At 64.5% G+C, this 53,911-nt stretch carries 61 protein-coding genes and 5 pseudogenes (1 of these 66 cut by a window edge); 20 read left to right on the top strand and 46 right to left on the bottom strand.

Translation table 11 applies throughout. From position 1 onward, the window contains the following. The 4 genes and pseudogenes from MF609_RS14925 to MF609_RS14940 all read right to left on the bottom strand — a co-directional run. Window positions 1-134, bottom strand: a pseudogene (locus MF609_RS14925) (IS3 family transposase); the annotation flags it as partial. A gap of 204 nt (window positions 135-338) precedes the next feature. After that, a complete protein-coding gene (locus tag MF609_RS14930; protein WP_020493465.1) occupies window positions 339-1,367 on the bottom strand; it encodes an IS110 family RNA-guided transposase in 1,029 nt (342 codons plus the stop codon). 67 nt (window positions 1,368-1,434) lie between these two features. After that, window positions 1,435-1,593 (bottom strand): annotated as a pseudogene (locus MF609_RS14935) (IS3 family transposase); the annotation flags it as partial. Window positions 1,594-1,713: 120 nt separating this feature from the next. Then, window positions 1,714-1,839, bottom strand: a pseudogene (locus MF609_RS14940) (hydroxyisourate hydrolase); the annotation flags it as partial. Window positions 1,840-2,087: 248 nt separating this feature from the next. Here MF609_RS14940 and MF609_RS14945 point away from each other — a divergent pair. The 4 genes from MF609_RS14945 to MF609_RS14960 are packed head-to-tail and all read left to right on the top strand — an operon-like array spanning window position 2,088 to window position 5,276. Next, window positions 2,088-3,050 carry a glycosyltransferase family 2 protein gene (locus tag MF609_RS14945; RefSeq protein ID WP_242417094.1) on the top strand — a complete coding sequence of 321 codons (963 nt, stop codon included), beginning with the start codon at window positions 2,088-2,090 and terminating at the stop codon, window positions 3,048-3,050. Continuing rightward, window positions 3,047-4,033 carry an acyl-CoA dehydrogenase family protein gene (locus MF609_RS14950; RefSeq protein WP_010408761.1) on the top strand — a complete coding sequence of 329 codons (987 nt, stop codon included), beginning with the start codon at window positions 3,047-3,049 and terminating at the stop codon, window positions 4,031-4,033. The genes MF609_RS14945 and MF609_RS14950 overlap by 4 nt, the downstream gene beginning before the upstream one ends. Then, window positions 4,030-4,683 (top strand): PIG-L deacetylase family protein, encoded by a 654-nt coding sequence (locus MF609_RS14955; protein ID WP_010408764.1) that lies wholly within the window; start codon window positions 4,030-4,032, stop codon window positions 4,681-4,683. The genes MF609_RS14950 and MF609_RS14955 overlap by 4 nt, the downstream gene beginning before the upstream one ends. Beyond that, complete coding sequence (locus MF609_RS14960) at window positions 4,680-5,276, top strand: SAM-dependent methyltransferase (RefSeq protein ID WP_010408767.1); 597 nt, start codon at window positions 4,680-4,682, stop codon at window positions 5,274-5,276. The genes MF609_RS14955 and MF609_RS14960 overlap by 4 nt, the downstream gene beginning before the upstream one ends. A 95-nt stretch (window positions 5,277-5,371) precedes the next feature. Here the strand turns inward: MF609_RS14960 and MF609_RS14965 are convergent, their stop codons facing one another. Continuing rightward, window positions 5,372-7,540: a catalase gene (locus MF609_RS14965; protein ID WP_018250473.1), complete on the bottom strand. Its 2,169-nt coding sequence runs from the start codon at window positions 7,538-7,540 to the stop codon at window positions 5,372-5,374. A gap of 274 nt (window positions 7,541-7,814) precedes the next feature. Here MF609_RS14965 and MF609_RS14970 point away from each other — a divergent pair, with 274 nt between their 5' ends. From MF609_RS14970 to MF609_RS14995, 6 genes are all read left to right on the top strand, one after another. Next, a complete protein-coding gene (locus MF609_RS14970; protein WP_018250474.1) occupies window positions 7,815-7,976 on the top strand; it encodes a hypothetical protein in 162 nt (53 codons plus the stop codon). Window positions 7,977-8,213: 237 nt separating this feature from the next. Next, window positions 8,214-9,389: a zinc-dependent alcohol dehydrogenase gene (locus tag MF609_RS14975; RefSeq protein WP_018250476.1), complete on the top strand. Its 1,176-nt coding sequence runs from the start codon at window positions 8,214-8,216 to the stop codon at window positions 9,387-9,389. A 365-nt stretch (window positions 9,390-9,754) separates the two neighbouring features. Beyond that, a complete protein-coding gene (locus MF609_RS14980; protein WP_010408781.1) occupies window positions 9,755-10,429 on the top strand; it encodes a putative quinol monooxygenase in 675 nt (224 codons plus the stop codon). Next, window positions 10,429-10,575 (top strand): hypothetical protein, encoded by a 147-nt coding sequence (locus MF609_RS14985; RefSeq protein WP_018250478.1) that lies wholly within the window; start codon window positions 10,429-10,431, stop codon window positions 10,573-10,575. The genes MF609_RS14980 and MF609_RS14985 overlap by 1 nt, the downstream gene beginning before the upstream one ends. A gap of 483 nt (window positions 10,576-11,058) precedes the next feature. Further along, window positions 11,059-11,538 carry a hypothetical protein gene (locus MF609_RS14990; RefSeq protein ID WP_231376736.1) on the top strand — a complete coding sequence of 160 codons (480 nt, stop codon included), beginning with the start codon at window positions 11,059-11,061 and terminating at the stop codon, window positions 11,536-11,538. 400 nt (window positions 11,539-11,938) lie between these two features. After that, the gene (locus tag MF609_RS14995; RefSeq protein WP_191864868.1) at window positions 11,939-12,085 is read left to right on the top strand and encodes a hypothetical protein; all 147 of its coding nucleotides are present in this window, start codon (window positions 11,939-11,941) and stop codon (window positions 12,083-12,085) included. Window positions 12,086-12,201: 116 nt separating this feature from the next. On the opposite strand, the pseudogene istA reads toward MF609_RS14995, so the two are convergent. After that, window positions 12,202-13,203, bottom strand: a pseudogene (gene istA, locus MF609_RS15000) (IS21 family transposase); the annotation flags it as partial. A gap of 51 nt (window positions 13,204-13,254) precedes the next feature. Here istA and MF609_RS15005 point away from each other — a divergent pair. Further along, window positions 13,255-13,668, top strand: coding sequence for a hypothetical protein (locus MF609_RS15005; protein WP_242417095.1), 414 nt, complete (start codon window positions 13,255-13,257; stop codon window positions 13,666-13,668). A gap of 15 nt (window positions 13,669-13,683) precedes the next feature. On the opposite strand, the gene MF609_RS15010 is transcribed toward MF609_RS15005, so the two are convergent. The 4 genes from MF609_RS15010 to MF609_RS15025 all read right to left on the bottom strand — a co-directional run bounded on the left by MF609_RS15010 (window position 13,684) and on the right by MF609_RS15025 (window position 15,102). Continuing rightward, window positions 13,684-13,956, bottom strand: coding sequence for a hypothetical protein (locus MF609_RS15010; protein WP_183937289.1), 273 nt, complete (start codon window positions 13,954-13,956; stop codon window positions 13,684-13,686). A 4-nt stretch (window positions 13,957-13,960) separates the two neighbouring features. Further along, window positions 13,961-14,194, bottom strand: coding sequence for a hypothetical protein (locus MF609_RS15015; RefSeq protein ID WP_156442288.1), 234 nt, complete (start codon window positions 14,192-14,194; stop codon window positions 13,961-13,963). Between the two features lie 72 nt (window positions 14,195-14,266). Beyond that, window positions 14,267-14,674 carry a response regulator gene (locus tag MF609_RS15020; RefSeq protein ID WP_066773415.1) on the bottom strand — a complete coding sequence of 136 codons (408 nt, stop codon included), beginning with the start codon at window positions 14,672-14,674 and terminating at the stop codon, window positions 14,267-14,269. Window positions 14,675-14,781: 107 nt separating this feature from the next. Beyond that, complete coding sequence (locus MF609_RS15025; RefSeq protein WP_066773412.1) at window positions 14,782-15,102, bottom strand: hypothetical protein; 321 nt, start codon at window positions 15,100-15,102, stop codon at window positions 14,782-14,784. A 185-nt stretch (window positions 15,103-15,287) separates the two neighbouring features. On the opposite strand from MF609_RS15025, the gene MF609_RS15030 reads away from it, so the two are divergent. After that, on the top strand, window positions 15,288-15,752 hold the full coding sequence (locus MF609_RS15030; protein ID WP_183937287.1) for a hypothetical protein: 465 nt from the start codon (window positions 15,288-15,290) through the stop codon (window positions 15,750-15,752). Window positions 15,753-15,759: 7 nt separating this feature from the next. Here MF609_RS15030 and MF609_RS15035 read toward each other — a convergent pair whose 3' ends face one another. From MF609_RS15035 to MF609_RS15065, 7 genes are all read right to left on the bottom strand, one after another. Beyond that, window positions 15,760-15,948 carry a hypothetical protein gene (locus MF609_RS15035; RefSeq protein ID WP_066773433.1) on the bottom strand — a complete coding sequence of 63 codons (189 nt, stop codon included), beginning with the start codon at window positions 15,946-15,948 and terminating at the stop codon, window positions 15,760-15,762. 238 nt (window positions 15,949-16,186) lie between these two features. Then, window positions 16,187-16,438: a hypothetical protein gene (locus tag MF609_RS15040; protein ID WP_066773408.1), complete on the bottom strand. Its 252-nt coding sequence runs from the start codon at window positions 16,436-16,438 to the stop codon at window positions 16,187-16,189. 207 nt (window positions 16,439-16,645) lie between these two features. Then, the gene (locus MF609_RS15045; RefSeq protein ID WP_156442287.1) at window positions 16,646-16,996 is read right to left on the bottom strand and encodes a hypothetical protein; all 351 of its coding nucleotides are present in this window, start codon (window positions 16,994-16,996) and stop codon (window positions 16,646-16,648) included. A 59-nt stretch (window positions 16,997-17,055) separates the two neighbouring features. Then, on the bottom strand, window positions 17,056-17,598 hold the full coding sequence (locus MF609_RS15050) for a hypothetical protein (protein ID WP_066773402.1): 543 nt from the start codon (window positions 17,596-17,598) through the stop codon (window positions 17,056-17,058). Continuing rightward, window positions 17,595-18,185, bottom strand: coding sequence for a hypothetical protein (locus MF609_RS15055; protein WP_066773399.1), 591 nt, complete (start codon window positions 18,183-18,185; stop codon window positions 17,595-17,597). Before MF609_RS15055 ends, MF609_RS15050 begins: the two co-directional genes overlap by 4 nt. A 256-nt stretch (window positions 18,186-18,441) precedes the next feature. Next, window positions 18,442-20,718 (bottom strand): DNA cytosine methyltransferase, encoded by a 2,277-nt coding sequence (locus MF609_RS15060; RefSeq protein WP_066773395.1) that lies wholly within the window; start codon window positions 20,716-20,718, stop codon window positions 18,442-18,444. 82 nt (window positions 20,719-20,800) lie between these two features. Then, a complete protein-coding gene (locus MF609_RS15065) occupies window positions 20,801-21,052 on the bottom strand; it encodes a hypothetical protein (protein ID WP_221211855.1) in 252 nt (83 codons plus the stop codon). 29 nt (window positions 21,053-21,081) lie between these two features. On the opposite strand from MF609_RS15065, the gene MF609_RS15070 reads away from it, so the two are divergent. Then, window positions 21,082-21,810, top strand: coding sequence for a CPBP family intramembrane glutamic endopeptidase (locus MF609_RS15070; RefSeq protein WP_066773393.1), 729 nt, complete (start codon window positions 21,082-21,084; stop codon window positions 21,808-21,810). Between the two features lie 40 nt (window positions 21,811-21,850). Here the strand turns inward: MF609_RS15070 and MF609_RS15075 are convergent, their stop codons facing one another. From MF609_RS15075 to MF609_RS15085, 3 genes and pseudogenes are all read right to left on the bottom strand, one after another. Further along, window positions 21,851-22,204, bottom strand: a complete 354-nt coding sequence (locus tag MF609_RS15075; protein WP_066773391.1) for a DUF3768 domain-containing protein — start codon at window positions 22,202-22,204, stop codon at window positions 21,851-21,853. Between the two features lie 61 nt (window positions 22,205-22,265). Beyond that, the gene (locus MF609_RS15080) at window positions 22,266-22,559 is read right to left on the bottom strand and encodes a DUF5983 family protein (RefSeq protein WP_066773389.1); all 294 of its coding nucleotides are present in this window, start codon (window positions 22,557-22,559) and stop codon (window positions 22,266-22,268) included. Between the two features lie 18 nt (window positions 22,560-22,577). Further along, window positions 22,578-22,925 (bottom strand): annotated as a pseudogene (locus MF609_RS15085) (hypothetical protein); the annotation flags it as partial. Window positions 22,926-23,097: 172 nt separating this feature from the next. On the opposite strand from MF609_RS15085, the gene MF609_RS15090 reads away from it, so the two are divergent. The 4 genes from MF609_RS15090 to MF609_RS15105 all read left to right on the top strand — a co-directional run bounded on the left by MF609_RS15090 (window position 23,098) and on the right by MF609_RS15105 (window position 28,701). Next, the gene (locus MF609_RS15090; RefSeq protein WP_037522502.1) at window positions 23,098-24,450 is read left to right on the top strand and encodes a tyrosine-type recombinase/integrase; all 1,353 of its coding nucleotides are present in this window, start codon (window positions 23,098-23,100) and stop codon (window positions 24,448-24,450) included. A gap of 110 nt (window positions 24,451-24,560) precedes the next feature. Further along, window positions 24,561-26,225, top strand: a complete 1,665-nt coding sequence (locus MF609_RS15095) for a hypothetical protein (protein ID WP_048939653.1) — start codon at window positions 24,561-24,563, stop codon at window positions 26,223-26,225. A gap of 2 nt (window positions 26,226-26,227) precedes the next feature. Next, window positions 26,228-28,336, top strand: coding sequence for a site-specific integrase (locus MF609_RS15100; protein ID WP_048939652.1), 2,109 nt, complete (start codon window positions 26,228-26,230; stop codon window positions 28,334-28,336). Continuing rightward, a complete protein-coding gene (locus MF609_RS15105) occupies window positions 28,333-28,701 on the top strand; it encodes a hypothetical protein (protein WP_010409068.1) in 369 nt (122 codons plus the stop codon). Before MF609_RS15100 ends, MF609_RS15105 begins: the two co-directional genes overlap by 4 nt. 326 nt (window positions 28,702-29,027) lie before the next feature. On the opposite strand, the gene MF609_RS15110 is transcribed toward MF609_RS15105, so the two are convergent. Next, window positions 29,028-29,432 carry a MerR family transcriptional regulator gene (locus MF609_RS15110; RefSeq protein ID WP_066675305.1) on the bottom strand — a complete coding sequence of 135 codons (405 nt, stop codon included), beginning with the start codon at window positions 29,430-29,432 and terminating at the stop codon, window positions 29,028-29,030. 64 nt (window positions 29,433-29,496) lie between these two features. On the opposite strand from MF609_RS15110, the gene MF609_RS15115 reads away from it, so the two are divergent. Beyond that, entirely contained in the window at window positions 29,497-30,153 is a 657-nt protein-coding gene (locus MF609_RS15115) for a cation efflux transmembrane domain-containing protein (RefSeq protein ID WP_066675301.1), read from the top strand. Between the two features lie 77 nt (window positions 30,154-30,230). Here MF609_RS15115 and MF609_RS15120 read toward each other — a convergent pair whose 3' ends face one another. After that, window positions 30,231-32,012 carry a TonB-dependent receptor plug domain-containing protein gene (locus tag MF609_RS15120; protein WP_242417096.1) on the bottom strand — a complete coding sequence of 594 codons (1,782 nt, stop codon included), beginning with the start codon at window positions 32,010-32,012 and terminating at the stop codon, window positions 30,231-30,233. Between the two features lie 467 nt (window positions 32,013-32,479). Between MF609_RS15120 and MF609_RS15125 the strand changes: the two genes are divergently transcribed. Beyond that, window positions 32,480-32,809, top strand: coding sequence for an SMR family transporter (locus MF609_RS15125; RefSeq protein WP_066675293.1), 330 nt, complete (start codon window positions 32,480-32,482; stop codon window positions 32,807-32,809). A gap of 275 nt (window positions 32,810-33,084) precedes the next feature. Here the strand turns inward: MF609_RS15125 and MF609_RS15130 are convergent, their stop codons facing one another. The 20 genes from MF609_RS15130 to MF609_RS15225 form a co-directional block, all read right to left on the bottom strand. Next, a complete protein-coding gene (locus MF609_RS15130; protein WP_336944789.1) occupies window positions 33,085-33,741 on the bottom strand; it encodes a hypothetical protein in 657 nt (218 codons plus the stop codon). Between the two features lies 1 nt (window position 33,742). Next, entirely contained in the window at window positions 33,743-35,410 is a 1,668-nt protein-coding gene (locus MF609_RS15135; protein ID WP_066773386.1) for an ATP-binding protein, read from the bottom strand. 108 nt (window positions 35,411-35,518) lie between these two features. Next, window positions 35,519-36,835, bottom strand: coding sequence for a hypothetical protein (locus tag MF609_RS15140; protein WP_156442286.1), 1,317 nt, complete (start codon window positions 36,833-36,835; stop codon window positions 35,519-35,521). An 84-nt stretch (window positions 36,836-36,919) separates the two neighbouring features. Next, window positions 36,920-38,239: a hypothetical protein gene (locus tag MF609_RS15145; RefSeq protein ID WP_066773382.1), complete on the bottom strand. Its 1,320-nt coding sequence runs from the start codon at window positions 38,237-38,239 to the stop codon at window positions 36,920-36,922. A 43-nt stretch (window positions 38,240-38,282) separates the two neighbouring features. Further along, window positions 38,283-38,783 (bottom strand): hypothetical protein, encoded by a 501-nt coding sequence (locus MF609_RS15150; RefSeq protein ID WP_066773379.1) that lies wholly within the window; start codon window positions 38,781-38,783, stop codon window positions 38,283-38,285. Window positions 38,784-38,828: 45 nt separating this feature from the next. Continuing rightward, on the bottom strand, window positions 38,829-39,074 hold the full coding sequence (locus MF609_RS15155) for a hypothetical protein (protein WP_066773377.1): 246 nt from the start codon (window positions 39,072-39,074) through the stop codon (window positions 38,829-38,831). Window positions 39,075-39,140: 66 nt separating this feature from the next. After that, window positions 39,141-39,356: a hypothetical protein gene (locus tag MF609_RS15160; protein WP_156442284.1), complete on the bottom strand. Its 216-nt coding sequence runs from the start codon at window positions 39,354-39,356 to the stop codon at window positions 39,141-39,143. Between the two features lie 166 nt (window positions 39,357-39,522). Continuing rightward, on the bottom strand, window positions 39,523-40,194 hold the full coding sequence (locus MF609_RS15165) for a hypothetical protein (RefSeq protein WP_066773373.1): 672 nt from the start codon (window positions 40,192-40,194) through the stop codon (window positions 39,523-39,525). A gap of 13 nt (window positions 40,195-40,207) precedes the next feature. After that, complete coding sequence (locus MF609_RS15170) at window positions 40,208-40,525, bottom strand: hypothetical protein (RefSeq protein WP_066773370.1); 318 nt, start codon at window positions 40,523-40,525, stop codon at window positions 40,208-40,210. 17 nt (window positions 40,526-40,542) lie between these two features. Beyond that, on the bottom strand, window positions 40,543-40,839 hold the full coding sequence (locus tag MF609_RS15175) for a hypothetical protein (protein WP_242417097.1): 297 nt from the start codon (window positions 40,837-40,839) through the stop codon (window positions 40,543-40,545). Window positions 40,840-40,849: 10 nt separating this feature from the next. After that, window positions 40,850-41,494: a hypothetical protein gene (locus MF609_RS15180; protein WP_242417098.1), complete on the bottom strand. Its 645-nt coding sequence runs from the start codon at window positions 41,492-41,494 to the stop codon at window positions 40,850-40,852. 220 nt (window positions 41,495-41,714) lie between these two features. After that, on the bottom strand, window positions 41,715-42,320 hold the full coding sequence (locus tag MF609_RS15185; RefSeq protein WP_066773363.1) for a DUF7007 domain-containing protein: 606 nt from the start codon (window positions 42,318-42,320) through the stop codon (window positions 41,715-41,717). A gap of 109 nt (window positions 42,321-42,429) precedes the next feature. Next, the gene (locus tag MF609_RS15190; protein WP_066773360.1) at window positions 42,430-42,966 is read right to left on the bottom strand and encodes a thermonuclease family protein; all 537 of its coding nucleotides are present in this window, start codon (window positions 42,964-42,966) and stop codon (window positions 42,430-42,432) included. Then, window positions 42,957-43,142 (bottom strand): hypothetical protein, encoded by a 186-nt coding sequence (locus MF609_RS15195; protein ID WP_231728699.1) that lies wholly within the window; start codon window positions 43,140-43,142, stop codon window positions 42,957-42,959. The genes MF609_RS15190 and MF609_RS15195 overlap by 10 nt, the downstream gene beginning before the upstream one ends. A gap of 11 nt (window positions 43,143-43,153) precedes the next feature. Continuing rightward, entirely contained in the window at window positions 43,154-43,792 is a 639-nt protein-coding gene (locus MF609_RS15200) for a DUF6927 domain-containing protein (RefSeq protein WP_066773346.1), read from the bottom strand. Between the two features lie 24 nt (window positions 43,793-43,816). Further along, window positions 43,817-44,077, bottom strand: coding sequence for a zincin-like metallopeptidase domain-containing protein (locus MF609_RS15205; protein WP_242417099.1), 261 nt, complete (start codon window positions 44,075-44,077; stop codon window positions 43,817-43,819). A 330-nt stretch (window positions 44,078-44,407) separates the two neighbouring features. Further along, on the bottom strand, window positions 44,408-45,757 hold the full coding sequence (locus MF609_RS15210) for a dihydrolipoyl dehydrogenase family protein (protein ID WP_016744716.1): 1,350 nt from the start codon (window positions 45,755-45,757) through the stop codon (window positions 44,408-44,410). Continuing rightward, window positions 45,739-46,518, bottom strand: a complete 780-nt coding sequence (locus tag MF609_RS15215) for an organomercurial lyase (protein WP_021224338.1) — start codon at window positions 46,516-46,518, stop codon at window positions 45,739-45,741. Before MF609_RS15215 ends, MF609_RS15210 begins: the two co-directional genes overlap by 19 nt. A gap of 12 nt (window positions 46,519-46,530) precedes the next feature. Next, the gene (locus MF609_RS15220) at window positions 46,531-46,755 is read right to left on the bottom strand and encodes a GDCCVxC domain-containing (seleno)protein (RefSeq protein WP_021224337.1); all 225 of its coding nucleotides are present in this window, start codon (window positions 46,753-46,755) and stop codon (window positions 46,531-46,533) included. Next, complete coding sequence (locus tag MF609_RS15225) at window positions 46,748-47,107, bottom strand: hypothetical protein (protein ID WP_021224336.1); 360 nt, start codon at window positions 47,105-47,107, stop codon at window positions 46,748-46,750. Before MF609_RS15225 ends, MF609_RS15220 begins: the two co-directional genes overlap by 8 nt. A 74-nt stretch (window positions 47,108-47,181) precedes the next feature. Here MF609_RS15225 and MF609_RS15230 point away from each other — a divergent pair, with 74 nt between their 5' ends. Continuing rightward, the gene (locus MF609_RS15230; protein ID WP_016744720.1) at window positions 47,182-47,598 is read left to right on the top strand and encodes a MerR family transcriptional regulator; all 417 of its coding nucleotides are present in this window, start codon (window positions 47,182-47,184) and stop codon (window positions 47,596-47,598) included. A gap of 3 nt (window positions 47,599-47,601) precedes the next feature. On the opposite strand, the gene MF609_RS15235 is transcribed toward MF609_RS15230, so the two are convergent. The 4 genes from MF609_RS15235 to MF609_RS15250 all read right to left on the bottom strand — a co-directional run. Then, complete coding sequence (locus MF609_RS15235; protein ID WP_030538909.1) at window positions 47,602-48,465, bottom strand: ArdC family protein; 864 nt, start codon at window positions 48,463-48,465, stop codon at window positions 47,602-47,604. A gap of 169 nt (window positions 48,466-48,634) precedes the next feature. After that, window positions 48,635-50,797, bottom strand: coding sequence for a hypothetical protein (locus tag MF609_RS15240; protein WP_021224413.1), 2,163 nt, complete (start codon window positions 50,795-50,797; stop codon window positions 48,635-48,637). Next, complete coding sequence (locus MF609_RS15245; protein WP_021224414.1) at window positions 50,794-52,581, bottom strand: hypothetical protein; 1,788 nt, start codon at window positions 52,579-52,581, stop codon at window positions 50,794-50,796. Before MF609_RS15245 ends, MF609_RS15240 begins: the two co-directional genes overlap by 4 nt. Further along, window positions 52,578-53,911: the 3' portion of a tyrosine-type recombinase/integrase gene (locus tag MF609_RS15250; protein WP_021224415.1), read on the bottom strand. It continues 16 nt past the right edge of the window; only the last 1,334 of its 1,350 coding nucleotides appear in the window; its start codon lies off the right edge, out of view; it ends in the stop codon at window positions 52,578-52,580. The genes MF609_RS15245 and MF609_RS15250 overlap by 4 nt, the downstream gene beginning before the upstream one ends.

A 53,911-nucleotide genomic window follows, 5' to 3' on the forward strand; every position in this document is an offset into this window, starting at 1 on the left:
ACATGCCCCGGATACTCCGGCCGCAACCGGATGCACGAGCCATCGTTCAGCCATAACCGGCCGCGTTTCGGCTGGCGCTGCGGCACCTTCAGCCCCTCGCGTCGCCAGATCCGTTCCACCCGTTTATCGTCTAATCGGTCAAGCCGTTTGCCAAGGTGCTCGTAGTCGATCTTCTTTTGCGCATCGTTGTCGTCTTCGAGGTCAGGACGGGTCCAGCCTCAGCATGGCGCCAGATCGCCGGCCTCTCGATGTGGTTCCCGTGTTCCAGATGGTCACGAAGCGGGTCACGAGATGGCCGTGGCCGCACCCTGGCGGGGCGGCAGCTCGGAAAGCAGATATCAGGCCATGGCAGTCACCTTTGGGTCAAAGCCTCGCCCGTCGATCCACATCCGGTGGAGGATCACCGCCAGCTTGCGGGCCAGCGCAACGCGCGCCTTCCAGAAGCCCGATCTCCGGCCGATGGCGGCAGCCCAGTCCTTCAGCGCCGACGCCTGCGAGGTCCGCGACAGCATGACATTGGCCGCTTCGAACAGCAGCTTGCGGGTGAGACGATCTCCGCACTTGGAGATGCGGCCGTTGATGTCGACCTCGCCCGACTGGTAGCGACGCGGAGTGAGACCGAGATAGGCGCCGACATCCTGCGAGCGTCGGAACCGGTGAGGATCCTCGATGGTGGTCATGAAGCTGACGGCCGTCAGCGGTCCGACGCCGGGCATCGTCATCATCAAGCGGCAGGCGCCGCTTTGCCGGGCAACCCGGGCGAGCTGCTTGGCAATGGCAAGCTGTTGCTCCCGCAATGTGCTCAGCATCGCCAGTAGGCTCTCGAACAGTGCGGCGACCACCGGATCGTCCGGCAGCGTTGCCCGGACCTGACGTTCGAAGGTGCCACCCTTCCCGGGTCCGACCAGAATGCCGAAAGTCTTCGCCAGGCCGCGTATCTTGTTGATGAGCGCGGTGCTCATGCCGACCAGCTGGTCTCGCGTGATCAGGAGCGCACGCAACCGGTGCGTATCCATCGAGCGAACAGCGACCGGCCGGTACCAGCCCGAGCGGACCAGCCGTGCCAACCCAAACGCGTCGTTGCGGTCCGTCTTGTTCATCTGCAGCTTCAGCGCTGCCGCAGCATGCCTGGCATGAAGACACACCACCGGCAGCTCTCGCTCGGTCAATGCGTGCCACAACCACACGGTCATCGGGCCCGTCTCGATACCGATCCTCACGGCTCCTGCGGCCCTCCGCGCCAGCACGGCCGCAATAGCGTCCGGGTCCGTTCGCGACTTACCGTCCCATATGCGATCGCCCGTTTCGTCCACGACGCAGATCGCGGTCTCCTTCATCGACACATCTAGGCCAACATAGCAGGTCATCTTCCGTCCTCCTCTTCAGGGGACGACAGGCTATCCCAACGAGCACCGCTCCTGATTACGCCATGTGGTTCACCGACCAACCCGCCGCATGCAGCAGCGCCGTCACCCGGCGATAGCCGTAGCGCCCGTACTGCCTGGCAAGGGCGATGATATCCTCGGTCAGCGCCTCTTCGTCATCTGCCCCGAACGGCACCTTGCGCTGCGTCGACCGGTGCTGACCCAGCATGATCTCAACCTCACGTAGCTTCCCGATAATCTCCTCGGGCTTGTGCTTCTTCGCAGGCATTCGTCGTCCCTTCCTTGGTCCAGACTGTAATAGTCGATGGACCACTCAGAAGGGGGCAGCTCAGACCGGCACATGGTAGTGCGCGGCAGGGTCGGTGACGCGGAACACGGGATCGATCTCGGGGAAGAATGGCACCGCCTTCGCATCCGGGTAGCCTGCCATGTCGAACAGCAGCTTGTAGGTGCGCGGCGCGAACTTCGACGGCTACCTACCCGACGCCGATATCTCGGTTGAAACCGGGCAAACCTATAGTCCTGCATGACGATCTGGCATCTTGCATCACCGCGAGCAGCTATCGAAACCGGCGTTTATCACCTACAGTCCTGCAAGGCAGGGTCGCCGGTCCTGCGAAACCGATGGTGGGGGTGCCGTTGCGACCTGTGTCAGCTGCGATCTGTGTTCCGGTCCGCAACGAGGAGACTGCGTTACCGAAGTTGCTGGAGGCGATCGAGCGACTGGACCTGGGCGACGTCGAGGCTGCCGTGTTCTTCCTCCTTGATAATTGCTCGGATGCGAGCGAGCAGGTAATACTCGAGCATGCTGGTCGCATGGCCCTTCCGTTCACGGTGGCTCAGGGAGACCCGTCCCCTGATGCCAATGCCGGTCGTGCACGCCGGGCCGCCATCGCCCTCGGCCTGCATCATGCGGCGAGCACGCCCCACGGTATTCTCCTGACGACCGACGCCGACAGCCAGCCCCGTGCCGATTGGGTCAGGGCGGCACTGCAGGGCCTGGCCTCGGCCGACCTTGTCGCCGGGCGAATCGTCCGGATCGCAGCGGAGCGGGATCCGGTGCAGGGGAGGGTCGAGCGCTACCTCGATCGGCTTCACGCCTACCGACGATCGGTCGACCCCGTTCCGTGGGACAGTCCGACCGGCTCCCACTGCTCGGGAGGCGCCAACATGGCCTTCCGACCCGGAGCCTATCAGGCGCTGGGTGGCTTCCAGCCGGTGCCATGCGGCGAGGACGCCGCCCTGCTCGACGATGCCGGGCGCGCCGGGTTTCGCGTGCGCCGCGATCCCGGCATGGTGGTTGCGACCTCCTCACGGAGGCTCGGCCGGGCGCCGGGCGGCATGGCGGCTGCGCTCACTGCCATCGACCATCACGGGGCACCCTCAATGCCGCATCCCCGAGGGGCGGCATGGCAATACCGACAGCAGGCGGAGGCGCGCCGCATTTGGGCCGGGCTCCCCGATTCCTTTGTCGCAGCTCGCTTCGGCGACCGTATCGGATTGACCGGTGACCATGTGATCGGCGTCGCGCGCGACTGCCCCAACGCAGAGGCGTTCGCCATGCGTGTCGTGCCGGCGCTGCCCGATATACCCGACGTCACCCTCGCCGAGGCCGAGCATGCCCTGGCAACGCTCGAGCACCAGCTTTGCGAGCAGGCGGTATGACGACGACCAAAGCTCTGCGCCATGCGATCGTCGCGGCAGGGTGGGTGACCGACCCCGCCGGCGATCCGACGACGCCCGAGGCATATCTGGACCTGCTCCGCCCTCTTTACGCTGCGGGACGCCGGGATCTCCCCATCGGGCGCCTGCTGGAGGGGCATGTCGATGCGGTGCAAATCGTGTTTCGATACGGCACGTCGTCCCAGGTCGCTGCGTTGCGGGCGCGGATCGCTGCGGGAGCGATGCTGGGTGTGTGGAATGCGGGCCTGCCGGGTGAGTCGCTGGTGCTTACCGGCGGACGGCTGACCGGCGGCAAGGGCTATGCATCGGGGGCGGGGATACTGACTCACGCGCTGGTAACCGCGGATAGCGAACGCGGGCCGCAGCTGCTCCTGCTCGACCTGGATGCCGATCCGCCTGCCATCGATCGGGAGTGGTGGCAGACGATCGGCATGCAGCGCTCGGAGACACATCTGGTGCGCTGGTCCGGCTCTGTGATCCGTGAAGACGGCCGTATCGGCGAGCCCGGCAGCTATGCGCGGGAGCCGTTCTTCAGCGGAGGCGCGCTGCGCTTCGCCGCGGTTCATGCCGGGGGCATCGCCGGCCTGCTCGATGCAGTGCGTGACCACCTGACCACCCACGAGCGCGCTTCCGATCCGTTCCAGGCATCGCGCCTCGCCGACCTGTTCCTGCTTGCCCAGGGTGCAGCGGCGAGCATCCGCGACACGGCGGGCGCCTGGTTCAGCGGGACGGATGCGGAACGCCTCGCCCGGGTGTCCGCTGCGCGGCTATCGATCGCCGGCTCTGCCGAGCGCGCCCTGACGATCGCGCAGGAGGCGGTGGGGCTGCAGGGATTGTTCCTATCGCATCCGCTGGCGGCAAAGATCGCCGATCTCATGGTGTACCTGCGCCAGCCTGCGCCCGACGCGCATCGCTTTCGCGTCGGCCAGGCTGTCGCCGAGCACATCCTCGACCCCATTCTGTGAGGATCCCGCTGCGAAACGTACGTGTCGCGCTGGTGATCGCCCCGCACCCGGATGACGAGGTCATCGGCGCGGCAGGCCTCATTGCGCGGCTTCGCCGCCATGGAGCTCGGGTCCGGGTTGCGGTCGTGACCGATGGTGCCGCGTCTCACCGGGGCAGCCGACAATGGCCGAGAGCGCGACTGGTCGCGGCGCGCCAGCGTGAGAGCCTTCATGCGCTACGTCGTCTCGGCATCGTTGCTGGCGACGTCTCGTTCCTCAATTTGCCCGATGGCCAGTTGCCCTCGATCCCGGGACGCTGTTATCGCGCGCTGCGCCGCCAGGTCGCACGATGCCGGGATCTCGATCTCATCGTCGGACCGGCCTGCGATGACGACCATCCCGATCACCGCGCCGTAGCAGCGGCCGTCGCCCGATGCCCGGGTGGCGCCGGTCGGCTGACCTACCGCGTGTGGCCGCCTCGCCCGGACAGGTCCGGACCGGCATGGCGCATCGCTGTGCCCGGAGGAGTTCCGGTTAAGCGGTCGCTGATCCGCGTCTACCGGACGCAGCTCGGCGCCGTTTCCGATGATCCAGCAGGCTTCACGATCGCGAGACACGAGCTTGCGGCCTTTGCTCGTCCGGTCGAGCGCTACCGGCCGGGTTCGAAGTGACGAGCCCGATCGATCTTGCCGGGTTCGCCGCCAAGTTCGCCGGCGACGACGATCCCTGGCGCACCTTCACCGCCCGTGACGAGGCGGTGAAGCGTGCCGCGATCCTGCACGCGATAGGTCACCGACCGGTCGGACGGGTGCTGGAGCTGGCCAGCGGCAACGGATCCAACAGTGCCGCGATCGCGAGGATGGCGTTGTGCCTCGATGCGACCGAGGGCACGAGGGAGGGGGTCGACCTGACGGCACGCGCCGTCGCGGCCTGGCCTCGTGCGTGCGCATCGCTGCTCGTGCTCCCCGGTCGACCGCCACGTCTCGTCTATGACGTGATCGTGATCGCCGAGATCCTGTATTACCTCTCAGCGCGAGAGATGGCCCGGGTTGCGCGTGAGATGGCCGCTCGCCTGCGGGGAGACGGCACCATCGTGCTCGCGCACCACAGGATCGACTACTACGACTTCGCCCAGCACGCGGCAGGAATCCACGCCCGGTTCCTCGCAGAGACCGGGCGTCGTTGGACGGTTCGCACCGTGCGCCGCACCCGCCGCTGGGTCGTCACCGCGGCCCGCGCCGACGGTGTGCCCCGATCCCCTTGAACGCGAGCGAGGCAGCACGTCCCACGTCCGTGCGATATGAGGCTTGCCGTTAAGTGGAGCGGCAGGACGTCCACCTGCCGCTCCCGCCAGGGTCGTCAGGCCGCCGCGTCGAGATCGACCTTCATCTCCCGAGCCCAGAACCTGAGGTCACGACAGGTCGTGACGAACGCCTTGACGTCCTTGCTCTTGCTTAGGGCTACGAAGCCATCGTCAAGCTCCGGCACCCGAGAAGCGTCGAACAACGTGGCGGCTGCATCGGTGTAGCCGATGAACTTGCAGTGGCCGAACGCGTCCGCCACGAAGTCCTTGGAGGCCGCATCCTTGGCGAGCATCGCAACCCCCTCCTCGGACGGGAGCACCGCGACGGCATCGAACAGGACCGAAGGTCCGCCGTCGATCTTCTGCTTGGCCGCGACCTTGGTGCCGTCGTCGAGCGTGACCCCGCCGATCTTCGGCGCGACCACCTCCCAGACCGCGCCTTCGGCTTCCAGCGCCTTCGTCAGCGCATTGAACAGCTCGGCGCTCGACCCATCGGTCAGCAGCAGGCCCATCTTTCGCCCGGCGAAATTCGCCGGGCCGTTGGCGACGATCGAGAGCGCCGACGATGTCGGCAGGTCTAGCGTCGGCTTGGCCGCCTTGGCGGCGTCCGGCAGGTCAAGGCCGAGCCCGTCCGCAACGGTAGCGGCGAGATCCTCGTCGATGTTGCGCAGGTGGCTGACCGCCCGGGCCCGGATGTCGACACGATCTACCTTCGACAGCTCGAACACCAGCGCGTCGCCGATGTGCTTCTGCTCGATCGGCTGCTGGCTGAGATAGAACTGCCGCGCCTGGCTGTAATGATCGGCAAAGGTTTCGGACCGAACCCGCTGCTTAGTCCCCTGAACCTCGGCGGGGAAGCTGGTGAAGCCGATCTCCGCGTTCTCGCGCGGACCGCCTTCCGCGCCCCAGCTGTTCGGCTCATAGTTCACGCGCCCCTTCGGATTGCGCATCGCCATGTGGCCGTCCTGCTGGAAGTTCATCACCGGACAGCGCGGGGCATTGATCGGCAGGTGGGTGAAGTTCGGGCTGCCGAGCCGCTTCAGCTGGGTATCGAGATAGGAGAAGTTGCGGCCGTGCAGCAGCGGGTCGTCACTGAAGTCGATGCCCGGCACGATGTTCTGCGTGCAGTAGGCGACCTGCTCGGTTTCGGCGAAGAAGTTGTCGACGTTGCGATTAAGCGTGAGCGTACCGACGATGCGGACCGGCACGTCCTCCTCGGGGATGAGCTTGGTCGAGTCGAGATGGTCGAAGGGAAGCTTGTCGGCGGTTTCCTGATCGAACAGCTGGACGCCGAGATCCCATTGCGGGAAGTCACCGCTCTCGATCGCCTCCCAGAGATCGCGGCGATGATAGTCGGGATCGGCGCCGCTGATCTTGACCGCTTCGTTCCACAGCACCGACTGGAGCCCCTGGCGCGGCTTCCAGTGGAACTTGACGAAGGTCGACCTGCCTTCCGCGTTCACCAGGCGGAAGCTGTGGACGCCGAAGCCCTCCATCGTGCGGAAGGAGCGGGGGATCGTGCGATCGGACATGATCCACATGATCATGTGCCAGGCTTCCGGGGTGAGGCTGGCGAAATCCCAGAAATTGTCGTGTGCGGTTTGCGCCTGGGGGAACGCCCGGTCGGGCTCCTGCTTGGCCGCATGGACCAGATCGGGGAACTTGATGGCATCCTGGATGAAGAACACCGGGATGTTGTTGCCGACGATGTCCCAGTTGCCCTGCTTCGTGTACATCTTGACGGCGAAGCCGCGCACGTCGCGCGCCAGATCGCGCGAGCCCTTGTTGCCCGCTACCGTTGAGAAGCGGACGAACACCTCCGTCTGCTGCCCGACCGTGCTCAGCACGTCGGCGCGGGTGTAGTCGGCCAGACTGTCGGTCAGCTCGAACACGCCGTGCGCGCCATAGCCGCGTGCGTGGACGACGCGCTCCGGGATGCGCTCGTGATCGAAATGGAAGATCTTTTCGCGGAGGATGAAGTCCTCGAGCAGCGTGGGGCCCCGCAGACCCGCCTTGAGACTGTTCTGGGCGTCCGCGATCGGGATGCCCTGCTGCGTGGTCATGGTAAGTGCCGCGTCCGAGGTCGTCTGGCGGGTTTCGCCGCCATGGCCCTGCTGCTCGGCATAGTTCGTCGGCTGGTCGGCACCCGCCGGCAGCGGCGGTGCCTTCTTGGCCGTCTCGCCCTTGAGTTTCACCGCGTCGCTTTTGATGCTCTTGCGTGCCATGGACGTAATCCTCCGATCATGCCCTTAATGCCACCAGCGCCACGGCGATGCGAGGCATAAATCTTTGTAGCGACTGGGAACCGACCCGGAGGACCGAAATCAAGTTATGTCAGTCGAGCATGGTCGCCGGTTCGGACGACAGGCGCGGGCTCGGCAACGTAAGTGTTCATGGCTGCGCGGAACCCGACTGCGGCTTCCTTGGTCCTGGATCACAGCCAGGGAAAGCCGATATGAGCCGGTTGGAGATGTCTTAACGCCTTGCCGTTAGCCGAGCATGATGTACTCCCAGGTCGTACAGGTTTTCGACTGCGTCCGGCACGACCACGATCTGTGGTTGGTGCTGCTCGCCGGCCTGGTTTGCCTCTGCGGAATCTATGCGTCCTTTGCCCTGGCCGACCATGCCATACGCTCAGGGCGGAAGACGCGCAGCCTGTGAGAACCTATCACCATCGTGTCGGCCGGCTGCACGGCCTGGGCGACCCACTTCATTATCTTGCTGGCTTTCAAGCCGGGCATGCCGTCTGCGTTCAACCCGCTGGCCGTACGGCCGTTTTACGGCCGCTCGTTGATGTAAACGAATCAAATGGACAGGGACCCATGCCGCGGCTCAAGGCGTTGAGCGTCATAGACATGGCCCTGACGACAGGGACATGCACTCAGATGAGGAAACGACATGCGCGCACTATGCTGGCACGGTAAAGGCGATGTCCGCGTCGACACCGTTGCGGATCCCGAGATCAAGCACCCGCGCGATGCGATCATCAAAGTAACCGCCTGCGCGATCTGCGGGTCGGACCTTCACCTGCTGGATGGCTACCAGCCCACCATGGAGGCCGGCGACATCCTCGGCCACGAGAACATGGGCGAGGTCGTGGCGCTCGGGTCCGAGGTCACCAACCTCAAGATCGGGGACCGGGTGGTGGTGCCGTTCACGATCAGCTGCGGCGATTGCTGGTTCTGCAAGAAGGGTCTGTTTGCGGCCTGCGATCGGACCAATCCGAACGCCGAGATGGCCGCCAAGGCGATGGGCCATTCGCCCGCCGGGCTGTTCGGCTTCAGCCACATGCTGGGCGGCTACTGCGGCGGTCAGGCGGAGTATCTCCGCGTGCCGATGGCGGATGTCGGTCCGATCAAGATTCCCGACAACGTTACCGACGAGCAGGCCCTCTTCCTATCGGATATCTTCCCGACCGGCTACATGGCCGCCGAGAATGCGCAGATCGAGCATGGCGACACCGTCGCGATCTGGGGCTGCGGTCCGGTCGGCCAGTTCGCCATCCGCTCCGCGCTGATGATGGGCGCCGGCCGCGTGATCGCGATCGACGAGGTGCCCGAGCGACTCGCCATGGCGGAGGCCGGTGGCGCTGAGACGATTAACTTCGCCGAAACCGATGTCTACGACGAGCTGCAGGCGCGAACCAAGGGCCGGGGCCCCGACAGCTGCATCGATGCTGTCGGCTGCGAGGCGGCCGCGCACGGGGCGGCGAACGCGGTCATGGACAAGGTGAAGGCAAGCATGATGCTCGCCACTGATCGCGTCCACGTCCTGCGGCAGGCGATCATGAGCTGCCGCAAGGGCGGCACGGTCTCCGTGCCCGGCGTCTACGTCGGGATGGGTGACAAGCTTCCGATCGGTGCAGCGATGAACAAAGGACTAACGATCAAGCTCGGCCAAACCCACGTGCAGCGCTATACTAGACCGTTGCTGGAAAAAATCGTCGCGGGCGCGATCGACCCCAGCTTCGTGATCACCCACCCGGCCAGTCTTGAAGACGCGCCAGAAATGTACGCTAAATTCCGCGACAAGGAAGAAGGTGTGATCAAGGTTGTTATGCGCCCGCACGGTTGATTGGCGGAATAACCGGGAACAGGACGCTTATCGATGCCGATCGACACCGCCGCTTTGGAGCACGTGTAGCGGCGGTGTCGATCAGCTTGCGACCAAGTATGTCGGCAGACCTAGGGTCAGGACTCGTTGACCATAGCGAACAGCGATGGCCGACGCACCAGGAAGCGAAGCGCCACTTGGCGTGCGGTCGTGCCGTGGCTGGCCGCGATCTCCTCCAGCACGCGCCCGCCAGGGGTGCGCGGGCCGGGGAAGTCGCCCTGGCCGAACGGGCTGTCGGCGCCCGGCCGCGCGAACTTCCCATGATTTAGGCCCAGGACGCCTTCCGTGGAGCTCGAGGCGCTACCATCGGAACAAGGAGAGAAAAGATGCACAAGGCACTGTTCGTAGGCATTGAAGCCGGGCCGACCCACCAGGAAGATGCCGCTGAATTCCTCCGGGGTGCGCTGGAGCCGGTCGAGCATGAGCAGGACACGCGGCACTGGTACGCGCTGCGCTTTGGCCCCGCCGACTTCGCCATCTTCGATACCTTCCCCGGCAATGCCGGCCGGCTGAAGCATCTGTTCGGCACGGTCGGCCGGGCGCTGGTCGTGAAGACCTTCACCATCCTCAACGGATTGCCGGAGATCGAGCCGGCCGACATCCTCGCCCTCAAGGTGCCGGCGGCGGACGCCCTGCCGCGCTTGGCCCTGCATGTTCCGCTTGAAGCACGGGACGGTGCGGAGGAAGAGGTTGCCCGCTTCCTCCAAGGAGCCCGATCGGCCGTGGAGCGGGAGCCTGGCACCCTGTCGTGGTACGCTCTGCGTCTCGGAAAGACTCGGTTCGCCATCCTCGATACCTTCGCCGACGAGGCAGGGCGCGAGACGCATCTGTCGGGCGAAATCGGCACGGCGCTATCCGGAAGCGCTGCTTCGCTGTTCGCCGAGCCTCCCCAGATCCACCGCGCACAAATCTTGGCGTTCAAGATTGCATCCGCTGGTGATGAGGAGAGGACGAGCAGGAACACGTCGGTCGCGCGGCCCCTTGAGAGAGGGACAGTCTGATGGACACGAAGCAGAAGGTGCTCGTTGGAGCGGCCGTCGCCAGCACCGCGGCAGCCGGGGCCGCGTTCGCGTTCAAGTCCGCGGGCACGGATTCGAAGCTCACCAAGGTCGCGTGTCCGCCGTCAGCACCAATGGCACAGATTTGAGGTTGTGATTTAAGGAGGATCTGGGCTTCGTCGTAGTGACGAAGGAACGAAGATGAAGCCCAGATCCTCCAATGTAAAATCGCCCGCCAAGGCCTCAGCAGAGCGGGTAGTGAACCGTGGATTTGAGGGATGCACAGCTCCCTGGGGTCGATTGTCGTTAGCGGCAAACCATTGAACATCGGGTATGGTCAGTTCCGTCCGCTCACGGACGTGCTGATCGGAAAAGCGCTCTCTACCGCCACAAGCGGTGTAGAGGGCGACTAGGTGCTTGGTCGCAAGATCCTTCTCCAAGCTGCGGGCACCCGCAATTTGGGCGAAGCTCGATCGCCCCAATAGGGAGCCGTAGCGCTCAGGGCTGACGCGCTTCAGAAGCCAACAACACGGCGTGCGTCATGCACTATAGTCAGCCGGCGGGCGTGGTGCGTCGCACCCCGTGCTCGACGGAGACGACAGCGCTTCGCAACGCCTACGGAGTGCGGTGATATGAGGGTCGCGGTGTGGTCGGTAGCGGGATTGCTGCTAGTGTCCTGCTCGCCGAACGCACCGCAACCCGAGGTCCCGGCCGGCTGGAAGTCGGTCGGGATCCCTTCGTGCTGCACGGTCGCCATTCCATCAGATGCGACTCTGAAGGCGGGAAAGGACCCGGTAGACGATCCGGTGTTCCTGCTGCGCGGGCCGGGCTACGAAGGCATGTTCACAGTGACAGGCCGAGGATCGGCGCTGCCGATCGCGAGCTCCGGGACCAACTACAAAGCGGATCAGCTCACGCTCGACGGCCGCCCCGCAGGCGTAGCTTCCTACCGTGTCGCCGACCCGAACTATCCCGAGCGCCGCAGCCTTCTGTGGACGTTTGCTGGGCGGAACGACGGATCGGGGAAGAACCTGGTGCTTGATCTTTCCTGCAAGGAAACGGGTTGTGCCGTATTCCTGCCTATGATCGGCTCCCTCGACGCAAAACCATGAATACTCGCTGCCTTATGGGTCAATGCCGACCGGGAAGCCGATCCGGCTTGTCGGCCGGCTGGAGCGTTCGTTATGGGGCGACGACGACTTTGGCCGGTTCCAGCTAGACGACGCCGCGGTCATCGCAGTCGACGGGCCACGTTGAGGCGGGCCCGGCTGGGCCGAAGGTCGAGCCCACGGGTTGGGTAGGCGGGATAACGACGCAGCCGCTACGATCGGGGCGGTTCCTTTATACCGGCTGGGGCATGAAGAGAATCCTATCCCGACCATTGATCCCAAACGGGACGATCGCGGCCAGCGCAGTTCGACGGGTTCGGTCATAAACGTATATCTGTGCCCATTCTATGCGCCGTCCTCTGTTCGCGAAAACCTTCCTTTCTGACGACCTTGCCGGCGGGCCATGACCGCAACGCATTTCTGCGGCCTGCTGCTTGTCAAAACTGTTCTGAAAACCTTCTTCGCAAAAGCGGCTGCCGGCGACGGGTTTGGAGAACCCATTGGCAGGAAGCGTGAGCACGACGCCCCGTTTGCAAGCAGCGCCGGATGATGGCGAGCACATTGGCAGATAATTCGAGCAGGATGCCACCTGCCAGTGGCAGAGAGCGTGAGCAGAAAAACCGGCTGTTTGCGAGCAGACGCCGCTACGATTGCAAGCGCCTACAAGTAGCGGTTGCGGTCGAAGCTGATGAGGCATGTGCCGCTCACCGCGTGCTCGCTCTCATGGAAGCCGTCGAAGGGCGCGACGACCGGCTGGAGCACGCCACGCTCGGCAGCCCATGCCTGCGCGACGGTCAGCTCCTTCTGCTCCGGATGCCGGTGCATGTCGGCCCAGCGACGACACTCCGCCTCCAGCCAGCCGTTCAGCTCCTCGATGCTGGCAAAGCGCAAGCGCGGCTGGAAAAGCCTGCCACGCGCGGTCTGCACCTGGTTTTCGACCTGGCCCTTCTCCCAGCCTGACGCCGGCGAGCAGGCCGTCGGCTCGACCATGTAGTGGTTGGCCATGACCAGGAAACGCCGGTTGAAGACCCGCTCCTTGCCGGTGAACACGCTCGTCACCGCCGTCTTCATGTTGTCGTAGATGCCGCGCGTCGGCACGCCTCCGAAGAAGGCGAACGCCCGCGCATGGGCGTCGAACACCATCTCCTGTGTCTCGCGCGGATAGGCTCGCACATACATGGCCCGCGAAGCGCACAGCCGCACATGGGCGACCTTCACGCGCATCGGCTTGCCCGCGATCTCGACGTCCTCGTGGCTCCAGTCGAACTGATACGCCTCGCCTGGTCGGAACAGCAGCGGGATGAACGCCGGCGCATTCATCACGTCGCGACGCCGCGCCTGCCGCCAGCGGGCCGCATAGCGGCGCACCGCGTCGTATGAGCCGTCGAACCCCTCGCGCAGCAGCAGATCGTGGATACGCGTGAGGCGCAGCTTCTCGCGCCGCGGCCGTGCCTCGTCTTCCTCCAGCAACGCATCCAGTCGCGTCTGAAACGGCCCCAGCTTCGGCAGCGGCTGCACCTCCCGCCGGTAGCCCATGTCCGCCTCCGGCGCCCGGATCGCCTTGCGCACCACCTTGCGCGACAGGTGCAGGTCCCGCGCTATCGCCTTGATGGCCTTCCCCGACGCGTGCTCGCGCCGGATCCTCAACACCGTCTCCAATACCAGCATCCCGATCTCGCCGCCTGACACACCGCCAAGCGAGCACCCTAGACCACCGGGATGAGGGGTCCTTTTTCGACGCCGATCACCCCGCTACCGGGGTCCCTTTTCCACGCCGATCCACACATCGACGACATCGCCCATCCGTCCGCCGAGCGTGATGCCACCGCCTTGTTGCGCCAATATGTTGCGGCTGCGGGGTTGCTCGGGGGTGCAGTCGCCGTAGCGATCGTGGGCATCGCAATCAGTCCGCCATCCGCTGTTGCTGCGATCGGTGGCATCATCGTCGCGCTGGCTTTTGGCTATGCCTTGGTGCTGACGGAGCTCACGGCCGTACCGGAGACGCTTCGGGCTATCCCGACGTTGCCGTCTCGCCGATTGAGGCGATTGCGCCTCGCGACCGCTGCGATCGGGACCGTGGAGACAATCCTGCCGCTGATCCTGGCAGTCGCGATCGTGGTAGTCCACTGGTGAGGCGATCGAGCGGCGTCAGCTCGTTCGGCCCGACATATCGACCCAATTGTCTATGTCGTGACCCGAAGCATCGCGGATCTCGTACATGTCCGCGCGGGTGAGGCGGCCATCGGACCAAGCGGCGCGATACGCCGCCTGACCCTGCGGGCCGGTCTTGGATAGCACGGTCGCGGCGCGCTCTTCTTTGGGGCCGACGGGGATGAAATAAACCGCGACCAGTCCGGTAAGGGCCGCAGACGTGAGAGCGATGGCTGCCAGCCGGACAGTGCGCGCATGAGGCTGCTGCATCCGTTCAGACCCTCCGCAGAATGCCGAGGCGCCTACGAATTAACGCGGTGCCGATGATGTAGGGCGGGCCAGCGAGCAAGCCCGCTACTGCCCAGACCCAGAGGTCGACGTCGGCGTAAACGAGCGCGCCGACGATCCCAGCCCAATAAGCTGCCTCGAGGAGGTGCATGAAGGCGTTGAGGTAATCGCGTCCCGTCGTCTTCGGAACGACGAAGCTGTTGCGGCGCGGCGTGGCCATATCCGGCACTCCCGTTGATAATTGCGTGAACATACGGGAAGCCGGGGCAAAGCCAAGTCAGGTTTGGTCCGATCAGACCGCGGCTTTCAGCGGCTCAGGTTTCTTCCCGTCGGGTAGTTTCTCGCGAAGGTGGTTCCGTACTAGCGCCGCGGAGAACGGCTTCCCGATGAACGTCGCCTTCTCCGGCAGGTCGCCATCGTTCGGTTTGACGCGACCGCTGGCGATGACAATCTCGATCCACGGCCACCGCGCCGCGACATGGTGAGCGAGGGCAAAGCCGTCCGTCTCTCCTGGCATCTCGACGTCAGAGAAGAGGAGCGTGATACCTTCGGCGTGCTCGGGGAGCATAGCTTTCGCAGCATCGCCATGATCGGCCGAATGACAGCGAAACCCAACATCCTCGAGGATGCCGCACGCGTCCATAAGGATGATAGGGTCATCATCGACGACAAGCGCGAAAGGGATCGTTGAGGGTTCCATTCCCCTCAAACCCTTGATTTGGAGCAAAGTCTCCTAACACGCGTCGATTTTCCAACGACTGTCACGCGGTCGAGCGCCGGACAGTCGGGGGGAGGGGAGGTACATCCTCACGACGTTATGCCGACGTTCCCGCGATAGTACCTTTCGGACAGACGACGCTCGCGCACCGCCAGCACGACGAAGGTGATCGCATAGGCCAGTCCCGCAGCAAGCAGGACCAGAAGCGGCACACCAAATGCTGCCAAAGCGATGATAACGGTAGGTCCGATCATGCTGAGGAGCGTGAAGCTCTGCGAGGAGCCGGGTGCGCGAAGTCCGTCCCTGTTGGTGCGCCAGTCTGCTCCGCGGCCTGCTCGCATCGCAGCGCGCATGTTCCACAAGCCGGCTCCCATCGCGATGGCGATCCCCAGAATAAGCAAAACGTGCATTCCGAACCTCCAACGTGTGAGATGTGTGTGACCTTCATAGGGCTGCGCGGTCAAGCGCGGCGACCTGGTGCCACCACTGATGATGTTCCCGGCAAGATTCATCCTGTGGGATCTACGTGGTATGAAGAAAAAGACTTGCGCACCCTGTTCACGTTATGTTCAATACGCGCCACAGGAGGACGACCATGAAGTTGAAGGACGCGATGCGCGGCTATGATTACGATCTGCCGCTTCTGGATGCGCTAAACGATCCGCAGCTGTCGGTCGATCGCCGGGTGCTGGCCGGAGCGACCATCGGCGTCGGCCTGGACATCGCCTATTTCGCAATCCGTGAGCTGGAGGAAGCGTTCGCGGCCTTGGCGCACGACCATAGCAACGGCGTCGAGGAGGGTGTCGGCTTCGAGGAGGTCGCCGAGATCCTGAAGGCGCAGAGCCCGTTCCAGATGCGTCTATGGCACCTGCTGGACGTGACGCCCCTGCAGCTGGCGCTCGAGGACCTCGCGTGGCTCAAGAGCCTCGCGTATCGCCGCGGCCGTATGGCGGCGGTCGTCCGCGACGAGAACCTGCCGATCACCTACATGACCGATGAGGCGCTCTGCGAAGGCGTCACCGCATCGCAGCTGATGGCGCGAACGCAGGCGAGCAGCTGATCTGTCTTCAGGCGACCAGTACCTGCATGGTCTCGGGCGCCTGGGGCCTCTGCCGCGATACGCGGAAGGGTTGAGTAGCGTTGCCGGTGCGAACGACGAATTGATCGACGCCGGTCGCTTCGCGCAGTTGGATTGCGACGGCATAGGCGTTCTCGAAGGACGCCAGTGAGCGGCAGGTAGAAGCTGTGTTGAGCATGGCGCGGTACTCGTCTGGCACGTCCTGTCACGGCACGCGCCGCAGCGCGTCCGTTCATGGATTGTTGAACATGTTGGGTATATCAAAGGGAGCGGACCGGATTCGACGCACTCGCGTTTAATCGGTCTATCCGCCGTTTCGACGGAGGATCCTTTGATGATGGGGTCGGGGCCGCTGCTATCGGTTTCGGCCCCATTTTCGTATCCGCCGCTTGTGAGAGGCGCCGTAGGCGTCCAATTTAGCGGGGCATCATCATCCCGCTGGCGAGGCCAACCACGTAGCCGTCAGCCTCGGCCTTTCGCTTGACCATCTCTTCGCACGTCAGCGGTTCCGAAGGCGGAGCCATGCTTGCTGCTCCGATCATGCCGCAGAAGCCGAGCCCTGCAACCACGGCGGTTACCTTCAAAGTCACCGCACCACCCTGGTAGAGAATGGTTATGGAGGCGGTGACCAGGACCGAGATTACGAACACCAAACCAGTATGATCCATGGTTTCAACTCCTACAGAGTTACGATATGGAAGCATCGGCGAACGGCATCGCAGGCGCGCGCCAATCGCACCGCGTCACACCAAAAGGACGCAGCTTTACAGCGCCGTTAAACGCTCCGTTTTACATAACCATTATTATCGCTCTGAAAGAAAGCGCGCTGCCGATACAGGCGTGCAGGCGTCTAACAGGCGCTAACAGCAGCCTGATTACTGGCGCGTCCGGTCGCGATTAAGCCATCTGTCGAAAGGACCGAACAGCTTCGGGAGTTTGTAGGTGACAAGACCGATCATAAAGAAAAGGCCGCTGCCGAGAAAGTTCTGAGGTAGCCGGTCAGGGGACAGTCCTTCCCACATCAGGCCGGTATAAACGCAGGCGAGCCCGATCAGGTAGACGACAGCGGCGAAGCCCGAAGCTGCTACCATACCGTAACCGACGCTTGCGACGGCCTGGTCGTCAATCTGCCCTGTAGCCCGCTTCATCATCGCGAGGAGCAGGACGAACATCATCACCACCATCGGTGTCCCGGCGACGATCTGAAGCCATTCGATGGCAACCATCTCTCCGAAGGGCCCGGATCCAAGCATGGCAATTCTCCCTCAATCTGTCCTTACGTCTTTCACCCTCCCCTCTCAATCGCGCGTCGCTCCCGTTCGTGGCGCAGGCGGTCAACCGTCGCGACGTCTGCGTGAGATTGGATCAGCCGATCGAGTGCGTCGTCAGGAAGGTATCGCGGATCGAGTTTCGGTCCCTTGGCCTTGGGCGCATCGCGCCCGATGGCGATCAGATGACGGCGGTTGCGCACCTCGACCAGTAGCGCTCCGCGTTCCGCTCGGTTGAAGGCGCGATCGAGACCGTAAAGCCACCCCGCCGAGGCCTCGACCAGCATCGCCTCGCAGCGCTGAAGATCGTCATCGTGACGGCATTCACGGATTCGGTCGACCGTCAGGGCGCGTGCCGTCTCGCGGGTTCGGCGATAATGATCGCTGTTTGGGCCTTCGAGCGCGAAAAGCCGGTGCATATGGCGGACCCACGCTCCCATGCTCTCCCATGCAAACGGCTTCGGCGCGCTACGCGGTTCTGCACGATAGGTTTTCATCGGGGCGAGGGACCGCGGCGGCTTTTTGTCGCCGTAGAAGAGGTCGGGCTCCCGCCAGCTCATCGGACCGGCTCCAGGTCCCGCAGCTCTGCCATCTCGATCTTGGCCGTGCGCTCGGCTCCGACGGGATTGAAGAAGACATAGCAATGGTCCGCGAATGGGGCTCCGCATAGGCGCCACACCACGCCTGCCCGACCGAGAAAGCGTTGGATTCCGAATGCCGGATCAACGGATCCCGGTGCGTCGACCAGTCGGACGCGCTGGCGCACTGCGAGCCAGTTTCCGGCCTTGCGGACGATCGCGGCGCGTTCGTCCGGCGACAGGATAGACGGCCGATCTGATCGTGGCGGACCGAACGTCGCAAACGGGTCGCCTTTGATCCGCTCCAGCTTCTGCTCGATCGCTTCGACAGGCGGCCGATCCCAATCCGGCGCGGCCCGGTTGCGACGGAAGTGTGTCGTCGCTTTGGATCCGAAGAGATCCTGCTGATACCCAACAACACGCCGCTGGCGTTGCTCTTCGGCATAGGTGGCTCGCCATACGTCGTCGTCCGTTTGCGGCCTCGGGGCTTCATCGGCACGACGAACGAGCGCCATCAACTCGGCGAACTCCTCCGGGGAGGTCGTGGCTATGCGCGGATCGTACCTCATCGCAGGACCCTCGACAGGTGTCCTGCGTACACTGAGACCACCTTCCAATAGGCAGCCATGGGGGCCTTGTGACGCCGCCAGCATTCCTCGGCTCGCGTCTGCGCGTCGTGTCGCAGCTCGAGGAGGACGAGCCGTAGCTCAGCTCGGGTCGCCGGCGTCATCGCCTGCAGCCGGGCAATGCTCGGCAGCGCGAGGACCGGGTTGCGCACATGGGCTTGGCTGGACCGCGGCCGCGAGAGGTTGGACCGATCGACCATCATGCCTCTCCCCATTCAAGGCCACGGCCTTCGGTGATCGCCTGTATGGGGCTGTGGTCGACTGCGAGCGCCATGCGCAGCGGCGAAACCCAGATCGCCTTGTGCGAGAGCGTGAAGGTTTCGCCGAGCCGGGCGAGTAGCAGCGCTTCACCTATTTCCTCGGCCATGCCCTGCGCCGCAGCCGATGGGACCGCATTGCCGATCCATTCCCGCTTCTTGGCGTCCGATGTTCCCTCGAGCTCGAACGGTTGGGGCATCGACCAGGCATCGCGTTCGCCGTCGAAGCGGAAGACCTCCTCGGGGTCGAATAGCGACTGAAGAGCGGCCAGCTCCAAGGTCGTAAACGGTCGGTGCCATGTCCCATCGGAGGCGATGATCCGGGCAACCACCCGATCGTTCGGTGCCGGCAAGGTGGCCAGCGGCTCGGCCTCGGGGATGCGGGGATCCGCAACCGACCACTTGCCGCGGTCGTATTTCGCGTAACCGGGGACAGCGACGCTCGTGTCTTCCCAGCGGACCACGCCATAGTGCGCCTGGCTGTTGTAGCTGTGCTGATCTCGGGCACCGGAGCTGAGGCCGACCGGGCGAGGATCTGCGACCGACAGCGCACCGCCAGCGGGATGGATGGCCCCGGTGACGACCTTGGCGGTATCACCAAAATCGGTAACCGCGAGGATGTTGCGATGCGTGCCCGACGCATATCCCGGCCTCGGGTCGGCGACAGAAAGCGCACCAGACCCTACGCGATCCGAGCCGGTGATCGTCGGGGCTGCTTGGTCGGCCGCAACCACCTTCATCTTGTTGTGGTGAGCGCCGCTGCCGTGCGTCGGCCGCGGGTCGGCGACGGGCTCGCCAGCTTCGGAGCCGCCAAGTGGCACGATCCGAAACACGTTGCCTAAGCGCGGGGCGGCGGTTCGAGGGTCGGAGACGGCATAGGGGCCGGTTCCGACCGATACGTCGGCCTTGATGCACGGTGCTGGCTCTGACCACGGCCGCACGCCGAGCTGGACGCTCTTGGGATGGCCATTCACCCGCGGATCAGCGACGGCATGGGCACCGCCACTCGGCTTGGGGCTTCCGCTGATCGTCGCCGCGCTCTGCTCCCAGTCACGCACGCCGAGGACGTGACGATGCGTGCTCTCGCCGTAGTCGGGGCGAGGATCCGCAACGCTGTAAGCCCCGTTCGTCGGACCGGTGCGACCTGCGACGGTCCCGGTGTGGCCGTCCCAGTCGCGGACGCCGAGGACATCGGCGTTCCAGTCGGCAGGAACGCGGACGTCGGCAACCGAGAAGCGGCCTTGGGCCGGCGAGCGGGCCGAGGTGAGCGTCGGCGCGGGGTCAGACCAGTCGAGGACGCCAAGCGCGTTCTCTCGCAACGCCTGCTCGGGTACGATGGCGAAATCTCGGAGGTGCCCGTCCACGACGGCGAGATCGTTCAGCGCGCGCCAGTCCCGGCCCGCCGGCACGAAGGCAAGGCGCACCCACGTCTTCCACTGGAGCGCGGGCACGCGGTGCATGACGCCTGCGACCGGGTCGCCGGGCAGCGGCAGCTTGCCGATCACCTCGCCGACACCGCGCAGCCGCTTCTTGGCGGGCTGATAGATGAAATTCGGCACCTTGGACGGATGCCGAAAGAGGCGGAGGAACCGCTTGCGGCTCTGTGCGAGCCCGCCGATCGTGCCGCAGTCGTGGATACTGTCCTCGACGTCGCTCACCACATACCCGTAGGCGCGGTACAGAGCGTCGATCTTCGCAAGGAAGCGCGCGCCACGCGACGAGGCGATCCGCGGCACGTTCTCGAAGGCAACGATAGCGACCGGATCGTCACGATAGGCCTCAAGGCTGAGCATCATGCCGCGCGTCGTGAGGTCGTTGAGCGCCTGGTACTTGGCGGTCTCGGCCGCCCGCGCCGACAGCAACCCGGAGAAGCCTTTGCAGGGATAGCTTGCGAACAGAATGTCGAGGCGGCCGAACACGCTACGCACGTCGCGCGGCGTCGCTTCGCGCCACCCTGGAGGTGGCGCCTCACCGTGGAAGGCCCGGTATTGTGCCTCGCTGAAGAGGTCCATGACCGTGCCCTTCACGCCGGTCAGGCGCTCGAAATTACGGATGGCGCCTTCATCGACATCGATGCCGCCCGCGCACTCGAACCGGCCTCGGAGTGGTCCCACGCGGGGATTGGCGGCGTTCATGCCGGCAGCGCCGGCGCCAAGGCCGCACGCCATGTGGCCGTGGCGGATCACCACCTCGGCCGTCGCGTGCCTGAATGCGTTCATTGTGAGGCTCCCGGATCTACATGACCCAACAGCCCCTCTCCCCCTTCCCTCCCTGACGCCGCGGGCGACACGCCTTCATCGGCTACAGCATCAATCGGACCGCATCGGTGCTGCGCGAGGCACCGTCATACCCTCGCTGCCATGCGTGGCGCAGCTTCGTGCCGCGTCGATAGGCCGAATTGGCGTTGCCCATCACGAAGCTGCGCCAACCCGCCTTCTCGGCCTCCCATTCGGCGTTGCCCGGCGCCGGGCCGAGAAGCTGTACGAGGTCGAAGCGCCGATCGCGTGGACGGCATTGACGGACATGGTTCTGCTGAGACTTAATGCCCGACACTGCGGTCTCCTATCGTGAAGGGGTGAAGGATGAACGAGATGGCCGCAGCTCCCGCGCTCGCCGTGCAAACCCCGCGATCCGCCTCAAGGCCGTCCCTATGGGTCGTTGCGGCACTGCTGATTGCGCATCAGGCGGCCCTCACCATCATCCACTATCTCGTCGGCCCTGCGCTTGGTTTAGATCCGGCCTCGGCCTCGCTCACCGCCGCGTCGATCGCCCTTGGTGCCGTTGCGATACTCAGCCTGGTGGCGATGGATATCCGCAAGGTCGGCCGCTCTCGCGCTGTTTTGATGGTCAAACCGGATTGGGATCGTTCGACCCTTGTGACCATGCTGGGCGGCCTTGCGGTTGCGCAAATGCCGCTCGGCATATTGGCTTTGCAGGGTGCCACCGTCTGGCAGTCGGGTGCGTCGAGCAATCTCGAGGTCGGCCGCGCACTGGTGGCATCAATGGCCGGGCCATCCGGCATCGCGCTGCTTGTTGCGACGGTGCTGGTCGCGCCGATGGTCGAGGAGGTGCTTTACCGCGGATATCTGCTCGGCACACTCGTTGATCGTGGCTGGCGCGTGGTGGCAGTCATCGCCTCGGCCCTGTTGTTCGTCACCTTGCATTTCGAGCCAGCAAATCTCGTGGCATCGCTATGCCTCGGGCTGGGGACCGGCCTATGCGCCGTCCAATCGCGCTCCATCGTTCCTGGCTTGATCGTCCACATCGCGAGCAACGCATTCGGCATGTGGTATGCGACCCTTGCCTCCTGAGACGGTCAATGCCTGCCTCGGTCGGTCCACCGGGTTCGCCTCAGAGGTCGCCGCGCAACATCATCATGAGGACCCGGCGCGTCTTGGTTGGATCGGCGGGGTCTTCTGATCCGTACTCTCGGGCGAGATCGTAATAGTCGATCGAGAAATAAACGGTCTGCCCGCGAAACTCGAACTCGCCGCGATTTCGCTCCCGATCGCGCGGATCGAAGGCGCAGCGCCGAAGTGCATCGACGATCCCAATCTGAACCGCGAGTGCGCTCGTCCCGTCCTCGGTGAACGTGGCGAGGCAGGCGCTGGTCATCATCACCTTAGCCGTGCGATCAAGGCCTTGCCGGCACCGATCGTTGAGGCGGCCGATAGTATCGATATTGCTGTCGGTCGTATCGACCATCTGAGGTCTCCGAATAGGCGCGCGCAGCGCGCAGTCCCGGCGTTGGGTTCGTGATCCAGATTCACCAGTCGAAGACTGGGAGACCGTCGGCTTCAGGCTCGTCGCGATCGAGCATAATCCAGAAGGCGGATTTCGCGCGCGCGAGGGCCATGCAGGCTGCGAGGTCGACCGGGAGCGTCTCGTCGACGTCCTCCGGCACGTAGATGAACCATCCGTATTCGCCCTTCTCCCAGGCTGGGCCGGGATAGGTCGGCAGGAAGGTGTTGCAGGTTTCCTGCGTGATGTGAGCGGTCGACAGAACGAGCATCGGCTCGATCGTCGGATCTATCGGCCGCGCATCCTGATTGTCGTTCATGGTGTCCTCCGTGAGGGATCAGGCCGCGAGCGGCGTTGGTCGGGCGAACAGCCCTGCGTTGAAGCGCTCGAGCCAGCTCTGCATGGTTGGGCGTTCGCCAACGGGCACGAGCGCGGCGACGTCCTGAAAACGGATCAGGTCGAGCGGCGCGTCGCGCCAAATGCGGTCGATTTCCCGGCTTGGGAGAAGCCCTTCCGCTCGAATGAAGTCGGTCATCCGGCCTGGGCGCGCTTTGGTCGAGCGGCGCCATAGCCCCTCCACGGTGTGGAGCCTCGGCGCCGCTCTAGCTTCGACCAAGACGATCAGCCGAAGGCACCAGCGAGGAAGGTCGCGGATCTCCTCAGCCTTGTTCGCGATGCAAATCCATTATGTCGCCATTGAGACGATCCATTCCCTTTGACGGGATAAGGATATTGTCCCATTATCGATCGGGTCGGGGCAATAAAATGGAAACGCCCAGTGTCATGTCGAGGGTTCAGTGCATCTTTTCCCGTTCGATCCTTGGCTCGGCGTCGAGCCTATACTTCTTGATGGGACGATGATCCGGCCTGCGCTTGATGACTCCATAAAGCAGGACGCAATCAAATACTTACCCGAAACAAATCTCCCTTCTCTCCTTCATTCCGACGGAAGCCCCGTTGTAGAAGTCAATTCGTTCATCACGTTCCTGCGATCCGATGGCGTGTCCCTTGCCAGCGCAGGCCACTATGCTCGAGATCTTCAGGTCTTTGCCCGTTACCTGCGGGATGCGCGTTCAAAGTCGTTACTCGACGCATCGAGTGCCGACGTAGGGAAATATCGCAGCCTTCGGCTCGAAGGGCCGGGCGAGCTCCGACTATCGGGATCGTCTTGGAAGCGCACCTCTGCGGCGCTAACGCGGTTCTATCAATGGGCCGCCAGCGAGGACGCAGGACTGATATCAGTTGCGCCGAAAACCAGATTCCGCCGTGATGGCGCGGTTGCCGAAGATACGATCCGCATGATCCCGCTCGAGGATTACGTTCTGTTCCGAGACCAAGGCCTGCTCGGTGGGGGTTACGCGAACGGCATCACTCACCGGCGGAATCCGATGCGCGATGCCGCGTTCGCCGAGCTGCTTGTGACGACAGGGGTTAGGCTCGAAGAAGGCGCAAGCCTTCTGATCGGTGAGCTTCCGACGACGAACGCCCGCGTCTTTCACGGCTGTCGCAGCACCATGATCGACCTGCCCGCCAGAATCACCAAAGGGCGCAAACCTCGATCAGTGCCGTTCCCGAGGCGGGTAGCCAGTAACTTCATCGACGCTTATATTCGCGAGGAGCGGAGCCAGTTGGTCGATCGCTGGCGACGCGCGGGTGGGGTCCGGACCATGCGGCAGCCGCTCATCGGCACGCTTGCAGGCGGGCAACGCGTTTTGATCAAGGGCGAGCGGCGCCCTCGATCACTGGCGACTCTGCGCATCGACGAACGACGCAACCTCCTATTGCTGCCCGGATCGGGCGCACCATTGGAAAGTGCGCAGCCGGCAGCATTGTGGCTGGCGCAGGACGGCCAAGCCCTCACCCCCGCGGCATGGCAGTCGATATTCCGGCGTACCAGCAAGAAGTTGTCGGAGGACATGGGCTGGGACCTACACGTATCGCCCCATACCCTCCGGCATACCTTTGCCGTCTACTGGCTTACACACCTCGTCAAAGCGGAAGTGATGAGGCTCGACGATCGATCTGTCCCGGATCGAACCGAGGAAATCTACATGAAGGTTGTCAGCGACCCCTTGCGCCGGGTCCAGCGATGGCTGGGTCACGCCAGCGTCCTGACCACTGAAAAATATCTCACCTACCTCGATGAAGCCTTCGAAATCGTAGATCAGGCGGCCGAGGCGCTGGACTCTCGTCTGATGGGCTTCTTCTAGCAGTGGGTCGCCCTCGCCTCTCGTTCCGCGATTTACCTCCGCAGCAGGATGAGGAGCCGCGAGCCGACGCGATCGTAGCCTATCATCATCGTGACGGTGTCGGGCGCGAAATGACCTGGTTGCTGCACGAGGTGGGGAACGAAGGCCTGGGTCGCGATCTTGCCTTGTACCTTGGGCCGATGATGAACGAGCTGTTCGCCGGCCTGGCCGTCCCGAGTGTCGAACAGTATCGACAGAGCTGGATCCCGCTCGGGAAACATCTGTCCTCCAGCGGGCGCCTCAACGGGGGGCTTCGCGTGATCACGGCCGCTGACATCGATGCCTGCGACGTTCGGGGTCAATACTCCCGGTTCCGTTGCCTTGTTCACGGCCTTCGCGCGATAGACGAACGAAACCCTGATCTGCTTCGTCCGGATCTGAAGGCGCGGATCAACTTCACGAGCCGGCACAACGGAACGGCATTACGGCCCCGCGAACCGTTGACACCGTTCGTCGCTCGCGTCCTGAAAGACGCCGCTGATCGCAGCGTGGTAGCTACACGCGAAAGGATCTTGTCGGGCCGCGAGCAGATCGAAGCTTTGCGAAACAAGCCGGAGAGGAGCCGCTTTGAGAATGTGTTCCTGAGGGTCGCCGACGGCACGCGCCCCGCTCGAAGCGAGTTCGACATGTTCAAATATCGCAAGGTTGCCATCGCCGCGGCCAGCGATCTTCTCGTTCTGACCCTGCCTGATGCGATCTGCTTCATCATCGCCATCGCGCTCCGGGTCGAAATGCCGATAGAATGCCTGCGGACCCTGCGGCGCGACTGCCTGAAGAACCCCGCGAGAGGGTACGTCTCCATTGAATACACAAAGGGACGAGGCGGCCCCCGCGCGAAGATCAAGCGCGAACGCGTGCGTGATGGTGGAATTAATACGCCCGGCGGACTCGTTCGCCTTGCCCTCGAACTATCCCGACCCGCCGCCGAGCGAATGGCCGATCGAGGGGACCCGAATGCGGATTACCTGTGGGTGGGCTTCGTTGCAGCCGGACTGCCGAGCTGGCGGCGGTTCAGCCTTTCTACCCACAACTTCTATGCCGCGATCAGGAGCCTTGGGCTCGTCGACGAAGCGGGCAAGCCGATAACCAAGATCGTTCCCGCCCGGCTAAGGAAGACGGTGAAGCGGGACAATTACTTGCGCCACACAGGCCACCTTCGGCGCTTCGCGAGCGATCACTCGAAGCCAGTTGCCGCTCGGCATTATGCCGCGGTGGACGGGCTTCGAGAAGAGCATGCACGCTCGGTAGCGGTCGCTGAAGGTCAACTGTTCGACATGGCGATGATGCCGTTGGTCCTGCCACCGAAGGAGGAAGTCAGCGCGCTCGCATCCGGCCTCTCGATCGGAAACCAAAAGCTCGACGCAGGCGCGGTCGCGTCGTTGGTCTCAGGCGATGCCGATACGTTCCTTGGCATGTGTTCCGGCTTTTGGTCGAGCCCTCTTGGGCGGAACGACAACGGCTCCTGCGCCACCGCGTTCACCGGCTGCCTCCATTGCTCGAATGCAGTGTTCACCGCACGAAAACTGCCTGCATTGCTGACCTATCTGACATGGCTAGCTGAACGGCGCGCCGTCATGACGGAAGCGGAGTGGCACGAGCGCTACAGCGCCGACCATAATCGAATTATGGTACAGATACTCCCCGTGTTCGACGCTGGCGATATCGAACAGGCTCGGTCCACGGCGGAAAATGCCGCTGTGGCGCCAGCGCTGCCGCCACATCTTCAGCGGGGCTGAACATGCGTCGGGTTCTGGAACGTGCCGAAGCATCTTGGCGGATTGACCGTTCGGCATTGGTGATTCCGCCCCAGATGGTCGTGAGTGGCCGTGAGCAGCAGAATATCTCTCTGGTCGGGGACGATAAGTGGCTGCTCGAATGTGCCATCGCGCGGCCGACAAAGGCCCATGAAGCCTGTATCTGCTTCGGTCGGATCGCCGATGCTGATGAGCGGGAGCTCATACGAGAATACCTGTTCCTGTCTTTAAACTACGACTCCCGAGACAATGTGCGCGGCCGCCTCGGCGTCCTGAAACCTGGTTCGCTGATGCAGGTCGGCAATATAATCCGGCATTTTCTACAAGAAGTGCGGGAAGCCGGACTTCGACTCCACGAGATCGATCAGCCTTGGCTGGATCAGTGGCTGTCCGCGAAGCGGCACCTCGCACCGGCAACTCTTGTCTACAAGATCCTCTGCGTACGGCGACTTGCGCTCTATACGCCCTCCCTGTCGTTCCGGGGAATCGAGATAGCTCCTTGGGGTAACCGTTCAGCGACTAGGATCGCGGGATACCGGGGTGGCCGAGAAAATGTCACACCGCGAATACCGGAAGCCATTAGCGCGCCGGCGTTGCGGTGGGCCATGTTCTACGTCCATCATGGGATCGACGATCTTATCGCCCGACATCGTATAGCTGGCATCAACATCGCCGCGCGTCGGCAGAGAGTGTCACCGAAACTAAGCGACCAGCGCCTGCGCGCTTATTTGGATGCGCTTGAAGCATCGGGCTCTGGAGTACCGGCGACCCAAGATGGTCGACCCGCGTGGCCAGAAATCTGCAAGGCCAGCGGCCTCGGCGTGGCAGTGCTGAAGGCACGCTCAGCTATGCTCGAGAAGGCAATCTCGCAACTCGGAACCGAGCGCCCAGGCGCAAGCAGTGGTTGGGCCAGCATGCCAGGAACAAACATTGCGTGGCGGTCGCATCTTCCCAGCTTCAGCAGCCGTTATACCTTCATACCGGCGATAGCCGCGTGCTATCTCGTAATCGGCCTATTATCAGGAATGCGCGGCGAGGAAGCGGCCGCGCTCAAGCGTGGTTGCCTCAGACTCATGCGCGACGAACATGGGAAGGTTAAGGGCTACGAACTCGTCGGAAGAATCTTCAAAACCCGTAAAAACGTCGACGGCGCTGAACATCGCTGGACCGTGATAGAGCCTGTTGCCAGGGCCGTATTGGCAGCAATACGGTTGCAGGACTATCTACACAACAGCGCCGATCGAACGGAAGCGCCGCGAGATGATGAGCCCCTGTTCAAACCGGCCTTGATTCGGGGGGTGGGCAATGTCCAGCTTACGGCGCATCAATCGACCGTATACCTGAATTACTTTGCCAAAGAGTGTCGCCGGCTCGCCGAAGAAATGGCAGCGGCGGCGCCCGCCGAAGCCGACCGCATACTGGCACTTTATCATATCCCGGACGAGGGTGATGAACCCTGGCGGTGGCGCACGCGTCAGCTCCGCCGCACCCTTGCATGGTACATCGCCAGTCAGCCCTTCGGCGTGATCGCGGGCATGATACAATATGGGCACGCGAGCGCCATGATGTTCGAAGGCTATGCGGGCACTTCCCAATCCGGCTTCCGTTCGGAGATCGAAGAGGAACGTCGCCTCGCTCAGCTCAGCGATATCGTCGAGATGTACGAGGACTGGAAGGCAGGGATCAATCCAGGCGGCCCCATGCGATCGAAACTCGTCGCCGAATTTACAAGCATCAGAAACAAGATCGGAGATCTGCCCGGCACGGTCGTTGATGATCGGCGCCGCGCAAAAATGCTCTCGAACACCGCCGTCACGCTTCATCCGGGTTATATCAACGACTGCTTCTTCTATGCCGACCACGCCCTCTGCTTGAAGGTGAAAGGAGCTGAGGCGCAGCCGGCATTTACGAGGTGCCAGCCTGCTCGTTGTCCGAACAGCGTGGTGGCGAGGCGGCATGTGCTGGCTCTGCAATCATGCATCGCAGATGCCGAGACCATGAAAAATGGCAAGAACATCAGCCCGATCCAGAAACACGCCATTGAGGCACAGATCGATATTTACAGGCAGTTGCTGGAACAGGTCGAACGATGACGACGAAAGCGAACCCTCCCCGGAAATCGCAAGCCACCGTCGCGCTGCTTGACGCCTATAACCGCTTGCGCGACGGCAAAGGCACCGCGACGAATGGCAAGCTGAGCATAACCAATGTTGCGCGCGAGGCGGGGGTCAGTCGAGCGACGGCCTATCGATGCTCCAAACTTCTCGCTTTGTTCGATGAAGCTCCGAAGCCGCCGAAGGCTAAACCACAAAGCACGAGCGGCAAGGCCGAGCTGCGAAACGTGATCAACCAGTTGCTCAATCGTATCATCATGCTGGAGGCTGCGTTGGAAGCCAAAGACGCGGAACTCCGGCAATTGCGCTCAATGCTGCCAAAACCACGGCCGGCCGACTCATGATGCGAGCAAGTCCTGAGGACATTACAATCGACGCCACGTTGCACGCTCAATTCGCTCTACGCTACATGGCGACGCGAGACCGCCACGGGCGGGCTACGCATTGAAGGCAGGTTCAGTGTAAAACCCTCCCCGCTTGCGCAGCACTGATCCTCCCCTGCACAACGCTTGATGGATTTTGGTTGGGCCCATCACTCGACGAAGAATTCCCTCAATCAACGGCCCGCCTGCGACCAGCAGCTTGAATGGGTATCTCGCATGTAAATGACCGCGATTGGCCGTAAGGAGAACGGCAGGTATGGACCGCGGAAGGCAAACAACTGCCATTCTTAGGCTGGCGATGCAGGCCCCAATGCTTCGATAATACGGCAATCCGCAACGATGCCGCCATCGCAGGAATCAATTACCGCCTTCAGCTCTTTGCGAAGCGCCGCAAGGTCCGAGAGCTTGCGGTCAACTTCAAGTAGGTGCTCTTTGGCGATCCGGTCGATACCGGCGCAATCGCAGCTGCGGTCGCCCGAGATGCTTAACAGCGCACGGACCTGATCGAGCGAAAACCCGAGGTCGCGGGCCCGGCGGATGAAGGACAGTCGGCCAAGTTCCGCCTGCCCATAGTCCCGGTAGTTGCTCGTTGTCCGCGCCGGCTTAGGCAGCAGGCCGATTTTCTCATAATAGCGGATCGTCTCGATCTTCGTGGCCGTAGCCTTGCCCATATCGCCGATCGTGAATGCCATACCCTTGACCCTGTAGTTGCTACAGGCCCTATATGGCCTGTCATCACCGAAACAGGAGATGCATATGGCCGGCGGATGCTGCGGCGGATCACAGGACAATACCGAAAAGCTGAACGATGCGGCATGGCGGCGCGTGTTATGGATCGCGCTTGTGATCAACGCGGTCATGTTTGGCGTGGAGATTGTCGCCGGTGTCACTGCCGGGTCTGCATCGCTCAAGGCCGATGCGCTCGACTTCCTGGGCGACGCTGCCAACTACGCGATCAGCCTCGGCGTCGCGGGCATGGCGCTGGCGTGGCGAGCGCGGGCGGCTATGGCCAAGGGCGTATCGATTCTGTTGTTCGGGATTTGGGTGCTGGGCAACACGATCTGGATGGCGACGCAGGGCATAGTTCCAGCTGCTGAGACCATGGGGATCGTGGGCGTGATCGCAATGGTCGCGAACCTTGCCTGCGCCGCGATGCTCTGGCGTCACCGCGCGGGTGACGCCAACCGGCGCTCGGTCTGGATCTGCTCGCGCAACGATGCGATCGGCAATATCGCCGTGGTCGCCGCAGCGCTGGGCGTGTTCGGCACCGGCACGGGCTGGCCGGACATCGCTGTCGCAGCAATCATGGCCGCGCTCGCGCTGTCCGGCGGATGGCAGATCATCCACCAGGCGCGCGGTGAACTGAGGAGCAGGCCTATTCTCCGCCGAAGCGAATCCGCACCCCTCCGTTGAGGACAAACCCGTCGGTCGGTGCCCAGGCATCGACCGTCCATGCCCCCGCCGGTGCGCGACGCGGCAGGAGCAGCCGGTCATATTTCGTCTGCCGCACATTGAGCAGGTTTTCGGCATTGAGGAACAGGCTGACCTTGCCCAATATCACTTCGCCCATAGCGCCGAGCTGGACATAGGACCTGCTTTGCGTCCGGTAGGGATTGTCGTCCGGTATAGTATGCCTCGATCCCGAAACGGCCACGCCCTTCCTTCTCCCACATTCCGACAAGGCCCGCGCTGTCTCGGGGCGTCAGTGGTACGATCCGCCGACCAGAGCCATCGAGATCGGGTTCATTCGCGGCGACATGCACGTAGCTGCCGGTCAGAGACAGAGCCTGCCAGCGATAACGTAGCAGCACTTCGGCGCCGCGCGTCCGCGTGACGCCATCGGCATTGATGAGCGTGACATGATCCGCGTCCACCGTCTGCAACTGTTGGGCATGGTCAATGCTCGAGGCAAACAGGTTGAAGTTCGCTTCGAACGGTCCGCTGGCGTAGCCGAAGTCGATCGACCCGCTGTTGGCAAACTCCGCTTTGAGCTTTCCATAAGGCAGAAGGCGCGCAAGGCCATTGGCCTCTGTCTCCTCGACAAACGGTGTCGGCGCGTAGAAGCCGCGTCCCAGCGACGCACGGATCGTCCAGGGCCCAGGGCGATAGAGCGCGGAAAGGCGCGGGCTGACATGTGAGCCATAGTCGCTATGCGCATCCCAGCGCAGGCTCCCCGCCAGGGTCAGCCGGTCGGCCAGTTCCTGCTCACCCTGCACGAAAAGCGCGGGCACGGTATAACTGTAATCGAAGGCTGAGAACGCTTTGGACCGATAGTCGTCCAACTGGATCGCAGCGCCTGCCAGCCATGTCGTCTCGCCTGCCTTGCCGCCGAGCGAGGCCTCAGCGAATGCCGTGCGGTGGCGGTCATTCTCCACTGTCTTGCCGAAGACATGGCGATGCGATTGGGTAACGCCGGACGCGCGCAAACGCAGCGTGCCGATGCCTTCCAGCGGTGTTTCGGCCGTGAGGCCGAGGTCGTAGCGCCGGCTGTGCAGCGTCTGCGCGAACGGCGATCCGTCCGGCGCATTGGCTTCCGGCATCGTTCCGCCGTCGCGCTGCTCCGCCATCGCGCCGAAAGTGACCAAGGCTTTGGTCCCATCGGCAGTGTTGACAAACAGACGGGGCCGGACTGTGAAGCGCTCATAGCCGGGCATGTCGGCCCAGCCGTCATCGTTCAGATCCTGTCGGCTTTGACGGTCATAGCCAGCGGTGACCGAGGCACTGAACACGCTGCTGAGCGGCGCGGCGACATACCCCGTCACATCCTGTCCGTCACGACTGGTAGCATTGAGCAGGAGTTCGCCTTGCGACTCGCTGGCCGGACGACGCGACACCAAATTGATGACGCCGCCCAGTGCTGAGGGACCGTAGAGCGCCGATGCCGCGCCCTTGATGATCTCCACCTGGCCAAGATCGGTGGGCGGGATTTGCAGCAGACCAATGGAGGGTGTCTGCCCACCATAGAGGGGCAATCCGTCGGCCAGGATCTGCGTGTAGCGGCCCTTGAGGCCTTGGATGCGGACATTGGCCGCGCCTAGCGCGGGCGATGTGGTCTGAACCCGCACGCCCGGCGTCTCGCTGACGAGCATGGCGATGTTGCCGGGGCGCATGAGGAGCTTTTCTTCAATCTCCTCGCGATTGATGACATCGACACGGATCGGTTCGTCCTGAACCCTGCGCCCCGTCCGTGTCGCCTGGACCACAATCTCGGTCTCAGCCTCCTCTGTGTGGTCGGCCTGGACCTGTGCTTGCGCATAGGCTGTACCGGCCATCATGGTTGCAATAACCAGCGCGCTGCTCCCGACACAGACCCTGCCGGCACGAACCATCAAACTCACATTGCCCCCGTTCCTGCCCGACATCTGACGCCGGGTACGGAAGGCTCCATAAGACCTGTAGCGACTACAGGGTCAAGAACGGTTTTCAGGATCTGCTATTGGCCGTTGAAACGTCCGGGACGGTGCGCATTGCGTCGGGAGCGCGCGTAGGCCCGGACATTCTCCTGACGGTAACACCGGCAGCCTTGTGTAAGCCGCGCAGCCGATGATGACCTTCAGAAGGCAGCGTGACAGGTCAAGCAGGAACAGTTATCAGGGGGCGCCGAGAATAGAGTAGCAGGGTGGTGTCTCCTGCGCCCGCATATCGTGGGTTCTTCCCTGCCGCGGCGTAAACCTGACCATGTCGGGAAGACGCCTTGTTATGACAGGGCCGTGCTTTCCGATGGAAAAACGGAGCGCACATGAATTACGTCCTACTCGCGGTGGCGATTGTGTCTGAAGTGATCGGCACAACTTTCATGAAGCAGAGCGAAGGTTTCACCAAACTAGCGCCCAGCCTTCTCACTGCCCTCTCGTACATCGTGGCTTTCTACTGCCTGTCGCTGACATTGAAGACCATTCCCACCGGGATAGCTTACGCAATTTGGTCGGGCTGCGGCATCGTATTGATCGCAGCCGTTGCCTGGATCATTCAGGGGCAAAAGCTGGACTTACCGGCAATGGCGGGAATGGGTTTGATCGTGACTGGTGTCATCGTGATGAACGTGTTCTCGCAGACTGCTGCTCACTGATCGGTCGGGGTCGGCAGCTTCCGGGGATTGCGGTGCATCGGCTGAGCGACCGGAATGGGCGCGTAACAGACATTTCCCAATCTGTCGGCGCAACGATCAAGGCCGCATCAGCAAGTCCCGACGGGCAATGGCAAGTCAGTTTCTTCCGCTCAGCAAAGTCATTCCGGATGCCGCCGCGACGAGTCGCACCGCCTTCGGCGGTTGCGCTCGGGACAGTTGCAAAGTGCAGTAGCGCTTTGCAACTGTCCCGAGCGCTTCAATGGCCTCGGATCGTCTCAAACGGCGGATAATTTTGTAGCCCATAAATAAAGGGTTGCGGTGAGACGAGACACCATCTGCAAACATAAGATCCAACAGGCCGATTTCGGGGGTACTGGAAGACCTTCGGCGATGATCCGCCTGACGCAGGCATCGCGGTCCCAGCCCCATTCCCGCAGCGGCGACTGACAGTCATAGAGCGGATCCTCGATCGACAGCGCGTGGTTTGCGCGAAGTGTGTCGCGGGGGCCTGCGTCATAGCCGATGAGGCGCGTAACGCGCTGGCCGCGGTTCCAGGCGTCGATCGCCGGTTGCCAGTTGGCGAGAAAGGCATCCTGCGGCGCCTTCTTGTATTTGAGGCTGCAGCTCGATCCGCCCAGGCTCTTGCTCGGCAGGGTGGCGTTCGTGAGGCACATCTCCAGCAGGCCGTAATAGGGCGGCCAGTGTTTGAACCGTTTAGGGGTGTACGAGACCAGTTCGTGCCTGATGCCATGCCCGTCCATCCAAGGACGGATGACGTCGAGATAGGCGTATGTCGCCGGCTTCTCGACGCCGGTATCGGCGCTCAGAACGAGGTCCGGTGCCCGGCCTCGCGCCACGAGCTCAACCAGCAGGGCGGTGCTGTCGACCCCGATGCCGTAGGCCAAGACGACGGGTGGCGGGGGCATGTCCATGTCACCCGACCTCCGGTTGGCGCTCGGCGATCGTGACTGACACGCCCGCCGAGGTCATGGTGACCGTCACCGAGCGATCCGCTGGCACATCGACCGGATAGTCGCGAAACAGGCCGCGGATGTGTGCCTCGAGCGCAGCATCCGTTCCCTCGAGCAAAGCCAGAACCCGGTCGCTGGCGTCGCGCCGGAACCGTTCCTCCTGGGTTTCATAACTGTCGGCGCAGCTGTCGGAGCTCGGTTCGAAGGCAGCGCGCTGGAGGAGCGAGATAACGTCCCGGGCCAGCAGCTCCGCACCGCGTCGGACGAAGATCACGACGTCGTCGACTTCGGTCGAAAGATCGAAATCCGGACCAAAGGCGACGTCGGCGTCGCAGGCGACCGTCGTGACCGCGTCGCCGTGGGCGACGGTCACTTCGAGCGTCAGCTGCTCGACATAGCCGTTGTCGACGTCCGAAGGTGCCCCCTCCTCGTCGCGGATGTGGAAGGTGCGGCCCTCCTGCTCGATGGTGAAGCCGAGCGTCTGAACGCGCGCGAGCCCGTCATACCAGCGATAGCCGGCGAAGGCGGGCTCCCCGAACACGAGCGGACCAGCGAATGGCTTATGATGCTGAATAGCCAGCTCGGCAGGCTGCGCCACGATGGCGGCCACGTCCGGCATGATTATCATCGTGCCGTCGTTGAAGCTGCTGCCGGACATATAGCTTTCGCCCGCCGCGGCATGCGGAGCGCACCAACCATGGAGACGACATTCGGCCTCGGGCAGCGCGACGCCGAGCCGTCGGGCTTCCAGCCAGTCCTTATGCGACAGCCGATGCGATCCCTCCAACGCGATAGCGCCGAAGATCGCCTTGCTCGCGGCCTCGCGCAGCGCCGTAAGCGCGTCGTTCTGAACGACTTCCTTGCGAGCCGGGAGCACCAGCTGGAGCGCCGGGCAGTCGACGATATCGACCAGCACCGTCCATTCCTCGCCGCGGCCGACCTGCTGCACGACCGGCATCGGGCACGGGATCGTCAGGCCATGGAAATTGAGACGAGCCGCGCCTCCCCGGCGGTGATGCTCCTTCACCACGCCGATGCGGCACCCGTTCCAGCGCTCCTCATAGATCGCCTCGTCCAGCCACGGCGTCTGCTCGACGCTTTCGCCGTCGAAGGTCACGGGCAGAGGATAGTGACGCGCAACATGGCTCAGCGCCGGCAGGACCTCGTCCTCCCAAGCGGAGTCCATGCGGATGCTGATCGAGGTGCCTCGCCCGATCGGATCCGGCGAGATCGCGATCGGCCGGCTGCTTTCCCACGCTGATGCCGGGATGTGGGCGCACCAGCCTTGGTGGGCGGCCTGGGACCACGAACGGATGATGACGTCCCTACCGGCAAGACTGAAGACGCCCATGCCGGCGGGATCCTCGCGGCGAGCGATCGTGTCACTCCACCCGGAGCGGCCCAGCGTGACGATACTGGCCGGGTCGGCAATGCCGTGACCGTCGTCGACGATGTGCAGGAGACGGTCGCCGGCGCGGCCGATCGTGGACACGGCGACCGTGCTCGCGCCGGCTCGGCGCGCGTTCTGCAGCAGCTCATGCAGGATGTCGCTGACCGAGCCGTTGAACAGCCGGGTGACCTTGTTGATGGTCTCGGGCGCGACACTGGTGGAGATCGTGGCGGGAAGCATGGCGGATCCTTCGGAGCCGTGCGAGGGCAATTCCCCGCATCCGCCATCACCCTCCCTCTCCCCTTTTTCGCCCCTGCGGCGCCGGGATGCGCCGCCGAGGCGGACCGCTCACGGCCGCTGGGTCGCCGCGCGCAGCTTGTCTCGCGCGCCTGCCAGCTGCCGGATGCTCTCTTCGAGGAATAGACCCTCGGATGACGCCTCGGCGGTGGTCGCGGCGCGTTGTCTCAGTACCTCGAGGCGACGCTCGATCGCATCGGCCGTCACGGTGACCTCCTGCTCGGAGAAGGCAATCTCACGGGGCGGTGGAACAGGACGGATCGGCGCGGCGGTCACCGCCAAAGGCCGAGCTTCCTTTGCCTCGCTGGAGGCGAACACGCTCCAGAGGTGTGCCTCGGCGTCGAACAGCGTGTCGAAAGCGTGGCTCGTGTTGCTCACGTTCACGACCCACTGCCGCAGATCCCGCTCCATGAACCCCGGCTCGTAAATCCGCCCCGGCGTGTCGCCATCGTCATCATACGCCAGGTCCATGCCCGCGGCACGAAGGCCGTCAACTGCGCGCCCCGTCAGGCGCCAAGCGTCGAAGCGTGCGCCCTCCTCGGACGCAGTGAGGTAGCAGCGGGTGGCGATGTCCCACGCAGCATGCACCCGCTCGAGGTCGTCCTCGAAGCGCTCCCGCTCGCCACCCGGGAGCAGAGCATTACCGCGTTCCGCCTCCCATGCCTCAAGCATGAGGATGTTGGTGTCCATGAAATCGTGCGACGCGCAGACATTGTCCGGCGTGGTCCGATTCCGGAGCCTCGTCTCCTGCCACTCCTCTGCGGTCATCTCATAGGCGACCCGCTTGGAGAGGCTGCAGGCAAGCGCCTCGATCGACGCGTGTGTCAGCACAGCGTCGTAGTCGTCGCCCGCGTAGATCACGGTCAGCTCGCCGACTGCGTCGCGCCGGCTGAAGGTGAACCTCGAACTTTCGGGAACGTCACGCTTCGCTGGATCCGCGTAGTCGATCCATATCTGAGCAGCCTCGCCCATCGGGCCGACGCATGGGCCGAAACTCGGCGCTGCCTCATGCCGCCAGCTCATCTCCGACCACGTCGCCGGGATCGGCATCATGGTTGCGAGCGGGTAGTCAGGGAAGAGCCACGGCCATTTCGCGTCGACGGCGCTGGTCGTGTAGCCGTGACTTATCGAGACCATGCTGCTGTCGGTGGCCATACCCCGATATTCGGCGATGCGCTCGGCGTCGCCATCGGCGCCTGCGATCAGCTCGCGCAGCACGTAGGGCCAAATGCCGATACCCACGGACACGTTGAGGAAGCCGTTCCATGTCGTATCGTCGGTATAGCCAGGGAAGGTCGGGCCTTCGCCGAACGACCATAGGACGGGACGCATCAGATGGTGCGAAGGGGGATGCTGGGGGTCGGACAAGGGAGTTGCTCCTGACCGGCTGATTCCGGTGCGCGCTTCCCCGCCCCCTCCCCTCCATGGCCTTGGGCTGCCTGGACGCTCTGGCTATCCGGCGTCGCGCCCCGACAGCGCCATCAGCGGCGTTGCTGCACCGAAGCGCCGGAGCGTTGCCGCCATCTCAGAGCGCAGCTTAGCCTTGCTCGAGACGACGACGTCATGGGGCAGCTGGACCCCGTCCGCGCCGGCATAGCCGGTCGCAGGCCGATCATCGCCGACATAGACCCGGATCAGATGCCCTCGGCCGGGTGCCGCGCCGATATGCCGAGCGGTGAACTCGCCGAGCTTGCCCGTCAGGCCATGGATCAGCTTGCCCCAGCGGATGTGCCCTGCGGCCATGTTCTCGTCCGAGCCGTAACCGCGATCCAGCCACGCCCGTAGGTGAGCGCGCTGCTGCAGCTTGGTGTTTCGTGTCCGCTCCATGGTTCGGCAGAGCGGCAGGGCTCCGGCAACAGCGTCGAGGAGGTGCAGGTCTTCCCCCTGCAAAGCGACCAGGACGTCTTCTATATTCCGGCCCATAATCGCCGCTCGGAGCTGGGCGGCCGCATCAGCGTGGCTGACCTGCCGTCGACCGTGTCGCATTGCCTGAGGCAGGAAGCGCTCGATCGTGGCAAAGCCGTCGTTGCTAAGGACGATGATCGCCATCTCGTCTGCGCCCTGTCGCTCACGGATGATCCGCAGGAAGTCCCATTTGGCGCGCTCGGGCGCCTCGAGAGACACGTCCTCGTCGCTCAGAATGATGAGGCGGCGCGACCAACGGGCGGGCCGGGCTTCGTCGCCTGGTTTCGGCCAGCTGCTCGGTATCGGGCGTGCGGTAGCGACCGGCAACGCTGGAGGCGGCATGTTGCTTTGACGCAGCTGCGCGAGGTTGGTCCGGCGCGCTGCGTCGAACAGGTCGGTCCGATCGCCACCACCATCGGTGAAGCCCTGATCGTAGGCCGCGCGGCGGACCTGCAGGGGCACCTCGCTCGGGATGCCGTCGGGATAGCTGTGCGGCCATCCGACATGGGCCGCATACCAACCGTCAGCGTAGCGGTTGGCGACGTCCCAGTCGTAGCCATGATCGTCGCGACCGCGCAGAATGGCGAGATCGCGATCGTTCACCTTGCCCTCGCGCGCCTGGTTCTCGAGGAAGGCGAAGTTTCTCGCCTGGCGCTCGGCCTCGGCTTGCACGCGCATCGCCTCGAAGATGGGTCTGGTGGCGATCACGCGTGCACGGCTGCGGGCCTGACGGTCGGCAAGGGGTGCATCGTGCGGAAGATCCGGAAAGTCCCGCCACGATGCAGCGAGCGCCTCGGCCTGCTCCGGCGTTCGACCGCGCGCCAACCATGTGCGCGGATCTGCTGAATTGAAATCGTCGACGATCATGACACCCTCCGTGTCGTGGCGCCCGCAGGCGCGACGGATTGGCTCAAGCTGCCGCCCAACGGGCTCGGGCGAGCGCAGCTTCCTCCGGGAAGGCCGACGCGAGATTTGTGTGGAGCACCTCGAAATCCGGGATCGGGAATGTCCCGTCAGGATCTGGGCGTGTCGTCTGCAAGGCGCCGATCAGCAGCTCGGTAACGTCGAGCTGGTGGATCGTGGCAACGCTGCCCTTATAGCTGATGGGCGGCGAAAATCCGGCCTCCAGCCAGCTGCCAAGGCCGTTCTCGACCAGGTCGACATAGGCCCCTACCTGTTCGTCGTCCTCATCGTCGATGCGGAGGGAGAGCGTGCGATAGGTCCCGAAATCGTGGCGGTTTGCGAGAGGCTTCAGGCGGCAACCCGCGGGAGGCTCCCCGAACCGCGCGATGATCGCCAGTTTATAGGCGAAGACCTCGTGGGCGTTGACGGTATCGAAGTCCGGCGTCTGCCCAAGCTGGGCGCAATCCTCGTTGGCGGGCGCTCCGCCCAGGTCGATGATGTTGGACATGAGAGGTTCTCCGTTGATCCACCCGGATCAACAGCCCCCCCCCTCTTAACTTTGGCTTGGGTCAGCCCGTCCCGCTACAAAGGCGGCGATCCCCGCCATGCCGATCAGGAATGAGCTTCCTGACGCCAACCACCACGTCACCGGCCCTTGGTACGCGGCATACAGCGCGAGCGCCGCCACGTTCGTGCCGAGGAAGAATAGCAGGAGGTTCTTGATCGACTTTCCGGCTTGTGCGCTCAAGGGAAGTATAGCTGCGCCGGCAAGCAGGACAGGCAGGCAGCCCCAGATCATGGATTCTGCTGACGCGAACATAGGACTCAGTCTATCGTGCCTCGTCTGTCACCGCTAGAGCGGTCATCAGCGGTCGCGATGCTCGGAATAGGCTCGTTGCTGCCTCTTTCCCGCTGCCATCATCAGCGAAATGGCGATGATCTGCGCGGTCAGGGCCTTCAACAATCCGCCGTCATCAAGGATTATCGACATGACGGCGAAAGCCAGTGCGCCGAACGTAGGCGCGAGTACGTGGATCGCGCTGGTCGCCGGCAGCTCGTGACAGAACACGAAATACGTCATGGCGAAGGTCCATAGGAAACAGACTATCAATGTCATCCAGGCGACGTTGCCAAGGTACATAGGGGGCATAACTGCTCCTATCCGCTGGCGCACCGTGAGAAGCCCGCGCACCGGTCATGACAACCGATCGAGCTGTCGATCGATTGCCAGAACAGATGCTGACTTTCTAGCGATCGTCGCCGGGGTGTCGAGCCTCGATGAAGCGAGCCTGTACCTCAAGTCGCTCCCGGCCCAAGGCCTCGCAACCTTCGATCAGATGTTGAACGGAGTCACTGATCCGACCAAGCATGCTGGCGTAGTCCTCATCCAACGCATCGGCTTTCTCGGACGTTGGTGATACCGTCGAACGAGCCTCCCGGTGAGCGAGCCGGACGTCGGGAACGTGTTTCTCTTGGATGCGCTCGAACTCGATGCTGGCCTCGGGCAACACCATATTCTCGGGCATCGACCGGAACTGAGCGCTCAATGCGTTGAAGCGCGCTTCGGCTGCTCGCGCAGCCTCACTCATCGGCAACGTCGGGATACGCTTGGGCTTCTCACCCTCGGCGGTGGTTGAGCTCCTGAACTCGGCGCCGAAATTGCCTGTAATATAGGCCATTACGGCAACGGTGATCCCAACAAAGCACAAGGCGTCCCCAATAGGCCCCTGTATGGTGTCGACGATCCGGTAAAGCTGCTCGAACGGCAGCGACGAATTGCCCTCGGAAAGAGGTTCGCCATCGATCACGACACCGATCATCCACGACGCTGATCTAAGCACGATCACGAACACGAGGATGGTCAAGGCCATGCTTGGCCCGCTCGGTGCTGGTCTCGTGTTGTTGCTGTTCGGATCCATGACCAGATCCTCCTCAGAAACTGCCGTCACGACGGAATCGTCGCGCAGCGGCTTGGGCGGGGCCGTCGCTCTGACCGAGCGTCTTCATCCGGTCCGTTTCCAGCGTCGCGCCGAGATCGCTCGGCAGGTCGGCATAGTCAGCGGCTACCTTGAGGGCCGCAGCCGCGGTTGGGAGCTCGCCGTTGTCGGTGCCCAGCCATGCGACAATCTGGCTTTCGCCTTTGAGCGTCGGATGCGGCCGCGAGACCTGGACGAAGAACGTGCTCAGCGGACGATCCCATCCCACGGCCACCGTGGTGCCGGCGTGACCGGCGAAGGTATGACGGCTCATTGTCTAAGCTCCTTCTCTCAGGCGGCCAGCGTGTTCCACTCAGCGTGCCACGGGCGGGGATGCGGCGCAAAGCGAAGAGCGCCAGGCGTCGGGACTTGGCTGTCCACGCGATCGATCAGCCAGTCGATGTAGTGCAGGCCGATGGCAAGGTCCTCGTCCAGCAGCTCGTCGAGCATGGACGACTGGCGAACCTGTGCGTCAGTCATCACCGACCAGTCGAGGGCGTCGAGGAAGCGCTCTCGGCGCTCAATGAACCGAGCGATGTTTGCAACATCGGCTCGCGCGATGGCGAGGGCATCGTTGATCTGGATCATACGGAGCTCCTCAAGCGGCGATCAGGCTTGGTTCGGAGACGCTCGCCGGGGCGAGCCGAAGGCGCAGCTCGCGCGTCAGGCGCTCGGCAAATCGCGCGGGCCGCAGCAGATCGACCATGCTGGCATTCCGGTTGGTTTGATCCACACCGGGGGCGACGGCGCGATACGATACCTCGCGCCCCTCGAAGCGGCGCCCGACCCGCACCATGACGGCGACCTCGACCGCGGCGAGCAGGACATAACCGGATTCGGAAACCTCGCCTCGGGTCGAGGCGATGGTGTAACTCCCCTCAGCGAGCGCGAGCGCTGACGCGAGATCCTGCATCGCGGCCGTAGCGTCCTCGTGAAATCGTTCCTTGGCGGCCTGGTCGTATTCGACGCCGCGGATCGAAAGGGCCAGCAGCGCCGGGTAGCGCTTCAGCGACTGCAGTCGCTTGTCGCACGCATGACGGAGGACCGATCGCGGCGCGCGATTGGTCGACACGGTCGCCATGTGACGTGCGAGCAGCACCATCGCGGGATCCGTATTGGGGTCTACGCCCGCGTTGCGGCAATCATCCAGCGCCTTGGTCATCGCCTGGAGCGTTATCGCGATCGTGCTGAGCGCAGCGGGGTCCACCGCCTGTTGGTGGCGATAAGGCACATCGTAGAACATCGACGCCGTCTCCAATGAGTGTCGAGCGCGACATTTCACGCCCAAACGCTCACTCCCCCCTCTTCTCCCGCGCCTTCGGCTGCATCCGGGCCGTCAGCCCCTCAGGGCTGGGCGCATTGATAATCCTCGGAGAGTGCCCCGCTCGAAACCGCGAGCATGGGTTGGGCCACTGGAAAGATGTTGCCGCCTTTCGGAAACATCTTTCCAGCGCCAGCGAGCGCTATGCGATCACCTCGACACCGACGGACTTGAAGGTGCTCACCGTATCGCGAGCCTCGTAGCGGTTCGCGTCGACCAGCCCCTTCAGCTTCGGTCCGTCGTATTTGGCAAAGCCGAGATGATCGCATCCCGTGATGCGTTGCCCGACAACCCCGACCTTGCCGGTGGGGACCCAGTCGGCCCAGTCACCCCACGCGGCTTGAACACCGATCTCGCCGATTGCGGCCTCTAAAAGGGCAATCTTGCGGAGGACGTGACTGTCGCTCGGTTCGAGTACCTGCCCGGTGAAGCCGGTATAGTGCTTCGGCCGCCAGTGCCGTGCGGTTTGATGGGCGAGGTCGCGCTCGAGGTCGAACAACGGATCGCGCAACGCGGCGAACTCGGCCTCGAAGGCAAGGACTATCAGCGACCAGTCCACGTCCTCCTCATAGTAGATGCTGTCGAGGCGCAGCGCCTCGGGCATGGCCGCCTGGCGCTCGTCGGACAGAACGAAGCCGCCATGCGAGGCAGTGCTGACCGACCAGATGCCAGGCAGGCGCTGCTCGGCGGTCTGCGGGGCGTCCCATAGGGTATGAACAGGGGCCGGGGTCGAAGCAAAAGTGGGCATGATCGTCTCCTTGATCGATGCTCTCCCCCGCCCCCCTTCTCTCTATGCTCCGGTGGCTCCGCGCTCCTGACGCTTCATAGTCGTGAAGCCGCACCTGTGCACAGGTGCACTAACGCACATGTGTGGGCGCGCCTCTGCGCGCTTCGCAGGAGAGGCGCTCTCCGCGTCTCCATTTCGCTGGGTCGATGAAATACCCAGCATGTGCCCCGAGCCGCTGGCGCTCCGCCTTGTCATAGGCGGCGACATAGCGCTGGGCCCGCTCCGGGTCGCCTTTGAGATAACTTGTTACTGGCACCGCAAGCCCGGCTGCGATCATCGCTTCACCGAGGTCCCGTCCGGCGACTTCGATCGTGCCGATGGGGCGCCCGTAACTCTGTTTGCCCGTCAGCCGGATGGTCGAGGCGCCAGTCTTGAGGAGCTTCGAGGCATAGTCCTGCGCTGCCTTGCCGCAGGGCCAGCACCCCGACGTTGTCCTGCATAACTGACGCTTCTCGAAGGCGTCCGCGCCGAAGAGGCGGATGTCGATCGATACCGTGTCACCATCGATGGCGCGGCCGTCTGCCGAAAGGGTGGTGTTCTGGTCTGCGCGCGGCGCCGCGGCGCTGCAGGCTGTCGCGATCAGAGCAGCGGCGAGGATCAGGCGCATGCGCGCGCCGCGATGCTGTTGTCGCGCTCCGTCACTCGCCACGGCTGCAGTGGATCGTGACTGGCGACCACGATCACGTCGATGCCATGTTCCATCATTCGCCGCGCGACCCGGAGCGCGTTGCTCTGGCTGCATAGCGCGCGCCGCAGCGCGGAGAGAGCGGCTGTATCGTTCATAATAGGCTCCATCATGCCGTCATCGCAGGTGCCGGCGGTTTCGCGAAGATCGTGGCATGGACCTTTGTCTGGGGAACGACGATCCAGGGCAGATCACGGAAATTGCGGATGTGGTAGTGGCCGAAGCCATTTTCGCCGCGGAAGGTGATGCGGGCGCCACGCTTCACCACAACGAACTCGGCGCCGACGTGGTCGTCGCTGAAGGTCAGCGGTTGAGGCAGTCGAATCCGCATGCCGTCTTCAACGCGTCGTGCTCTTCTACGAAGGCGCGCCAGACAGCGCCTTCGCCAATTCAGCGCGTACTCGTTGTTCGTCGGGGGAAGCAGGCGCAGGATTTTTTCAGGGCAATCGTCCGAGTAGGGACCGGCATTCTCGCCCATGTCTTTATAGGCGAAGATGTAGCCGTCCTTCGCATTCGGCGTCCATCGGACCTCACAAATGAGCGCGGTGATGGAGGTGGCGACATCGTTTTCGAGGACTTCGACAGCGGCATACCAGACGCGGTTTCCGACGCATGCGCTGTCGATCACGCGCGCACCGCGCGTGCCGCCACCATCGGCGTCGTTGGTGTAGGTGAATTGTGCGTCCAGATACGCCTTGGGCGTGCTGTGGCGACCCATTCCGTCGCGCCTCATCGAAAGCCATCCCATGGCGGGTTCTCCTGTGAGAATGGGTCATGCTGCCAGCTTCGCCGGATGTACGGCCTCGGCCGAGAAGGTGCGAAGATATGCAAAGGCTTGCTCGGCCTTTGTGGCGGCAACGAAGATCACGCTCTTGTCCGACCGGAGCATACGCAACCAATCGCCAATGTAGCTTGCATGGCTATCGTGTATCTCGGATGGGAGACCAAGATCGCTACACACCATGGCTCCTGTTAGTTCGGCGGTATATCCTGACAGTCCAGCCCAAAATGGCGGTTGGAAGGTGAAAACCATCGGTTGCCTCCAGCACTGCCCAAAAGCCCCATGGCCTCCCCCGAGGCGGGGGTGGGCGGCGAGAGCGACCGGAGAGGCCTGCTGAAGCGGCGGGCTGCACCCGCAGGGGCGAAATGAAATGGAGCAGCCCGGCGAAGCCGAGGCTTGCAGCGCGCCGCGGCGGGCCTAGCAGGGAGCGCCGACCACTCCCGCATCGAGGGAGAGGCCAAAAAATCGGAGCCGCCGCGCAAGCGGCGTCCGCTTAATGGCGGGCGACAGCCCGCATCGACATGCATCGCGAAGCGGCCGATCGCGCGAGGGATCGGCCGCCATGGCAGTGGCGCTCGTGCGTTAAGTCAGCATGTAGCCGACGTCGGAGGCGCCGGTCGGATAGGCGAACATGGTGGAGCGAAGATCGGCCGCGGTGAGGCCGTGGCGGATTGCCAGACCGAAAACGTTGATTACCTCGTCGGCGTTCGGCCCCACGAGATGCGCGCCGAGGATGAGGTCCGTGTCCTCGTCGATCAGCAGCTTATGGCCGTAGACCGGCTCGGCGAGGCGGCGGGCGGTGAACCAGTCTGGCGTCGAGGCTGCGTTGACCCGGAGCGCGACGCCGCCGCGGCGCGCCGCCTCCTCTGACAGTCCGACGGCGGCGATCGGCGGCAGAGTGAAGGCCACGCTCGGCACGCCGCGATAGTCCGGCTGGTGCGTCGGGCCATCCAGGAGGTTGGCGGCAACTACCTTGGCATCGTGGCTGGACACCGGCGTCAGCCGCGGCCCGACTCCGGCAGCGTCGCCGGCGGCATAGACCCGCGGGTTGGAAATGCTCCGCAGATGCGCGTCGAGCTGCAGGCGCCCGTCCTGCACCGCCACCTCGCCGGCGGACAGGTCGAGCGCCTTGAGGTCAGGACCGCGCCCGGCGGCATGAACGACGAGATCGGCGGCGACGCTGAGATCAGGCTCGCCCTGGCGCTCGGCGTGGACCAGCAGACCGCTCCCGCTGCGCTCGACCCGGGTAACGGTGGCACCGGTCTCGACGCGGATGCCGAGCGCCTCGAACCGGGGCGTCAGCCAGCCCACCAGGTCGGGATCGAAGTGCGGCAGGAGCCGCTCGGCCCGCTGTAGGATGGTGACCTCTGCGCCCGCTCGGGCCGCCAGATGCGAGAACTCCGCAGCGACATAGCCGCCGCCGATCAGCACGATCCGGCGCGGCAGGGCCTGAAGCTCCAGGAACGCATCGCTTGTGCTCACCAGATCTTCGCCCGGAATGCCGAGCGGGACTGGACGCGCGCCGCTGGCGATCAGGATATGGCGGGCCCGCAATGTCCGGCCTTCCACCACGATCGTGTCTGGGCCGGCAAAGCGAGCAACACCGTGTAATGCGTCGACACCGAGCTCGGCGTAGCGGTGCGCCTGCTTGGCGGGGATCGGATCGGTGAAGGTCCGCTTGAACGCCATCAGGTCGGGCCAGTCGATCGCCAGCGTGCCGTCGACGCCATGTCTGGCCATGCGCCTTGCCGCGTCGATCGCTTCCTCGCCGCTGACCAGCATCCTCTTGGGATCGCAGCCACGCAGCGCACAGGTGCCGCCGAACGGACGGTGATCGATGACGGCGACGGACCATCCAGCGGCACGGACCCGGCCGACCGCGACCTGCGCTGCCGTGCCACTGCCGATGACGATCAGGTCGTAGGAAGCCATGGTCGCATCTCCATCCGCATCGGCGCAAAAATCGCGCGCCCAACCTCGAGCGCTTCGGCCAGGCACAGACGAATGCCGTCATCGGCTCCGACCGGACCGCTCGCGCACCAGGCCGCCAGATGATCGTCATCGCAGAAGAAGGCCTGCAAGGTGCAGAGCGACGATGCCGCGCAGCCACTGGCATAGCGACGGCCGGACCAGACGACGATCGCGCCCGGCTCAACCTCTTCCAGCTCGCGGCCGCGGCTGGGGGTATGGATGGCGAGCGTGCGCCGGCACTGGCGGCAGGCCGAGCGGATCATGCAGTCCCGCTCCAGCATGGCGCCGATCCCCAACGCGTCGATGGCGCACATGGCGCTCATGGTCACTCCGCTGACTTCGACTTGATGTTCGCTGGGGCCGTCGGTGAACGGATAGGCGCCGGTCACCCGGCCCGCGCCGTCGAGGACCACGAGATCGCGCCCGGCGAGCCGCTGCAGGGCCGAGCCGACCTCGCCGGAGGGGAGTCCCGATGCGGCGGCGATCTGTGCCGGCACCGGCGAGCGACCATCGGCAGCATAGGCTTGAAGCACGGCGCGCCGGACCCGCTCCTCGACGCCGTCCATCCCGCGCCACTTCGAACCGATGAACGCCGCGAACAGTGCCGTCAGGGCTGCGCGGGCGCTGGGTGTTGTGACTGCGCTCCAGTCCGGGACAACGGCACCGCCGGGAAATGTAACCGTCGATCCAAAGGCGGCTTCAGCGGATGATGCGCGCGCCATCGCCCGCCCTCCTCAGCCGCAGCACGCCTTGCCGCCGCTCTCCTGGATCGGCGGACAGGGCACGTCGCCGTAGGAGCAATAGACGCAGCAATCGCCCGGCTTGGGCTTGAGGACCGCGCCGCAACCCCGGCAGTCGTAGAAATACTGGCAGGCATTGGTCGGCATGGTCTCCGTCGCCCGATGACCGCAGTGGGGACAGGTCAGCGTCGAGCGCAGCTCGGGGGTGGCATCAGACATAGCGATAGCCTGCCCAGAGCAGGGCCGCACCGAGCAGCAATCCGATGAGCGTGAGAACACGCATCCAGCGCGGCGTGCATATGCCGCCCGGCCCACAGCGCGCCGCCGTAACTTGCTGGCGCAACAGCAGCGCCGCGCCGGCAAGCAGGCACAATGCGCCAATGAGGAGAAGCGGCGTGCGATACGGCGCGGCGACAATGGCCACGCCGCCGAGCCAAGCTGCGCCGATCCCGGCGGATGCGAAGAGGATCGGCAGCGCACAGCAGGCGGCGACGCCGAACGCCGCAGCGATCCCCGCCAGCGTGAGCGTGGCGGTGCCGATCCCCTTAGGCGGGCTTGGCGTCTGGGTCACGGGCGACTCCTTGTGGCGGGCATTGAGCTGTCCTAACATCTGTAGCGACTACAGACTCAAGAGGTATTTTGGGGATGGCCGCAACCGGCGCGATCCAGATCGGCGAACTCTCACGCCGCACCGGATGCAACATCGAGACGATCCGCTATTACGAGCGGATCGGGCTGCTGCCCGCTCCGCCGCGGCGGGGCCGCTACCGCAGCTATGGCCGGGAGGACGTGGCTCGCCTGGGCTTCGTGCGCCGCGCGAGGGAGCTGGGCTTTACCCTGGACGAGGTACGCGCCTTGCTCGGACTCGCGGTTGGCGGTCAGGCCTCCTGCGCCGAGGTGCGCGAGCTCGCGGCGTCGCACCTGAAGGACGTACGCGCGCGGATCGCGGACCTCAAGCGGATGGAACGGGTTCTGGCCGACTCGGTGCGCGCCTGCGATGCCGGTCGGGATCCGGGCTGTCCGCTGCTCGACACACTTGGCGCCGAAGTGCGGGTCGCGTGAGCATTACGGCTGTCGGGCGTGCATCCAGTCGGCTGCCGCCTGCGCCTTGCTCGCCGCGGTGAAGATCGCCCGAGGCTCGTCCTTGAGCAGTTGCAGCCAGGAGGCGATGTAGGCCGCATGATCGGGTCGCGGTTCGTGCGCGATCCCAAGATCGGCGAGCAGGAACGATGCGGTCAGTTCGGCGGTCGCTTCCTCCATGGCGAGCGCGTGCCTGGTCCACTTGGCGCTGAAATCCCGGTCAAGCCGATGGGCTGCGCCACTGGCATGAGCCGCTTCGTGAATGTGGGTGGCGTAGAAGCCGTGGGCATCGTGGAAGGCGCTGAAATCCGGCATGTGAATGCGGTCTTCGGCGATATGATAATAGGCGCTGGCCGAGCCGTAGACAGTATCGATGCCGAGCGCGGCGATGAAGGCTTCGGCGGCGGCGAGGCGTTCGCTCTCAGGCAGGTCCGGCGCCGGTTCGGGCGCGTAGCCATCGACCTGATCGGCGTTGAACAGGCTGAACGCCTTGGCGAAAAGCCGTCGATGGTCGTCATCGCCGCCGGCGTCGTCACCCTTCGCGCGAAACTCCTTCCAGAGGACGCCGAGGCTGGCGTGCTCGCCCTTGCGGACCTGCGCGCCGAGCGCCTGCCACTGGCGATAGGTGCCCCAGACCCCGCTCGCGTAGCCGCTGCCATAGGCGGCCGCCCAGAGCGAGATCGTATTTATGCCGCGATAGGGCTTGCCGCTGGCGACGTTGGTCGGGCGGGTGACGTCGGCGCCAAAATGATGCCACGGCATGCGCCAGGTGCCGGTGCCGGCTTCGATGGCGTCGACGATCGCTTGCGTGACGCGAGCGTAGACGTCTGAGCGTGGTGAGGCTGACATGATATGTTCTCCGTTCTCGCGCCGGGGACCATCCCCGGCGGCGGAGGCCCGTTCGCGCCGGGCACAGGGGGGCTCGCGCACCCGTCAGGGCCGCAGCGAAGCGAAGGACGGCGAAGCCGTTGCGCGGGCGCGCCGACCGGCGCAGGACTCCGCCAACAGCCGGGGTGGTCTACGGCGCGGGAGGGTCGATCCCGGCAATCACCGCGGTCAGGCGATCAAGCTCGCGCTGGAGCGCCTGACGCTGGAGGTCGGAGATGCGCCGTTCGCGTAAGTGCGCCCGGGCATCGGCCGCCGCACGTTCCCAGGCCGGTCTGTGGCGGGCGGTGATGCAGGCGTTGGGGCAGCGGGTCGGTTCGCACAGGGCGGTAAGCGGCTGCGCGGGATCGGGGGTCGTCACGCGCTTGAGGCAGAGCGCGGTCGCGGGATCGAAGAAGCAATCCGCGAGCGGGCCGACATGGAAGGTGCGCGCGACGCTGGCGAGCATGACGCGCAGGCGGGCCCGATCGGCGATCATGGCGGGCAGTGGCCCGAGCTTAACGGCGGCATCGTCGAGGGTCCGCGCGATGCGTGGTCCCGCCGGTCCGCCGAGTGATGCGCCGCCCTGCCGCCGGTCGAAATAGTCCAGCAGATCGTCAATCTGACCGAGCCGGCGCTGCGCCTCGACCTCTGCGCGAAACCCCGATCCACTGGTCCCGGCATAGCCCTCGAAAGCGGCGACCGAGGCATGCTTGTACTGGATCATGCCGGCGATGGTGCCGAACGGACGGTTGGCGATGTGCCACGCGATGGTGCGCCGGAACTGCCGCGTCGTGATGCGCCACGGCTTGCCATCGGGGCCGGGTGGGATGACCGGCGCATCGGGGCTGCCGAAGACGGTGTTGAGGTGGTCGCGGAAGGCGTTGAGCTGGCGGACCACCTCGCTCGACAGATGCGTCTTGGTGACAGCGCGGGGACGAAGCACCGGCCAGAGCGTGTCGCTTCCAGTCTTCCGTGCCGCGTGTTCCGACAGCCGTTCGAGCACCGTGATCGCCTCGGCCACCGGTTCGATCGTCACCCAGCTCGCCGACTCACCGGCGCTCGATCGGCGCTTGTAGAGGGTCGATCGGACGCGTTGCCGCTCGATCAGGCCGTCTTCGCTGCGCGCGATCGAGAGGCAGCCGCGCCGCATCGCCTGGACCTCGCAGTCGCGCATGCCGGTCAGATAGGCGCATACGATATAGGCGGCGGCCTGCAGCATCCGCTCCTCGATCGCTAGGGTCTTCACGTCGAAGCGGGCACGCCATGGCCGACCGCTCTCGGGAGCGATCGAGATCGGCGTGTCCATGCCGCCGACCTCGGTACCAAGCGATGCAACCGCTTCGCGAATGACATCCGGTGCGCCGGTAGTGAGCATGAGATGCATGGCCGGCTCGGCGACGGCATCGATGCCGGCATGCAAATGGAGGAGATGGGCGTTGATCGGCGGGGTTGCATCCCCGGTGAGGGGATCGATGCGCGTGGCGCCGTTGTGTGCCGTCGTCCAGATGGGCACGCCGCGTCCTTGCCGGGCTCGGCGCGCGAGATAGCGCTCGAGGCGCGCGCGCTGCCGCAGGCGGCGCTCTGCATCAGGCAGTCCGCGTTCGGCGGCGAGCAGCCGAGCGCGGACTGCCTCGAGCCGATCGAGCGCGACCCGAGCCGCCAGAATATCGGTCGCGAAGGTCGTGACATAGCGCAGCGACCAGGCGAGCAGCGGCGTGACAATCTCCTCCGGCATGCGTGGGGTGCGGTTCTCGCGCACATGCCGATATCCGGCGACGCGCGCAGCCGCTTGCCCGGCCCACGGCTCGAACCCGAGACCGCCTCCAGGCAGGTGATCCCGGAGATGGTAGAGATCGGTGACCACCTGCAAGAGCTGGCCGACGATGACGGGGCGCCGCGCTGAATCATCCCGCAGGTGGCGCGCATAAGCGTCGATCAGCGCCTGATCGATGCGGCCCAGGTCGAGCCGCCCAAGCCGCTCGCGCGCGAAGGCGAAGAACCGGCGAGCCCGGTTGAATGCCTGTCGGATGCTGGCGGGCGGCAGCTTCGGGTGGTAGCCGGGAAGACCGACGTTGAGGCGGGCGTAGAGATAGGCGCGCATTGCCGCCTGCACATCGGCATGTTCGAGCACGTCGAAATGCACGGTGACGTGGCAGCGCCGAGCGTTCTCGCGGAAGACGGCGGGACCGAGATCCCAGGTCGGGTCGCCGACGTGCGACAGCTCCTCGCGGGCATGGCCCGCCTTGAGCGGCGCGCTCGCCAGCACAGGGCGATCGTCGAACGCGGGCACGAGGGCATGGACGGGCGTGGTCATGCGCGTGCCTCCGGCGGCAGATAGAGCCGTTCGCTCCCCATCTGCCGGCGCGCTTCGGCGATAACGGCATCGGAGAAGACCGGCAGGACCTGGACCGTGATCCGGGTGTGGACGCGGCCGAACTTGGCGGCCCAGTCGCTCGCCGGCAGGCTGCATCGCTGCTCTTCGACGAACGCGAGAAAGGCGAGGATCGCGGGGAGCTTGCGCGCGGTGATGACGGCGTTGGGACAATCGAGGCAGCCCCAGAAGGGCTGCGCGCAGGGCGAACCGGGCTCGGCGAAAGGACTGCTATGGAAGCCCGCGCAGGCGGCGAGCCAGACATCCTGTTCGCCGTCGAGCACCGGACCCACCGTATCAGCCGACATCAGCGACGCGACCTGTTCGGGCGCTTCGCGCAGCGCCTGCTCGGCGGTGGGTGGAAGCACGGTCGGCATCGCCGCAGCGACCGCTGCGCGGAAGGCATCGGCGACGGCCGCCTCGTGCAACGGCCGGAGCGACGGCAGATCGGCATAGTGGCGCGCCGCAACCTCGCGGGTGTGACCGACCGCGAAGCGGGCCATATGCCCCTCGGTCTTGGTGTACCATAACGCCTTGTGGGTCTTGCGCAGCCGGGAAAGCAGCAGATGGAGCGGCTTCCCATCATCGCCGGCGATACCATGGCGACGAGCCCAGGCGGCGAGTTGGAACTTGGGATCGACGATGCCGGCGCGAAGGCCGCCAACGTTGTGATAGAGCCAGAGGCAATCGTCGGTCAGATGCTCGCGTGCGACGGCGGTGACGTCGATCAGGCGACGCATGAGGCCGCCGGGTGTGCCGCTACCACCATCGCGGACCCGCATGCTCTTGTGCTCGGCACCGCGGGCGCGGCGCTTCAGATAGCGCAGCTCCACCGTGCCGGCATGCGGGTTGGTGAGACAATCCACGGTCAGCGTCTTCAGGCACTCCGGCTCGAGGCCGGTATCGAGCGTGAGCAGCACGAGCAGCGCCGGCAGATCGCGCGCGAGCAGATGATGGCGGCCATGCAGGTCGTCGATGAGCGTGCTGATCGGCAATCCGCGCCGCATGCGCATGAAATAGAGGCGCTTCAGCGCGGGCTGGTCTGCGACGATAAAGCCCTGCCGCGCGATGATCGCTTCGACATCGGCGCGCGCCCTGGCGACGACAGGGTCGCCCTCATCAGTGCGGTCGTCGGCGCCGAGGCGGCGAAGCATCGCTTCGATATCGGCCCTCGCGGCGTCGCGCAGCGCGCGGGCGACGAAGGGGCTATAGGCATCGCGCGGGGTCGAGCGGCCCGCCGAAGTGGCCAGCGTGTAGCGCAGCCGCTCATGCAGGTCGGGCGCGATCCGATCGGGCCGGTCTGCCTCGATCGCGCGCAGCGTGTTGATGACCTTGCCGACCGTTATGTGCCGGTGGATCGCGCCCATCCCACGCCGTTCGAGCGCGGACGCAAAGCCATCGATATGGACTGCGCGCAGGTCGTTGACGCCGGTCACCTCCGGCGCATCATCGCCAAGCCAGGCGAAGAAGTGGCGATAGACCTGAACATACTGCTTGATGACGCTGGCCGCACCGATGGGGCCGCCGAGCGCCGCCGATCGACGCAGCGCACCGGCGAAAGCGATGGCGAGTGGGCGAGGATCGAGCCCGGTCATATCGACTAGGACCGTTCCGCCATGCCGCGCCTCGATGGTGAACTTGAGGCCGAGCACAGGATCGGGCTGCGATCGCTCCGGCGTGATCGGCGCAAAGGCGACAGGCCGGCCCTTGCGGGGACGCCCGCTCATACGCCTTGCGGCCCCGGCAGTAACGCCAGCAGCTCCTCGACGGCCGCGTCCACCGTATCGGCGCGGGTCGCGATATGGTCGAGGTAGATATAGGTGGTGGTGAGGCTGGCGTGGCCAAGCAGGCGTTGCACCTGTTGCAGCGGGTCGCCCAGGATCAGCCGATAGCTCTCCACCGGCCCCACCGGCAATGCCGCTTCGCGCAGCCGCTGCTGGATCAGCAAGGCGAGCATATGGACTGCGAAGGCGTGGCGAAGCTGGTGCGGGCTGATCGACAGCGGGAAGCCGTTCTGTGCGCACCGCTTGCAGGCGCGGGTGAAGATCACCTCCCACGAGTTGGGGCGGACAGGCTGGCCGACCTCGGTCAGCCATAGCGCCGCCGGCTCGCGGGGCGTTCCATCCTCGTCGCACAGGATCAGGCGGCATCGTTCCTCCGGGGTGCAGATATCGCGCATGCGGTCGAGACCGGCGCGGGTGACAGGGATCGGTCGGTCGAAGCTGGCCGCACCGTCGCGCGCGGCGAACTTGGCCACGCCCGCGGCGCGCTCGACCGCGACATAGGCGGCGATCTGACGAAGCAGCCGGCGTGGGACCAGAACGCTGCGTCCGCGGTCGCCCTTGGTGAGCGGCGGCGGAAGGGGCAACCAAAGTTGTTGGACGTCACCGTCCTCGCGGTCGATCGCCGCGAGCTCGACGGTGAGCAAGCCCGACGCCTCTTCGAGGCGCAGGCCGGTGGTGACGAGAAGATCCGCGAACAGCGCGTTGCGCAGCCCATTACGGTCGCGAGCGCCGGGGCGCTCCGTGCCGTCAGGGGTGAGCCCGCGCAGGCCGACCTCGCGGAAAATGCGGTAGTCGTCCATCGTGACGAACCGGACATCCGATCGCCTGGCGACACGTTCATAGGCATCGTTGCGCGCCGCGATCATGCCGCGACGGCCACCTTGCGCCGGTCGCCACACGGCGCGGCGGCTGAACGGCGCGTCGGCGATCAACCCTTGCTGCTCGCCCCAACGGTAAAGGCGATCGAGGCTGGCGACGGCGCGGTTCCAGCTTGCCGCCGTTATCCGGTGATCGGCATCGTCGCGGCGTCGCTCACGATGATAGGCGTCGACATCGTCGCGGGTCGCAGCCCACACGGTCTTGCCGCAGGCATCGAGAAAACGAAGCCAGACTACGACATCATAGGCGTAGGCGCGAAGCGAGTGCCGCGAGCGGACGCCCGACAGCGGCAGGTCGAGAAAGAAGCGATCCAGATCGGGATCGTAGAGCGCGTCGTCGCGCTGGATCAGCGGCACATGCGCATCGAGGCCCCTGGCCTCGCGACGCTCGCAAA

The organism is Sphingomonas panni (genome assembly GCF_022664435.1).
In the GTDB taxonomy this organism is placed as follows: Bacteria; Pseudomonadota; Alphaproteobacteria; order Sphingomonadales; family Sphingomonadaceae; genus Sphingomonas; species Sphingomonas panni.

What these genes read in the sequence shown, in the direction of transcription:
- MF609_RS14930 (WP_020493465.1), bottom strand. Translation starts at nt 1,367, where the DNA reads ATGACCTGCTATGTTGGCCTAGATGTGTCGATGAAGGAGACCGCGATC.
- MF609_RS14950 (WP_010408761.1), top strand. Translation starts at nt 3,047, where the DNA reads ATGACGACGACCAAAGCTCTGCGCCATGCGATCGTCGCGGCAGGGTGG.
- MF609_RS14965 (WP_018250473.1), bottom strand. Translation starts at nt 7,540, where the DNA reads ATGGCACGCAAGAGCATCAAAAGCGACGCGGTGAAACTCAAGGGCGAG.
- MF609_RS14970 (WP_018250474.1), top strand. Translation starts at nt 7,815, where the DNA reads ATGATGTACTCCCAGGTCGTACAGGTTTTCGACTGCGTCCGGCACGAC.
- MF609_RS14975 (WP_018250476.1), top strand. Translation starts at nt 8,214, where the DNA reads ATGCGCGCACTATGCTGGCACGGTAAAGGCGATGTCCGCGTCGACACC.
- MF609_RS14980 (WP_010408781.1), top strand. Translation starts at nt 9,755, where the DNA reads ATGCACAAGGCACTGTTCGTAGGCATTGAAGCCGGGCCGACCCACCAG.
- MF609_RS14985 (WP_018250478.1), top strand. Translation starts at nt 10,429, where the DNA reads ATGGACACGAAGCAGAAGGTGCTCGTTGGAGCGGCCGTCGCCAGCACC.
- MF609_RS14990 (WP_231376736.1), top strand. Translation starts at nt 11,059, where the DNA reads ATGAGGGTCGCGGTGTGGTCGGTAGCGGGATTGCTGCTAGTGTCCTGC.
- MF609_RS14995 (WP_191864868.1), top strand. Translation starts at nt 11,939, where the DNA reads ATGACCGCAACGCATTTCTGCGGCCTGCTGCTTGTCAAAACTGTTCTG.
- MF609_RS15005 (WP_242417095.1), top strand. Translation starts at nt 13,255, where the DNA reads ATGAGGGGTCCTTTTTCGACGCCGATCACCCCGCTACCGGGGTCCCTT.
- MF609_RS15010 (WP_183937289.1), bottom strand. Translation starts at nt 13,956, where the DNA reads ATGCAGCAGCCTCATGCGCGCACTGTCCGGCTGGCAGCCATCGCTCTC.
- MF609_RS15015 (WP_156442288.1), bottom strand. Translation starts at nt 14,194, where the DNA reads ATGGCCACGCCGCGCCGCAACAGCTTCGTCGTTCCGAAGACGACGGGA.
- MF609_RS15020 (WP_066773415.1), bottom strand. Translation starts at nt 14,674, where the DNA reads ATGGAACCCTCAACGATCCCTTTCGCGCTTGTCGTCGATGATGACCCT.
- MF609_RS15025 (WP_066773412.1), bottom strand. Translation starts at nt 15,102, where the DNA reads ATGCACGTTTTGCTTATTCTGGGGATCGCCATCGCGATGGGAGCCGGC.
- MF609_RS15030 (WP_183937287.1), top strand. Translation starts at nt 15,288, where the DNA reads ATGAAGTTGAAGGACGCGATGCGCGGCTATGATTACGATCTGCCGCTT.
- MF609_RS15035 (WP_066773433.1), bottom strand. Translation starts at nt 15,948, where the DNA reads ATGCTCAACACAGCTTCTACCTGCCGCTCACTGGCGTCCTTCGAGAAC.
- MF609_RS15040 (WP_066773408.1), bottom strand. Translation starts at nt 16,438, where the DNA reads ATGGATCATACTGGTTTGGTGTTCGTAATCTCGGTCCTGGTCACCGCC.
- MF609_RS15045 (WP_156442287.1), bottom strand. Translation starts at nt 16,996, where the DNA reads ATGGTTGCCATCGAATGGCTTCAGATCGTCGCCGGGACACCGATGGTG.
- MF609_RS15050 (WP_066773402.1), bottom strand. Translation starts at nt 17,598, where the DNA reads ATGAGCTGGCGGGAGCCCGACCTCTTCTACGGCGACAAAAAGCCGCCG.
- MF609_RS15055 (WP_066773399.1), bottom strand. Translation starts at nt 18,185, where the DNA reads ATGAGGTACGATCCGCGCATAGCCACGACCTCCCCGGAGGAGTTCGCC.
- MF609_RS15060 (WP_066773395.1), bottom strand. Translation starts at nt 20,718, where the DNA reads ATGAACGCATTCAGGCACGCGACGGCCGAGGTGGTGATCCGCCACGGC.
- MF609_RS15070 (WP_066773393.1), top strand. Translation starts at nt 21,082, where the DNA reads ATGAACGAGATGGCCGCAGCTCCCGCGCTCGCCGTGCAAACCCCGCGA.
- MF609_RS15075 (WP_066773391.1), bottom strand. Translation starts at nt 22,204, where the DNA reads ATGGTCGATACGACCGACAGCAATATCGATACTATCGGCCGCCTCAAC.
- MF609_RS15080 (WP_066773389.1), bottom strand. Translation starts at nt 22,559, where the DNA reads ATGAACGACAATCAGGATGCGCGGCCGATAGATCCGACGATCGAGCCG.
- MF609_RS15090 (WP_037522502.1), top strand. Translation starts at nt 23,098, where the DNA reads ATGATCCGGCCTGCGCTTGATGACTCCATAAAGCAGGACGCAATCAAA.
- MF609_RS15095 (WP_048939653.1), top strand. Translation starts at nt 24,561, where the DNA reads ATGACCTGGTTGCTGCACGAGGTGGGGAACGAAGGCCTGGGTCGCGAT.
- MF609_RS15100 (WP_048939652.1), top strand. Translation starts at nt 26,228, where the DNA reads ATGCGTCGGGTTCTGGAACGTGCCGAAGCATCTTGGCGGATTGACCGT.
- MF609_RS15105 (WP_010409068.1), top strand. Translation starts at nt 28,333, where the DNA reads ATGACGACGAAAGCGAACCCTCCCCGGAAATCGCAAGCCACCGTCGCG.
- MF609_RS15110 (WP_066675305.1), bottom strand. Translation starts at nt 29,432, where the DNA reads ATGGCATTCACGATCGGCGATATGGGCAAGGCTACGGCCACGAAGATC.
- MF609_RS15115 (WP_066675301.1), top strand. Translation starts at nt 29,497, where the DNA reads ATGGCCGGCGGATGCTGCGGCGGATCACAGGACAATACCGAAAAGCTG.
- MF609_RS15120 (WP_242417096.1), bottom strand. Translation starts at nt 32,012, where the DNA reads ATGGCCGGTACAGCCTATGCGCAAGCACAGGTCCAGGCCGACCACACA.
- MF609_RS15125 (WP_066675293.1), top strand. Translation starts at nt 32,480, where the DNA reads ATGAATTACGTCCTACTCGCGGTGGCGATTGTGTCTGAAGTGATCGGC.
- MF609_RS15130 (WP_336944789.1), bottom strand. Translation starts at nt 33,741, where the DNA reads ATGGACATGCCCCCGCCACCCGTCGTCTTGGCCTACGGCATCGGGGTC.
- MF609_RS15135 (WP_066773386.1), bottom strand. Translation starts at nt 35,410, where the DNA reads ATGCTTCCCGCCACGATCTCCACCAGTGTCGCGCCCGAGACCATCAAC.
- MF609_RS15145 (WP_066773382.1), bottom strand. Translation starts at nt 38,239, where the DNA reads ATGATCGTCGACGATTTCAATTCAGCAGATCCGCGCACATGGTTGGCG.
- MF609_RS15150 (WP_066773379.1), bottom strand. Translation starts at nt 38,783, where the DNA reads ATGTCCAACATCATCGACCTGGGCGGAGCGCCCGCCAACGAGGATTGC.
- MF609_RS15155 (WP_066773377.1), bottom strand. Translation starts at nt 39,074, where the DNA reads ATGATCTGGGGCTGCCTGCCTGTCCTGCTTGCCGGCGCAGCTATACTT.
- MF609_RS15160 (WP_156442284.1), bottom strand. Translation starts at nt 39,356, where the DNA reads ATGACGTATTTCGTGTTCTGTCACGAGCTGCCGGCGACCAGCGCGATC.
- MF609_RS15165 (WP_066773373.1), bottom strand. Translation starts at nt 40,194, where the DNA reads ATGGATCCGAACAGCAACAACACGAGACCAGCACCGAGCGGGCCAAGC.
- MF609_RS15170 (WP_066773370.1), bottom strand. Translation starts at nt 40,525, where the DNA reads ATGAGCCGTCATACCTTCGCCGGTCACGCCGGCACCACGGTGGCCGTG.
- MF609_RS15175 (WP_242417097.1), bottom strand. Translation starts at nt 40,839, where the DNA reads ATGATCCAGATCAACGATGCCCTCGCCATCGCGCGAGCCGATGTTGCA.
- MF609_RS15180 (WP_242417098.1), bottom strand. Translation starts at nt 41,494, where the DNA reads ATGTTCTACGATGTGCCTTATCGCCACCAACAGGCGGTGGACCCCGCT.
- MF609_RS15185 (WP_066773363.1), bottom strand. Translation starts at nt 42,320, where the DNA reads ATGCCCACTTTTGCTTCGACCCCGGCCCCTGTTCATACCCTATGGGAC.
- MF609_RS15190 (WP_066773360.1), bottom strand. Translation starts at nt 42,966, where the DNA reads ATGCGCCTGATCCTCGCCGCTGCTCTGATCGCGACAGCCTGCAGCGCC.
- MF609_RS15195 (WP_231728699.1), bottom strand. Translation starts at nt 43,142, where the DNA reads ATGAACGATACAGCCGCTCTCTCCGCGCTGCGGCGCGCGCTATGCAGC.
- MF609_RS15200 (WP_066773346.1), bottom strand. Translation starts at nt 43,792, where the DNA reads ATGGGATGGCTTTCGATGAGGCGCGACGGAATGGGTCGCCACAGCACG.
- MF609_RS15205 (WP_242417099.1), bottom strand. Translation starts at nt 44,077, where the DNA reads ATGGTTTTCACCTTCCAACCGCCATTTTGGGCTGGACTGTCAGGATAT.
- MF609_RS15210 (WP_016744716.1), bottom strand. Translation starts at nt 45,757, where the DNA reads ATGGCTTCCTACGACCTGATCGTCATCGGCAGTGGCACGGCAGCGCAG.
- MF609_RS15215 (WP_021224338.1), bottom strand. Translation starts at nt 46,518, where the DNA reads ATGGCGCGCGCATCATCCGCTGAAGCCGCCTTTGGATCGACGGTTACA.
- MF609_RS15220 (WP_021224337.1), bottom strand. Translation starts at nt 46,755, where the DNA reads ATGTCTGATGCCACCCCCGAGCTGCGCTCGACGCTGACCTGTCCCCAC.
- MF609_RS15230 (WP_016744720.1), top strand. Translation starts at nt 47,182, where the DNA reads ATGGCCGCAACCGGCGCGATCCAGATCGGCGAACTCTCACGCCGCACC.
- MF609_RS15235 (WP_030538909.1), bottom strand. Translation starts at nt 48,465, where the DNA reads ATGTCAGCCTCACCACGCTCAGACGTCTACGCTCGCGTCACGCAAGCG.
- MF609_RS15240 (WP_021224413.1), bottom strand. Translation starts at nt 50,797, where the DNA reads ATGACCACGCCCGTCCATGCCCTCGTGCCCGCGTTCGACGATCGCCCT.
- MF609_RS15245 (WP_021224414.1), bottom strand. Translation starts at nt 52,581, where the DNA reads ATGAGCGGGCGTCCCCGCAAGGGCCGGCCTGTCGCCTTTGCGCCGATC.